Origin of the sequence: Pseudoalteromonas sp. 2CM32C (genome assembly GCF_023161925.1) — a bacterium.
GTDB classification, from domain to species: domain Bacteria; phylum Pseudomonadota; class Gammaproteobacteria; order Enterobacterales; family Alteromonadaceae; genus Pseudoalteromonas; species Pseudoalteromonas marina.
In genome coordinates this window covers 59,362-117,032 of sequence record NZ_JALNTI010000009.1, presented here as the reverse complement: position 1 = coordinate 117,032, position 57,671 = coordinate 59,362, and the positions used below count along the sequence as shown (strand labels likewise).

Here is a 57,671-nt window from a genome sequence, read left to right as displayed (position 1 = left end):
TTAAAACTAGATAAAAATAACCAGCAAGGCATTATGTACTTTAAAGATGGGCAATTTGAAGAAGCCTTAGAGAGCTTTAAACTTGCTGCAGAGTCAGGCTCTGAATGGGGTCAGCTTAACCTTGCGCAAATGTACCGAGACGGGCAAGGTGCAGGCAAAAACACACAACAAGCTATTTACTGGTATAAAAAAGCAATTGCTCAAGGTAATAGTAAAGCAGCTTACGAGCTTGAGCAGTTGTGTAAATTTATAACGTGCGAATAAGTTATGTAGGGCAGAAAACACTGCTCTACTTGTTTGTCTTAAATAACCTTGTATAAGCTACATGAAAAAGCACAATAACCAGCCCGGCAACAACACCTAACAACCCATCAAAAATAAGCGGAGCTAATACCTCACCTATATTGCCTAGTATTGATTGCGCATAGCCAATCATATTAAGTTGTGTGTGGTGCAGTAACTCAATACCATGAGATAAAATACCCCCACCCACCAAAAACATAGCAACAGTACCTGCAAACGCTAAAAATTGCATAAGTCGCGGTGCTGCTGCAAGTAAGCCTTTACCTATAAACTCTTTAACCGTACTGCCAGAGACTTTAGATTGATTCACCAAATACAAGCCTGCATCATCAAGTTTTACAATGGCAGCCACAAGTCCGTAAACACCAATAGTCATAACAATGGCTATTACACAAAGCACTAAAGATTGATTAAGCAATGTTTGGCCTGCAACAGTGCCGAGCGTAATAACAATAATTTCAGCCGATAGAATAAAGTCCGTTCGTATCGCGCCTTTTATTTTTTGCTTTTCATATTCAACTAAATCAGGCGTTTCGTCGCCATCGGCAATATCATCGTGATGAGGTAAAAATCGCGAAAATACTTTTTCAGCCCCTTCAAAACATAAAAACAAACCACCTAAAATTAAAAGTGGTGTAATTAGCCATGGCAGCCAAACGCTGATCATTAAAGCTGCTGGGACAAGTATGGCTTTATTTAAAAATGACCCTTTTGCTACCGCCCATACAACAGGTAGCTCTCTGTCGGCTGACACACCCGTTACTTGCTGTGCATTGAGTGCTAAGTCGTCACCTAAAACACCCGCCGTTTTTTTTGTCGCAATTTTACTCATAGTTGCAATGTCATCGAGTAAAGCCGTTATATCATCTAATAATGTTAAAAGATTAGTGCCTGCCATTGTACTTCCTGAGGTCTGTTGTTCTTTAAAGGTTAATTTGCAGTAGCCTGTTTGGTTCTTCCTAGGGGCTACTTACTCTTTGTTGCTCGGCTTTTACTTAGTCCACTAGGTTACAAACCTCGCGCTGCGATTAAATAGCCCCTAGTGTGAACAAATTTCAAGCCGAAAAGATCAACAGACCCTATCTTATAAATAATTTAATCAACATAACGTAAAGCACGTCTTTCACCAACGGTTAATTTTGCTCTGTTATTCTGAAATAGAATAGCCGGTGAAAAATAAAGGAAGGGGAAATGAAAGCAACAATCGTTTTAGTAGTTTATTTACTGTGTTTAATAGGGTGCAATGACAAAACAAAAACCACACACTATGTATGCAATGATAATAAAGCCGTGCTTAATGTCTTAGCAAACGAAAAAGCAGCACTCACTTTTAAAAATAAAATCTATCATCTTACGCATGAAAAAAGCGCCTCTGGTAATAAATACATTAGTAACAAAGTCCTTTTTTGGGGGAAAGGCACTAAAGCTATGCTTATAATTTCAGGGAATAAACACCTTTGCAGCACAAGATAACAACCCACTAACAACATATTAAAAAACTTGCTACACTAACAAAAGTCTTAATTTTGTTGATGAAGTTATGCGTTCTATTGCCATTAAACATAAAATAATTTTAGCCTTTTCTGCCATTGGTTTACTAATGCTTATTAGTAGCTTATTTTTTTACTGGTCCTTAAATAAAATAAGCACCACAACTTCACGTATAGAAAACCTTGCCGTACCAGCCCAACAAGTAAGTAAAGACTTAAGGCTATCGCTTCTTTCTATTACCAAATTCAATGCTCTAGCTTATAGTCAAACAAAACCTGATTTATTACTGACCAATAAAAAAGAAGCACTTAGCGAGCAACAAGAATTCAGTAAGATGCTCAATGCACTTAAGCCGCAATTAACGGGTCAGCAAAACATGCAAACTTTGCTAGTTGGCGCTTCAAAAAACTTTGAGCAACTAAGCAAAACAAGCGCAAACATGTTTAATGCCAAAGAACAGCGTTTTAGTGCGCAGTCGGCTGCCGCTATATTAATTACAGAGTTTGGTGTTGAGCTCAGCAATCTCAGTAATGGCTTACTCGATATAGAACTCATAGAGGTCAGTGCAAAGCAGCAATCTTTACTCAGCTCTGTATTTGGTACTGCAACACGCATAGACGACTTACTATTTAATTTAAGCAACAATATTAAAAGTATTACGCAAACTACCAGTGTTAGCGACTTAAATGATCATCAACAAGATACCCAATTTTTACTTGATAACATCCAGCCAAACTTTGTGTATTTAGAACAGCAAGCCACTCCCTTTGGTGACAGTTTAAACGCGGCTCAATTCACCGAGCAATTTAATAACTTAAGATCACGATTGAATGGACCCGACGGTATTTACGCTCAGCAAAATAAAGCGCTTAAAAACACCCAAATGGCACAGCAAAGTTTTGAGCGCTTTCAACAAGAATTTATAGACACAGAAAGCCAATTATTACAGCTTAACAAGCTAGCTGACGAGCGTTTTCAAACACTGCAAAACAGTGCCAAATCGGCCATTAATATGGGCTCTAGCTCTGTTGTTATAATTGCGATTGTACTTATTGGATTACTTATTGTTATTTCAATATTTACAACCAATGCTATGCTAAAACCGCTTAAAAAAGTAAATAGCGATTTAGCACGTATTGCCTCGGGTGATTTTTCCAAACGCAGCCAACCGCGTAGCAAAGATGAGTTTGGCACTTTACTTAACAACATTAATAAGCTTAGTGACGATTTATCACACCTTATAAAAGCAATTAGTAATGATGCCCACGAGCTTGATAAATCGGCCATTCAAACAAGTGAAAAAGGTCAACAAATGACCATTGTTGCTCAGCAACAATTAGAACGAAGCGCACAAGCCACAGACCTTGCACATAGCATGTTAAATAATTCGCAAGCGGTTTATGAGCAGGCCGATAATGCATCTAACGAGATCACCAACGCCTCTCAGTTTGCAAACGACGTCAACCAAATAGCTAACGACAACAGTTTAAGTATTGAAGCACTCTTAAATCGACTCGATAAAGCGGTAAGTAGCACAGAAGAGCTGGCTGAGTTTACAGATTTAATAGGCGCAATTGTAAACACTATTAGCAGCATTGCAGAGCAAACTAATCTACTTGCATTAAATGCAGCAATAGAAGCGGCAAGAGCCGGAGAAAATGGCCGAGGTTTCGCGGTGGTTGCTGACGAGGTCCGCTCATTAGCGGCACGCACACAAAGCTCCACAAGTGAAATTCACACTATGATTCAAACGCTGCAACAACACACAAAAACGACGCAAAAAGAAATTAACGATGGCCAACAACAAGCTAAACAGTGTGTTGAAAACAGTGCTGAACTAAATAAAGCGGTTGAGCGTATAAAAGGAACATTACTTTCAATTAACCACATGAGTGAGCAAATTGCTACGGCTTCTCATGAACAGTTAACAAACAGTGATGATATTCAAAAAATAATGGCTAAGGTGACCGAACAAGCCACTTTAAATGCCAATAACGCAACCACCCTAGCAAGCGAAAGTGAAGACGTAAATCAACTTGCACACTCTTTAACAAGTGCCGTAGAGCGCTTTAAGTTTTAAGTGCAGGTGTAATGACTTGCTTTGCATGAAATGGGTATAATAGTTCAACTCTTTTGCTTAATAGCGGCCCATAATGAAATATAAAGATCTGCGCGATTTTATCAATTTACTTGAAAAAAAAGGTGAGCTTAAACGCATCACCCAAGAAATTGACCCGTATCTTGAAATGACCGAAATTTCCGACCGCACACTGCGTGCAAAAGGTCCTGCCTTATTATTCGAAAACCCAAAAGGGCACAGCATGCCGGTGCTTACCAATTTATTTGGAACACCAAAGCGGGTTGCCATGGGGATGGGTCAAACAGACGTTAACGAACTGCGTGAAGTAGGTAAGTTACTCGCGTTTTTAAAAGAGCCTGAGCCTCCTAAAGGTATTAAAGAGGCACTTGGATCTATTCCTGTGTTTAAAAAAGTGCTGAATATGCCAGCTAAAGAAGTTAAAAAAGCACCTTGCCAGCAAGTAGTTTTAGAAGGCGATGACGTTGATTTAACAAAGCTACCTATTCAACACTGCTGGCCGGGCGATGCAGCCCCTTTAATTACGTGGGGTTTAACCGTAACAAAAGGGCCATACAAAAAACGTCAAAATCTGGGTATTTATCGCCAACAGTTATTAGGTAAAAATAAAATAATTATGCGCTGGTTGTCGCATCGTGGCGGCGCGCTCGACTTTCAAGAGTGGTGTAAAGAAAACCCTGGCCAGCCTTATCCTGTGTCGGTGGCGTTAGGAGCCGATCCAGCGACCATTTTAGGTGCGGTAACTCCTGTTCCAGATACGCTTAGCGAATATGCATTTGCTGGGTTATTACGAGGAAGCCGAACTGAAGTAGTAAAGTCGATTTCAAATGACTTGCAAGTACCTGCCAGTGCCGAAATAGTACTAGAAGGTCATATTATGCCAGGCGAAATGGCGCCTGAAGGCCCCTATGGCGACCACACTGGTTACTACAACGAAGTAGATGACTTCCCTGTTATGACCGTAACTCATATTACACACCGTAAAGATCCTATTTATCACAGCACATTTACTGGCCGTCCGCCTGATGAGCCGGCTATTCTAGGTGTTGCACTAAACGAAGTGTTTGTTCCGATATTACAAAAACAGTTTCCCGAAATTGTCGATTTTTATTTACCGCCTGAAGGGTGTTCGTACCGCATGGCAGTAGTCACAATGAAAAAACAATACCCTGGTCACGCCAAGCGCGTAATGATGGGAGTATGGTCTTTTTTACGCCAATTTATGTATACCAAGTTTGTAATTGTGTGCGACGACGACATAAATGCACGCGACTGGGAAGATGTTATTTGGGCCATAACAACTCGTATGGACCCAGCGCGTGATACTACGTTAATTGAAAACACCCCAATAGATTATCTAGATTTTGCCTCTCCGGTATCGGGACTTGGCTCTAAAATGGGGATGGACGCAACCAACAAATGGGCAGGCGAAACCGACCGCGAATGGGGTGAACCAATAGTGATGGACAAAGCCACCAAAGAACGTGTTGATGATATTTGGGATAGCCTTAAAATTCTCTAACAACTCAACAAACCAAGCGGTGGCCAATAATTTATTTGCCATCGTTCGGACAAGCTATAAACAGGCTATAAAATAACCCTGTAGATATGCTAGAATCGACTCATTCAATTGCGTATCTGCTGTCAAAAGCGCTGCTAAAAGGTAAAAAATGCAAACATTAAAAGCTGAAGTTGTAGCTATCAGCCCACTTACAGAATTTGTTAACAAAGTAATTTTAAAGCCACAACAACCTGTGACCTTTGAAGCGGGCCAATACATGCAACTGGTGTTAAGTGAAAAAGACAAACGCGCTTTTTCTATTGCTAGCCGCCCATCTCAATGTGACGAAATAGAACTACACATTGGTGCTTCGGGTGCAGACTCATACGCAATGCAATCGCTTGAACACTTACGCAATGCACATGCAAACAAGACAATGGTTGATATAGAAGCCGGGTTAGGTGTGTCTCAACTTCGATTACAATGTAATCGACCTATTATTTTACTTGCCGGTGGCACTGGTTTTTCGTATGTAAAATCAATGGCTGATCACTTGGCTGAAATAAACTGCGACCGCCCTGTATTATTTTATTGGGGTGTTAAAGAAGAGTCGGCATTGTACGCACATGAAGAAATGAAATTATGGGCAGAGAGCCATGAACATTTTGAATTTATTCCTGTTGTCGAAAACCCATCAGCTAATTGGCAAGGTCACACTGGTTTTGTGCACAAAGCAGTAATGCAAGATATTGTATCACTTGAACCTTACGACATTTACATGGCGGGTCGTTTTGACATGATAGGGATTGTACGTGACGACTTTATAGCTCATGGCGCTATTCGTGAAAACATGTACGCCGATGCATTTGCATTTATTAAGTAAACTCATCACATAGTTTAATAATAAGCACCTACGGGTGCTTTTTTTATGACTTTAAATTTTTAATAGTTTAAACCTATCATATTCATCAATATAAACAATTTCCTAAAATCCAATCTATAAACCATACTTTGTACAGAACATCAGCGGGAGAGACCCAAATGCTAAGTACAAAAGTAAAAGATTTTATGCAACGTAAGTTGCCAAACATAACACCAGACACCGAAATGACGACAGCCATAGCCGAGTTACAAAAATTTAAATTACTTGGTGCGCCTGTATTCGACAACGAAAAGTGCCTTGTCGGATTTATTTCAGAACAAGAGTTATTAAAGCCTTTAATGCAGAGCAGTTATTTTTGCGAAGGGGTTGTAAAAGTGTCGCAGCTTATGCAAACCAATGTAGTCACAGTAAGTAGCGATTTAAATATTATTGAACTAGCTGAACAAATGCAGCCAGGTAAGCCAAAAAACTACCCTGTGGTAGAAGGCGTAAAAGTGGTAGGAATGATAAATCGTGCCGATGTACTCAAAGCGCTCTACGATAACTACCTTAGCTGCCAAGAGCACTAATTTAAACCTGAGCGTTAGACAGTAAACCTCTTAACTAGCGCTCAAGTTGAGTCTACAAATATGCGGCTTTAAAGCGGCATATTTATTTGTATTGCTTAACGTGCACTCACTTGTGCTAATAGTGCTTTTTTATCGCCGTCGCTTAAAAATGCAATTTCCAACGCATTCGCTTGGGCTTTTTCTATATCAGCCTGAGATAAGCCAGCCTTTGGTGCTGCAATAATATATTCATGCTCTATTTCTATACCTTCAACAGCTGGATCATCTGTATTAAGGCAAGCAAGAATGCCATGATCTAAAAACTGTTTAAGCGGGTGCGTAGCTAGGTCGGTAACTGTACTGGTTTGAATATTACTGGTTAAACATGACTCAATACCAATACGGTTATCACGCAGGTAATCCATTAACGTTGGGTCTTCAATTGCTTTTACACCATGGCCAATTCTACTTGCACCTAGCTCGTTAATCGCTTGCCAAATACTGGGCGCACCAAGTGCTTCACCGGCATGAATGGTTGACGCTAAATACGCATCACGCACTTGCTTAAAGTGCTCGATAAATAACTCTCCCGGAAAGCCAATTTCATCGCCCGCTAAATCAACAGCCACTAAGTCATTTTTAAACGCAAGTAATGCATCAAGCTCATGTTGGCAGGTTTTAACACCATAAGTACGCGACAAAATACCAATTAAATTAGCTTTAATATTGGCATTCTTTGTTGCTGATTTAATACCATCAACCACAGCTTCGACAACACCTTGTGGATGTAAGCCTTGGCTTTGAGCCATGTAGTAAGGGCTGAAACGAAGCTCAACGTAATCAAGACCTTGTGCTTGTGCATCTTCAATATTTTCAATAGCTATACGGCGGCATGCATCGTAATCGCCAAGTACCGTAACACCCCAGTCTAGCTTTTGTAAGAAAGCGACAAGGTTTGGCTCTGGATCTATCACTTGAACATGAGGAATTAATTGTTCAACGTTATCTGCGGGTAAATCAATATTAAACTGACGACCAAGTTCTAGTATGGTTTGCGCGCGAACATTACCATCTAAATGACGGTGAATATCTAGCAAAGGTAGTTTTCTATTGATCATAGTAGCACCCAGTTTAATTAAATTTTTGCGCATAATACGCAGATAGAGTTATTTTTCAAGTGTATACGCTTTGTAATATTATTAAGCGGTCATATGTCTGCTTTTTGTGCATATATTCACGCACTTAACAATAATATGTATAAAATAGTCTCGCCTTACTTTTTATTATTTCGCTAAATTTAAAAAATACCTATAAAAAAGCACAGGTAAAGCATTTATACAACGCCTATAACCTGTGCCTAAAATTTATAACTAATCAGCTAGTAAACTTATTTGTTATATAAAACGAGCGCCTTTTCAGCCTGTGCCGTGTTTTTGTAACTCAAAGCTGCCTGGTCTGCAAATTGGTGTTTATTATCACCATTGAGTGCTTTGTCAAACACACGTGCCGCTAAGTCATAGTCACTTTGTGCATTAGCAAGGCATGCAAGCGACAAGAGCAGTGCTGTATTAGTGTCGTCTTTTTTAAGGCGATCTTGAATACTGGCTTGTAATTTGTGCGCTTCGCCATGGTTTGCATTATTTAAGATAGTAGCAAGCTCATCATGTTGGCTGGCGTGCTTAACCATTTTAGTTAAATCGCCCTCAATAACAGCAAGCTGACCTGTTGCAGCCATTTGAGTTAAATACGCAGTATGCGCATAAGTTTGAAGTTTTCGTGGTAATTGTTTGTATTTATTTGTTAGTTCATCAGCTGATTGAGCCGAAAAATAGGCAGTAAATACACGCGTCCACTGATCACTAGAAAACACTTTTTTACGCAGTAGCTTGGGTAAAAACTCTTCTAGCACGCTAAAGTGCTGCTGTTGTACCAATACCTCAGTGTACAGTTTAAGCTCAAGTGCAGTGGCTTTTTTAGCTTCTGCATTAACGCGCAACTGCGATTCAATTGCACTGCTATCGCCACTTGCCAACCATAGTTTTGCTACCTTCAATTGCTGCTCAGGGCTTATTTCAAATAATCGTTCTAGTGCTTTATCTACCTCGTTATTAGCAAGTGCCGCTTTAGCCAATAGTGCTAAACGAATATCATCAAATTTATCTGGCACACTGTTGCCAGAAAGTGCGCGCTCTACTTGTTCGTAATCGTCGTTTATAGCACTGAAAAGGGCTTGTTCAATTGCGGCGAATTTACGCTCTTCACTGCGGGCAAAAAAACCATGTTTGGTATTTCTATAAATTGATAATAAATAGCGTATTAGTTTATACGTAAAGTATAAAGTTGCTGCAGTCATTGCAGCCATAATACAAAACGAAACAATGGTGCCTTCTATTGTTGTGTTATTAAACGAGATAAGCACGTAGCCTTTTTCGTCCAGTACAAAGGGGGTAACCGCAAGTACAACAACAATAGCTACAATTAAGATTATTAGGCCTATCATTGCACCCACTCCTTAACCGTTTGTGTACTTTGCAAAGTGACCTCTTGGCTAAAGTTGAGCTGCTCTTTTTCTAATTTAGATAGCGTATTGAGTACTGATTTTGTGGCGTCATCATCTTGCTTAAAGTACTCGCCAGTTAAGCGCTTAGCTTCGCTTAACGCACTAAAATATATACTCGCTTGCTTACTTAATAATGCGTCCTGCGCCTGTGCTATATTTAATTTAATTCGTTGATTAATTAAATTACGCTCTTGATCGGTTAGTAAAGGTTCAATAGCAATCCCTTCATGGCGCCTAATAGTAATAAAACTATCAACAATTTTATTCCAACTATTACTGATATTTTGCTGCCAGTCGTTAATATCTTCGCTGAGTGCATGTTCATCAATTACCAATGTTTCCTCTGGTAAATTGACCGCATTAAACACCAATTCGTCAATTCGGTTAATAACACTATTTAGCTGTAAATAAATGGCCTCGGTAGCAACCGGTTTTAAACTATCAAGCGTTTGTATGTCTTGCATAATGGCTTGGCGAACTTCAATTGTGCCAGGGTACTCACTTAACAGTCCGTCTAAACGCTTTAGTACAGCGCTTGCGCCTTGGTAATCTTTTTCGGCCCACAGTTTAAACTCAGCCATTCGTTGTAAGCTGGTGACCTCTTGTGGGTTTAAAGATGAACCTTGCTGCTGCGCTTTTTGCAGCGCAGCTTTTAATGCTTGCTGATTTTCAAGAGTGCTTTGCGTTAATGCCTCAGATACTTTTTCTTCGCTATTAAATAACGCTTGTTGTAAGCTCATTTGAGAAGATTTAAGTGCGGCAAGCTCTTGCTGGAGCAGCTTGTTTTGCTCGCTAAGTTCATTAACAATTGTGTTTTGCGCTTTACCTGCATTTAGCTTTTGATAAAACTCGTAGCCAACTCCAGAGGCCACAACCAACGATATTAACAATGCAAGTGAAGCCACTTTACTTACTTTTTGTTTGTCATTTGCGGGGTTGTTTTTTACGCTTGCTGGCTCATTTTTAACTGATGTTGAACTCGAAGCTGTTGATGTTGTGTTTTCTGTTGTTATTGACTTAGGTTGTTCACTCATGCTGCTACCTTGCTGATTAATACAGGTAAACATAGCGTTATCGCTAGCCCCTGCTGCAATATGGATATTTGCCAAACTAACATGTTGTTGCTGTAAATATGCGGCTATGCGCTCGCTGGCAACATAAAAGTGGCACTGTTGTAACCATTGTAATTGTTGTGCAGCAAGGGGGGTAAACATGGCATCAACTGCTGCATTACTTGTTATGACTATACCGTGTACATTGCTGCTTTTCCAGTGGTCAGTCCAGTTACTGGTTAAATCGGGCACAGGCTCACGTTCATAAACAACACAATTATTTAAAAACGCGCCACGCTCTTTAAGTACCTTGGCGATGTCTGGGCGACCACCGTGCCCTTTAACCAATACAATATTGCTACCATCAACCTGAGCCAACGACTTAAGAGCCAATACCCCTTCTGAATCGAACTGCTTAGGCGTGGCTGCACGCACACCAAATAATTCATATATTGTATCGGCAGTTTGCTGCCCTACAGCATAAAACTGCGCTTTAATGTTTATATCGGGCTTTAATTGTGCCAGTGCTTTAACAGCGTCCTGAGAGATAAAAATAATTTTATCTGCATTAATAAGTGGGCTTAGTTGAGTACTAGAGGGCGTTAAATAGTTAATATTTAAAACAGGAAACAATGAAGCCTGATAACCCGCTTGCTCAAGTTGCTCTGCAAGGGCTGCGCCTTTTCCTTCGGGCCGAGTTATCAGAATATGTGTCATTTATGCGTCTCTGTATACGTCAGCTAAAATTTTATCTGCGCCTTGAGCAAGTAATTTTTCAGCCAGCTCTATTCCGAGTTTTTCGGCATCGTTAATATGACCCGCAACTTCGTCACGTAAAATTTCGCTGCCATCGACTGCGCCTACAAGCCCTCGTAAATGGACCTGTTCGCCATCAACTAACGCATAGGCACCTATTGGCACCTGACAACCACCTTCTAAACGGCGGTTCATTGCACGCTCTGCATTAACACGAATACGTGTATGTGTGTGCTCAAGCGGTGCTAATAACGCTTTAGTCACTTCATCTTCAATCCGACACTCAATACCTACAGCACCTTGCCCATTTGCAGGCAACGATATTTCTGGTTCAATGTAGTCAGCAATACGCTCGCCCATTTCTAAACGAATTAGCCCTGCCGCGGCTAAAATAATCGCATCGTATTGCCCAGCATCTAACTTAGCCAAACGCGTATTTACGTTTCCGCGTAGATCACGGATTTCTAAGTCAGGTCTCAGTGCTCTAATTTGGCATTGGCGGCGCAAGCTTGATGTACCTACTACCGCTCCTTCTGGTAACTCATTTAAGTTAGCAAAGTGATTTGATACAAACGCATCGCGCGGATCTTCACGCTCACAAATGGTATGAAGGGCTAATCCTTCTGGAAACTCCACCGGCACATCTTTCATTGAGTGTACGGCAATATCAGCTCGACCATCTAGCATAGCTTGCTCAAGCTCTTTAACAAATAAGCCTTTACCGCCAATTTTAGCAAGTGGTGTATCTAAAATAATATCCCCTTGTGTCGACATAGGGACTAACTCAACACGCACGTCATCATGAAAATGCTCTAGCTGCGCTTTTACAAATTCGGCTTGCCATAGCGCCAAAGCGCTTTTACGGGTTGCTATACGTACTAATTTTGTTTTTTCTGTCATAGGGGTATCCAATTAATTACTGCGGTTAGCATTATTTAGTTAGCTAACACTCTAAATTCTTTTTGAGCTATTAAATTACCTTGCTCATCAACAACAGCTACACGCCAATAGCCTGTTTGCGTGTTCATAATATTTTTTGTTGAATAAGTTCTGTAGCGTGGCGAAGTAACATTAAGTGAAATTTCGGCCATTGTTTCACTTTCAAAAGACCAAACATGTTTTACGCGCTGGCCTTGCAGCCCTTTAAGCTCACTAAAAAATGATAACGAACCTTCAAACTGACTTAAACGCACGTCGGCTGCAAACACATTAGTAGGTTCGCGTTTTACTACGCTGCGTGTAAGCACTGCGCGACTTATTTTACTGGTATCAATCTGAGCACCGAGTGCCACGCTAGCAATATGGGCATCTTCAGCAAATTGCTCTGTAACAGGTTGTGCATCAATATTACTCTCTGGCTCTAATGCGATTGTGCCAAGCTCAGAAATTTGCTCTGACGCAGGTACAGATACTGATTCACTTGTTGTATCAGCGCTTATTGCATTAGTGATCAACGCATCGTTTTTACTGTTATCAACTGTATTCGTTTTTTCAGTTATTGAGTCAACTGTTGATTGGGTTACTGTCGGCTCATCTGAGATTGGCGCAACGGTTACTGACTCAGCGTTTTCAAGTAAGGCATTGGTAATGTCCGCCTCTTGAGTTGTTGGTAGTTGCTCAGCAGGCAGTGTTTCAGCATGCTCAGTCTCTATATGCAATTGGTTGCTGGGTGCATTATGTGTTTCGCTTTCAGTTACTTCATCACCTTGTGTGCTATCAGTAATTAAAAGCTCTGTTTGTTCATTGGGATGTGCGCCCTGATCTGCATTTACTGAGCTGGTTAAACCATATATCACAGCCGCAGACGTCATTACTATCAACATAGCCAAACTCACAATTCGACGCCAATGCCATTCATAGCTTACCGTAGGTAGGCTGTTTTGTGGTTCGCGTTTTACATTTGCTTTAATAACTATTTTTTGACTCATATTGACCTCAGCGGCTCCAAAATTAGCTTAAACGGGCAATTAACCATTGGCGAATAGCGTGTAACTCTTCTGCACACACTTGGTGTGCCATTGGGTATTCTTGCCAGCTTACATCCATGTTATGTGCTGTTAATACATCAAATGCACTTTTACCTGCACTCATTGGTACCACGTTATCGTGACTACCATGTGCCATAAATACATTTAAATCGGTATGCTTTGCTTCATCTGTAAATTTATGCGGCGCGCACATATACGTAGACAGTGCCATAACACCCGCCAACTTTTGTTCAAAGCGCGGAGCTAAGTGAAGCGACACAACACCACCTTGTGAAAAACCAGCCAAAATAATTTTGTTAGCAGGTATTCCGTTGGCTATTTCTGTATTTATTAACGCCTCTACTTTTTCGGCAGACTCCCTCACCCCTTCTTCATCGGCACGTTTATCAAGCTCTATTGACTTAATGTCGTACCAAGAACGCATTTCCATACCACCATTTATGGTGACCGGTTGCACAGGCGCATGTGGGAAAACAAAACGCACGCCCAGCTCGGCTGGTAAATTTAATTGCGGCGCTACAGGGGCAAACCCATCACCCGAATCACCTAAGCCATGTAACCAAATAACTGTCGCTTTATGCGCGCTCTGCGCGGGGTATTGAACAAACTCTAAACTCATAATGATGATTGCCACTTAATTTCTTGGCCAGCTTGGCGAGTTGACGCTTCGTTAATGAATTCCCAAAACTCTGCACCAGAGCGGTTATCAATCCATTGACCGTCACGCATTTCAAAATGGTGACCATTGAATTTAGTTGCTACCCACACTTGATGAAGAGGCGCTTGCTTATTGATGACAATTTTACTCTTATCAGGAAAAATAATTTCTAAAATACCTTGCGCTGATTCGTAATCTAAATCGGCTTCACAATCATCAATTTGCTCTTCAATTGTGAACATAAGAGCTTCGGCTAATTGGTGATATTCGTGTTCAGTCATTGTTGATTCCTTTGCAGGCGGGCCGCCTAATATTGGGTACGTAATTGCGTTAAAAATATGCAGCTAGTGTAACAGGAATAAAATCATCCGCGAATAGCTGCATTTTTTAGATATTCTGTTACTCTGCGATTATAAAGCCAGCAACAATATTAATCTAATGAAAGCGACACATACCTTACAATTAAAAAAACTATTAATTTGCACGGCCCTATTTGGCGCATTAGCTGGCTGCGGACAAAGCGGCCCATTATATTTGCCTGAACAACAGGCCGAGCAAAACCAACCAGAAAACACTATGGCGCCTGCCGAAGAGGCCAAGCAACCTACAACACCAGTAAAACAGGAGCAATAAATGGATTTTTTTAACTATAAAAACAATCAATTGTTTGCTGAAGATGTGAGTATTGCCGCTATTGCTCAGCAATATGGCACGCCTTGCTATGTGTATTCTCGTGCAACGTTTGAGCGCCACTATCTTGCGTTTGCCAATGCGACTAAAAACCATAAAAGCTTGGTATGTTATGCCGTAAAAGCAAACTCTAATATTGCTGTATTAAATATTCTAGCCCGCCTTGGTTCGGGTTTTGACATTGTATCTAAAGGTGAGCTGGCGCGTGTAATTAAAGCAGGAGGAGACGCCGGTAAAGTAGTATTTTCAGGCGTTGCTAAAACCGCTGACGAAATAGCGTATGCATTAAAATTAGGGATTAAATGTTTTAACGTTGAGTCGGCCTCTGAATTAGAGCGTATTTCAGAGGTTGCGTGTGAGCTTAACTTAGTAGCACCAATTTCTATTCGCGTTAACCCCGATATAGATGCAAAAACGCACCCTTATATTTCTACTGGCCTTAAAGAAAACAAATTTGGCATTGATATTCAAACCGCTGTAAGTGTTTATCAACAAGCCGCTGCTTTACCTGGCTTAAACATAATAGGCGTAGATTGCCATATTGGTTCGCAGTTAACCGAAGTAAAGCCTTTTTTAGAAGCGCTCGACAAACTCCTTGCGCTAATAGATGAACTAAAAAGTGTCGGGATAGAATTAAGCCATTTAGACATAGGTGGCGGTTTAGGTGTTCCTTACGACAACGAACAACCACCTCATCCTAGTGAATACGCAGAGCAAGTAACGGCTCGCCTAGAAAACTACCGCCATTTAGAACTTATTTTTGAACCAGGTCGTGCCATTGCTGCAAACGCAGGGGTATTAATTACGCAAGTTGAATTTATTAAACAAAACCAAAGTAAATTTTTTGCTATTGTTGATGCTGGCATGAACGATATGCTTCGCCCTTCTCTTTATCAAGCGTGGCAAAAAATTATACCTGTGTCGGTTCGTGATGACGATACGCCAACTCACAACTTTGATATTGTTGGCCCCGTGTGCGAAACCGGTGACTTTTTAGGAAAAGACCGAGAACTGGCGCTGAAACAAGGCGATTTACTCGCCCAGCGAAGTGCTGGGGCATATGGCTTTACTATGAGTTCAAACTATAACTCTCGCCCACGCGTAGCTGAAATAATGGTAGACGGTGAACAGCACCATCTTATTCGCGAACGTGAAACCATTGAGAGTCTTTATCAAGGTGAGAAAATTTTACCATAAACGTTTTTGCCAACTAGCTGCTCTGTGGCATGATTACCACAGAGCAAACACGAATTAGAGCGCTATGTTAGTTAATTTTTCCAAAATGCACGGCTTAGGCAACGACTTTGTTGTTATTGATAACATTACACAAAATGTATTTTTATCACGAGATCAAATAAAAAAACTGGCTGATCGCCACTTTGGCATTGGCTTTGACCAATTACTCATGGTTGAAGCACCATACTCTCCCGATCTTGATTTTCATTATCGTATTTTTAATGCCGATGGTACCGAAGTAGAACAGTGCGGTAATGGTGCACGTTGCTTTGCACGTTTTGTGCGTATGAAAGGCCTGACTAACAAACATAAAATTAGTGTATCAACCAAATCGGGTAACTTAACGCTCTATATAGAAAAAGACGGCCAAGTTACGGTTAACATGGGGCACCCTAATTTCGAGCCAAGCAAAATACCGCTTAAAGCCAGCAAACGTGAACTCACCTACATTATAAGGGCTGAAGAACACACCGTATTTAGTGGCGCAGTATCTATGGGAAACCCACACTGTGTGCTTGAAGTTGACGATATTACGACAGCGCAGGTTGATGTATTGGGTCCACTGCTTGAAAACCACGAACGTTTTCCACAACGCGCTAACATTGGTTTTATGCAAGTTATATCGCAAGAGCATATAAAGCTAAGAGTATGGGAGCGCGGCGTAAACGAAACGCTCGCATGCGGCACTGGCGCGTGTGCAGCGATGGTCATTGGCCATATGCAAAGCAAGCTTTCAAGCGCGGTACAAGTCGACCTACCTGGTGGAACACTTCAAATACGTTGGAGTGGAGAAGGTCACCCTGTACGAATGACAGGCCCTGCTGAACACGTATTCGATGGACAAGTAGCGTTATGAGCGAGCTAAATGAAGAGCAAATTACTAGCTACTTACTCGCAAATCCTGACTTTTTAGTTAAACACCCAAACGTGCTTGCTCAGCTAGACCTTCAGCAGCAAGCGCAAGGGGCAACGTCTTTAGTACATATTCAACAGCGCCAATTGCGTGAACACAATACGCGTTTAAAAAATCAAATCGATACAATGAGTCAGCACGCAGTGCAAAATGAGCTCGTATACCGTCTCCTTAGCCAATGCCATCACCAGCTTTGGAGCCATGACGACTTTGATACCATCGCTAAAAATTTACACACTATTATCTGTTCAAATAACGACATAAATGACTTCAAATTAATAAAATACACCCCTGACTACGACGAGCTTATTGAACACCGCCTCACAAACTCTGGACATTACTTAGGGCGTATTACAGCACAAGAACGGGCTCTATTATTTAGTGATGACACGCAATCTGCAGCTATTTATTTAATTGGTGATGAAAAGCAACCTATTGCCATACTCGCGTTTGGCAGCAACAACGTGAACCATTTTGAACCCGCACAAGACAACCTGTTCGTTCTGGATTTTATTAGTGCCCTGCAGTTAAGGTTACAAAAACTCGCATGAGTGATGATGCGCCTAATATAAGCGAATTAAGTGACAACTGGCGAACACCCATTACGCTATTTAGCGACTACCTAAAATTTGAAAAACAATATTCAGCGCACACTGTAAATCAGTATGTTAGCCAACTTGGTTTTGCAGCCCTTTATTTTAATAAATTATGCGATGACTGGTTTGGCGTACAGGCAGAGCATATTCGCCGTTACAGTATGGCTTTACGCGCCAAACAATTAAGTGGCCGAACCATTAGCTTAAAATTGAGCTGTATCAGAAGTTTATATAAGTTTTTAAAAGCTAAAAATATTGCACAGCAATCGCATTATCACAATCCAGCTACCGGCATTAAAGGCCCCAAATTTGCCAAGCCTTTACCTAAAAACCTCGACGTTGATCAAATGGCTCGCTTGCTCGAAATTCCTGACGACGACCCTTTGGCAATAAGAGACAAAGCTATGATGGAACTTATGTATTCATCAGGTTTACGTATTAGCGAGTTAGTTGGCGCTAACATGCAAGATATTAATGCCAAAAGTGGCGAAATATTAGTTCGCGGTAAAGGTAACAAAGAACGCCTTATTCCCGTGGGAACAAAGGCATTAGACGCATTAAAAAAATGGTTAACCGTGCGCCCTCAGTTTGCAAAGCCAGACGAGCCAGGTGTATTTTTAAGTAGCCAAAAAAATCGTATTTCAATTCGCCAAGTGCGTTTGCGTATGCAAGAGTGGGGAATAAAGCAAGGTATTAGCTCACAGGTGCATCCGCATAAATTACGCCATTCATTTGCATCACATATTTTAGAATCGTCGGGTGATTTACGTGCTGTACAAGAATTGCTTGGCCACAGTAGCTTGTCGGCCACACAAGTGTATACCCATTTAGATTTTCAGCATTTAGCCAAAGTGTACGACAACACCCACCCGCGCGCTAAAAAACAAACTGATTAGGAAATTATAATGATCCGATTTAATCGTGCAATACGCCCTTTTTCTGTCATGAGCTTTGATTTAGACGACACGCTATACAACAACCACCCAATTATAAAAGCAGCCGTTAGCGCCCAACAAAATTACTTAAATGCATTACCACGCTACCAAGAACAAGGCCCTCAATACTGGCAACAATGCCGGCAACTTGCCGCTCTGCAACAGCCCGAGCTAAAAGACAATGTAACGCAGTGGCGCAAGCACACATTGCGTTTAGCACTATCAAAGTTAGGATTTACTGAACAAGAAGTCGCACTGCACGCTAGTAACGCCTATAACGCATTTGCCGATGCACGCAGTAACATTGTAGTCAGCGACGACGTATTAGTGCTACTTGATAACTTAGCGCAACATTTTACCTTAATCGCCATAACCAATGGCAATGTTGAAATAGAACGCTTTAATTTACACAATAAGTTTGAGCTAGTGCTACAAGCAGGCATGCACGGTAAAGCTAAACCTCATAGCACCTTATTTGACAAAGCAGCTGCGCACTTAAAAGTCACCAAAAGCGACATACTTCATATTGGTGATAGCCTAGATACCGACGTACAAGGCGCCAATAACACAGGTTGCCAATCAGTGTGGTTAAACGATCAAAACGCTAAGTATAACTACAAAGGCCTAGCTGACGTAGAAATCACCAATATTCACGCATTAACGCATTTTATTCATTCATAAGCTGCTTCGAGTAAATTAGCCTTATAAATTAAATTTAGGGAACAATTATGACTTTAAACGAATACCTTAAATCACATGCTGAGAACCCAAAAAACATTCAATTTACCGATACAATGGCGGTGATTGAAGCCAATTACGATTTTACTGCTTGTGCCTTTAATAACCACGGGTTGCTGAGCTCAGCGAGTGAAAATAACGGTTCATGTAAAATTTTTGCGTTTGCAAAACTCAATGGGCTTAGCAAGCAAAACACTCTTGATTGCTTTGGTAAGTTTTACCGCGATGAGGTGCTTAAAAACCCTAACGGCGACGACCACATGAACATTCGCACGTTTATGTTAGCGCCAGAGACGACACCATTTTTAGGCGTTACGTTTGAAGGCGAGCCTTTAACAGCTAAGTAACTGGGCTCCGATTAAAAAATTGAGTTATGTTATAAATTAAAGTGGTTTTTCCATAAAATAGCGGGTGCCGCAAAGTGGGTAGTTATCAAGTTGATACTTTACGCTGTATCCGCGTTTTTCATAAAAAGGTTTTGCTTGAAAGTCGAGAGTGTCTAGCTGGGCTTTTTTAGCGCCAAGCAATATTGCAGCTTGCTCTAACTCTGTGAGCAACTGCCCGGCAAGGCCTTCATTACGGGCGATTTCACTGCACCAAAGCCAATTTATAATTAGCCAATTGCCAAATATGCAACCACTAATACCAGCCATTAGTTCGTTATTATTATCAACAAATTTATAGCCGAGTGGCACTCTTTGCGCATCAAAATACTTGGCATTAAAATCAACTATTTTATTACGTAAAGTTGAGTTTAACGCATCACTGTTATCTGATTTTAATTGATACATATACCGCTCCTAAAAAAGCGATATTAGCAAACACACTTAATTAAAAAAGATTATTTTTACCGAAAGGCACTTCAAGTAAGTTGCTAGAAGTTTTTTCGGGCTGCCCGCACATTTCGTCGTAAGCACTTGTGTGGCGAAGCATCATTTGTGCGTACGCTATTTTTTCAAACCGCTTTTGTACATGCAGCGGGCTTACTGCTCTTACAAATTCGCCATCTTCCTCTGTTACATAATATTCAACGTTATTAATGATCACAGAAACCTGATAAAGCGCCATTTCAAGTGAGTGAACAACTACTTTTTGTAGCGGCTCATGATTTTTTAGTTCAGAAAATTTCATACCCATTTTTGTTCACCTTAATTAAATATCGCTCTATCGATACGCAGCTTTGCTATAATCGCGATCAGTTTTTTATTGCCAACTAACGAGAACACTTTATGAGCACCAAAATCCGCCTTGCTAAATACATTGCTCATGCAGGCGTGTGCTCGCGTAAACAGGCATCGCGTTTAATAGATGAAGGGGTAGTAACGGTAAATAATCGCCCAGCCAATCATATTGATCACGTTGATGAGCAAGACGACATAATAGTTAATGGTCAAGTAGTTAAAGGGGCAGCCGATTTAGTTTATTTTGCGTACCACAAGCCTGTAGGTATTGACTGCAAATTAAATGAAAATGATCACGCCAGCCTTATTCACCATTTACCTACCCTCACCCGGGTTTACCCTATTGGCCGATTAGATAAAGACTCTCGCGGCTTGCTTATTTTGACCAACGACGGTGACTTTTGTAATCAACTTATTCACCCTGACTTCCACCAGCCTAAACGTTATTTAGTCACGGTAGATAAACCGATTAATAACGCGTTTTGTGAAAAAATGGCTGCAGGTATCCCCGTTGATAAACAAATAACCTTACCGTGTGAAGTAACTAAAATAGCTGACAATCAATTTAGTATTATTTTAAAACAAGGACTGAATAGGCAAATACGTAAAATGGCGCATTACTGCGGCTTTAAAGTAATTGATTTATTTAGAGTGCAATTTAGCGAACTCGCCCTCTCAAACTTAAACCTACCTGAAAACCACTCTATACAAATTAATAAAACTGATATTTCAAAAATCTAACCTTCGTTTAAATAGCTCACAAAAAAGTTAAAAAATAACCTTGCAAAAATAGATTACAGGTGTAGTCTTGAGTTAAGGATTACATTTGTAGGCAATAAAATGATTGAGTTATCAAAAGCAGAGTTCGACGTGCTTGATGCGCTTTGGATTAATTACCCTGCCACCGCGAGCCAAATTATTGAGCGCTTAAGCGATGATAAGCAATGGCACGAAAAAACCATTAAAACCCTACTGGGTCGATTAGTTAAAAAAGGCGCACTGACCTTTGAAAAAGACGGCCGCCAATATATTTATACTCCCTGTATGGAGCGCGCCGACTACACATTAAAAGAAAGCAAAAATTTTATTGAGCGCTTTTTTAGTGGCCGTATAGCGCCGCTGGTAAGCGGGTTTGCTAAATCAGAGCAGCTTTCGCAGCAAGATATAAATGAGCTTAAAAGAGTCATTGATGACTGGGAAAAAAACCAAAAGTAAGGGATTAACATGGTTATTCAAACTGGGTTTAATTGGTTAATTGAGCAACAACTACTATTGAGTATTTTGTTTTGTGGATTTATTTTACTCGAGCGATTTGGTTTAAAAACCCTTGGCTCACGCTTTGTATACAAGTTAGCGTGGTTAATGCCTGCGGCATTAGTTATCGCTAATTTACCCAATGCGATTAAACCACTGCAAAATAGCAATATTAGCCATTACTTAATTACCCCTAATCAGCCTTTTACACATGAAATGGGTATTAGCTGGGCACTTATGTATGTACTTATTACTGCGGGGTTATTAATAGCTAGTTTTATTACACATACTCGTTTTGTTAAAAGCCTGCAGTTAACTGAGCTAACACACTTTAACCATACACTTACCACAAGTGCTAAAACTTATATCAGCCAACATGTAGCCACACCAATGGTGGTGGGTATTTTTCAAAGCAAGCTAGTACTGCCCAGTGATTATAATACCCATTTTGATAAAGCCACATTGGCGCTTATTTTAGAGCACGAAAACGTACACATTAAACGCAAAGACAACCTAACAAACGCATTCATGCTGCTACCCACTATTTTACTTTGGTTTAACCCACTCGCTTGGTTTTGTTACGCAAGCATGCGCCGTCTACAAGAGCTGACTTGTGATGAACGGGTACTTGCCAATAAAACCACACACCAACACATTTTATACAGCAAAGCCTTAGTGAACTGCGCGGCAGCAACGCCCGCAGGCCTAATGGCTTATTCACACTACGGAGATAAAAAAACCATGTTACAACGACTTACCAATATAAAGCACAGTGGCAGCAGCTCTCGCTTTGCCAAAGGTGGCTTACTGCTAGTTGCAGCAAGTATGTTAAGCACGCTCGCTATTGCAAAGCAACCACAAACAGAGGGCGCTAAACACGATCATATTTCACCAATAATTCGCATTGAGCCTCACTACCCAGCCCAAGCAGCTAAGCAAGGCATTAGCGGATCTGTGGTGTTAAAATACGATATTGCCGCTAATGGCAGAACAAAAAACATTAGTGTCATTCAATCTAAGCCGTCAGACGTTTTTGATAAATCAGCTAAAGAAGCGCTGGCAAAGTGGGAGTATAAAACCTCTAAGGCCGGCTTTAATGACGTACTTGTACAGCTCGATTTTGCCATAAACAGCGAGGTTGCACATACCGATTTGATAGAGCGAATTAAAGTATCGCATTAGTGCTGTTGGGTAATACAAGAACATAAAGCAAGCGCCCTTTTAGGCCGCTTGCTTTGTGGTTTTAACAATAAAGTTAAATACTCACTACAATCATGGCAATGGCAGTACCTAAGCCAATAAACCATACAAGCGAACGTATAATATCTAAGTTCAACCAATAAAAAATACAATACAAAATGCGTGAGACTATATGAGTAACCGCCAAGGTTTCGGTTATTGCGTTTACCGAGTTAGTACCAAATACCACTGCAATAGCAACAGCAAAAACAGCGAGTGATTCAAAACAATTTTGATGAGCAGCGAGCGTCCGAGCACCAAAGCCAGTTAGTTTTGCTTGTTGCGCCCTAGGATGTTTATTATCGTATCGACCTAATTTTGCCATTGCCATCGCAACCGGCACTTTTGCAAAGTAAGGCATTAATACAGCTAATAATGAGCATACTACTAATGTCGTCATAGTTTATTCTCTTATTATAAAATCTGATAATTTGAGCAATACATATACCATACACGCACAAAAAAAGCCGCCAATACGTTTTATGACAAACGCTGGCGGCTAAACAATAACATCACACTTACTATAGCTAAGTTTACTCATAAAGCAGTGCGGCATAATGTCGCAGGTGATGAATATTCACTATCACCTTTAATGCGTCGCTTTAATAATCAAAGATTGCTAACGTAAAGACCTTATTTTTTATCGACGAATACCATGACCTGGATCTTTTTCACTTTTTTAGCCGCTTTTATGCAAGCATGGCGAAATGCCCTGCAAAGTAATTTAAGCTCACATGCAAGTGTGGCTGGCGTAACGCTTTCGCGCTTTATTTTAGCCGGCCCCATTGCTGCCGTGTATTTGTACGGCTTGTATCAATATCAAGATACCGCCATGCCTACCTTTAATAATGCCTTTTGGGGATTTATTATTGGCGCAAGTATTATGCAAATACTCGCCACCGGCTTAATGGTAAAACTGTTTAAAATGAATAATTACGCCATAGGTGCAGGCCTTGCCAAGAGTGAAGCCTTAGTAGCGGCTATTTTAGGGGTATTGTTTTTTGGCTCTGCGCTTAGCCTACTTGGTTGGCTGGGTGTATTTTTAGGCGCTATTGCGGTGCTTTTACTTAGCGGTATAACTAGCGTAAAACACTTTGATGCCAAAACAGCGTTACTTGGCCTTGCCTGTGGTACCAGCTTTGCCCTTACATCGCTGTGGGTACGTGAAGCGAGCTTAAACTCAGGGTTATTATTTCCCCACTCAGCGGCATGGGTTTTACTGTTTGTAATAAGCCTACAAACGCTTATATTACTTGGCTATTTATTACTAAAAGAGCCACACACTCTTGGTAAACTTTGGCAATATAAAGGCACCACTGCCGCAATTAGTATTTTTAGCTGTGTAGGCTCTATTGGCTGGTTTAGCGCAATGAGTTTACAACATGTGGCGTATGTTAAAACGCTCGGGCAGATAGAAGTATTTTTTACTATGCTAATTGCTGTACTTTGGTTAAAACAACCGCTTAAAAAGCAAGATACCGCGGGCTTAATACTTATAGCCATTGCCGCTATTTTGGTGATGTTACCACTATAAATAAAAAAGGGTTTTAATTGAAAATAATACTACTACCGGGGCTTGATGGAACAGGAATGCTTTTTAAAGGAATACTCGAAGTACTTCCTAAGGCTTTAAATATTCAAGTGTTTTGTTTAGATGAACTCGAAGGCGATAGCTATGCTAAAAAAGCACAATACCTAGCTGAACATTTGCAAAGTACTGAATTATTTATCGTAGCGGAGTCATACTCTGGGCCAATAGCATATGAGCTATGTAATATATTGGGTAGTAATGTAAAGCAGATTGTATTTCTGGCAAGCTTTATTTCGGCGCCTAGTTCATTATCTCGGTGTGCCCATCTAATCCCTACATTTGCTTTGCAGGCATCAGAATTAAATATGTGGTTATTAAATAAAATAGGATTTGCAGGTGCGGGAAGTGACAGTCAAATTCTAGATGTATTTAAATCAATTAGCTTCGCAAATAAAGCTAAACTAAAAAATAGATTACAGAACATATCTCGATTACGTAAACCTCAAAACCCACACGCTACACCTGTGGTGTATATTAAGCCTACAAACGACATATTAGTTAATAACCGTGCTGTTGATGAGGTTAAAAGCGTATTTAATAATACAAAGGTAATCACAATATCCGGTGGGCATTTTATTGCTCAGACAAACCCTATTAAATGTGCAGACATTATAAAAAAAGAGATATATGAGAATAAATCGACTCAATATTTTTAATTTAAATAAAACGGCGCTAGTGAAATCAGGCGCCGCCATAAAATATAAATTAAGAGCTGATTTTTAGCGTTATCACACCGCAAATGATCATAAGCACACCCGCAATACGCCCAAACGTGGCTGCATCACCGTAAAGTAATATACCCACTAAAAACGTACCCGCAGCACCTATACCTGTCCATACGGCATAGGAAGTCCCCATTGATATTTGTTTTTGTGCAAGCCACAACATAAAACCACTGGCTGTTAAAAATGCAATGGCCATTACTATACCCTGCCAGCGTGTGTCGGGATTTTGTGAAATTTTTAAACCAATTGGCCAGCCTATTTCAAGCAAGCCGGCAATGACTAAATAAACCCACGCCATTAAACATCTCTCTTTTTCAAAATTACGTCGTATAAATCTTCGCGGCGATCTTTTAAATTACGCACTGTCCCCTCGCTATGAAGAATTTTTAACTTATCCATATCAAGGTCGCTAAATAATAACATTTCGGTATTAGGTGTTGCTTCGTTAAGTGTTGCATCGTGCGGGAACGAAAAGTCAGATGGCGTCAGTACTGCCGATTGCGAGTACTGTACGTCTAGGCTTTCAACTTGTGGTAAGTTACCTACTGAACCTGCAATAACCACATAACATTCGTTTTCGATTGCCCGCGCTTGTGCACAATGGCGAACCCGTAAATAACTATTTTTAGTGTCGGTCCAAAACGGTACAAACAGTATATCAAGCCCTTGCTTAGCTAATATGCGTGAAAGCTCTGGGAACTCTACATCGTAACAAATTTGAATACCTACGCGCCCAGCATCAGTATCGAATACGGCAATTTTGTCGCCGCCTTGAATCACCCAATCGTTTTGCTCATGCGGGGTTATATGTATTTTGCGCTGCTCGTCTATTTTACCGCTACGGTGGCATAAATAACTTACGTTATAAATTTTGTCGTCTTCGGCAAGTGGCATAGAGCCAGTAATAATATTGGCGTTATATTCTATTGCCATACGCGACATGGCGTTTTTAAACGTTTCGGTGTATTCGGCTAAATAGCGGATTGCTTCAGTTTGATTGCTTTGCTCAGTTAATCCCATCAGCGGCGCGTTAAAAAATTCAGGGAATAAAATAAAGTCACTTTTGTAGTCAGATACCGTATCTACAAAATACTCTACCTGCTTGAGCATTTCTTCAACCGACTCAACACAACGCATTTGCCACTGCACTGCCCCAACTCGTACTATTGATTTAGTCGATTCGAGTACGGTGTCGGTTGGCTCGTACATTATGTTATTCCACTCAAGTAAGGTGGCGTAACCTACAGACTCTTGATCCTCTGGTAGGTACTTTTTTAGTAATCGCTTTACCTGAAAGTCGTTAGAAAGCTGAAAACTTAAAATTGGGTCATAAAGCTCTTTTTGGTCAACCTTTTCAATGTATTCCATTGGCGTCATTTCACTGCTGTGATTGTAATAACGCGGAATACGGCCACCCGCTAAAATAGCGCGTAAGTTATATTGGCGGCACAATTCTTTACGGGCATCATAAAGGCGACGCCCTAAACGCATACCTCGATGAGTTTCGCTAATAGCAACATCCAAACCGTATAGCGCATCGCCATCGGTATCGCTGAATACACGGTCATGGCCGTCGGCAATGTCTTCGTAGGTATGCGGATTTGAAAAGCGGGCGTAGTCTACTTGCACGCTGAGTGCTAAACCCACCAGCACGCCGTCATCTACTATGCCTATTTGCCCTTCTGGAAACTGATCGATTAATCTAAAAATGGTATGGCTTGGCCATGCACCACCTAAGTCTGGGTAGGCTTGATCCATTAGCGTTTTTATTTGTGGATACTGCTCTTTGGTCAAGTTACAAATTTCTAGGTGGGTTTTTTCTGCCGACATACACAACTCCTTGGGGCATGGGAACAAAAAAGCTGAACAAATGCTCAGCTTAATAAACTATCTTATGCGTGCTAACTCACTTTGCAAGTTACTTTAAGCTACGATAAAACAATGTGGTTACTCGCTCTTTTGGTAGCCATTTTGCATATTTGAGACCCAGCTCTGATAGTGGGTCGGCGTCAAGTACTTGCTGCAAACTTGCATCGTTTTGCATTGCCTTAAGCATAACATCTTTGGCTTTTTGCACCAGCTTACGATACGTTATCAGCCCTGAACGGTCACTTACTGGACCATGCCCCGGAATAACTTGAGTATTATCGTCGATTTGGTTAATAACATCGTCAACCGCAGCTAATACTCCATCAACACTGCCGCCACTATCTACATCAACAAACGGTAAGCTACCAAAATTAAAATAAATATCACCCATGTGAACTATGTTGTCGTTACTAAAAAAGATAACTGAGTCGCCGTCAGTATGGGCATGTTTGTAATGCACAACATGTGCGTGTTCGTTATTAAAATGAAGTTTTAAATCGTGACCAAAACTAATACGAGGTAAAAATTTAGAACCCTCACCATGCTTTTCTTTCAAACGCTTATGAACATTGTCGTGCGCAATGACATGTGCACCTGCTTTTGCAAAATTTTCATTGCCGCCGGTATGGTCGCCATGGTGATGGGTATTAATTACAAATTCGGCGCTACCAGGCTTTAAGTCGCTGATGGTTTTTTTTATATCGTCTGAGAGCTTAGCAAACTGATCGTCAATAATATAAATACCGTCATCACCCACACTTGCAGCAATGTTGCCACCTTGCCCAAATAGTACATAGACACTTTCACTTAATTTTTCTGCGGTAACGGGGTTATCGTCTGCATGAGCCGATGCGCTCAGTAGTAAACCTGTTATTAACGCGGGTAGTAATTTTTTCATTTTAGTTCTCCATTGTTAGAGTTATATAGAACGTGATTACTTACATTTTGGCTCACACTACTTTGGTGAGATAACGATTTGATGCATTAGCGTTTGTGGTAATAGCGCAGTTTGCTTCCCTTCAATATAGTCGCTAAAACCAGCTCTATAAAACTCTGATAGCGGGTGACCCGATTGGCCACCCGGCACGCTTAAAATAGCCTGTTCTAAATGCCCTGGTTGAGCAATAAAACGTTGTGATGCACCAAAACTCTGCCCCTGCACCGCAGGCATATAGGAGTCACCAAATCCTGCAGCGGTTGGCATATTAAGTAACTTTGCCAATAAAGGGATTTGTTTTGCAAAAGGATGCTCGATTACCAGCTCATTTACTTTACCCCACTGCCACTGTTTTATATTTGTGCCAAATTGCTCACTCAATTTATTTACAGTGTGATCAAAAGCACCCGCTAATTGTTCGTCCCAACTATTAAATTGAGGGTTAATCCAAGATGCAGGTTTATTATTAATAAGTTGCCACAGCGCCGGCTCCAACCCACGCTTGATAGGCTTAAGTGTGCCCTTATGCTCATTAAGAGTGACTTCAATATGGTTAAACACAAGGTTAATAACTTCGTCTCTATAGCGTTTAACCAGGGTATAGCCTACCGAAGAAGCACATGCGCATTGCTGCCAGTTTTCAAGCTCTGTGATGTACTTCGCATTTTTAACCTCATTGGTTTTTAACTGCTTGAGTAACAACTCATGCCATGGCATTAAAAAGCGGGCTTGGTTATCAAGCTGTAGTGCGTAAAAGTCGCTCTCGGCAAAGGTTTGTTTTTCAAATAAACGGTCACGAATTTGGCTTGAACGTGCACCTAATGCGTAGCCGCCATTACCAAAACGTGCGTTGTCGCTGGCAGATACAACCCGAGAGTTTCCTGTCCATAATCGCCCGCTGGGTGGGTTTTTAACAAATGGGCGATTAATTTCGTTTTGCTCAAAGAGTGCAGAGTACTGCTGTGCATTTACACTTAACTCACTGACATTTGTACGCGCCGGAATACCGCCTATATTTTTCCATGCCGCATTACCTAGGCTATCAACAACCATTAAATTCTGTACAGGTATACCCACATTACTTGCAAGGGCGAGCGCATCGTCCACAGTATCTGCTTGCTCAAGCTTTAATAGCTGCATGTTAACCGCATAAGGTTGATGCGCTGCCCAACTAAGTGCATAAGGCTTTTCGTTAATGTATTTTACTGGGCCGTATTCGCTCATTATTAGCGAGTAAGTTTCAACGCCTCCTTCAGGTAACAAAATAGGCTCATTAACAAGCCATGTTTTGCTATCGCTATTTAGCGCAATCCAATCGGCAGTATCTAAATAACCGTTAGTGAAACCCCATGCAATTTTATTGTTGGTTCCCACTACAATGGCAGGAGTGCCAGGAAGTGATACGCCTGTTATTTGAGATTGTTTACCATTTTGCGTGTAATTAAGCTGCGCTCTGTACCAAATAACCGGCACCGCTATTGATAAGTGCATATCGTCAGACACCATACCTGCACCTGTTTTTGTAAGCTCTCCGGTAACGGCCCAATTATTACTACCAAGCTCTTGAGGGGCTTCAATGTGGCTTGCAACATGAGTCGTTTGCGATGCAAAAATGGGTAATTCACCTGCAAATGGGGCTAATTTACTACCATCAAGCGCAGCTTGGTATCGGCTAGGTTGCGTTAAAAAATCAACCATATTTTTACTGTATATTTGCTCTACTTGAATCAAAGTTTGATCGCGATTAAATGTCATACTTTGTAAATCTAAGTACATACTAAAAATCACTAATAAGCTGTCTTCGCTTTGCCACGGTTTTTGAGTTGCGCCAGTAAGTATATATTCAAAGCTTGCATACCCTACTTGGGCTAAACCTTCGTTTACGCCTTGAGCATAACTTTTTAACAGCTGTTTATCGCGCTCTGGTAAGGTATTTAAAATAGCGTGGCTACGTTTTCGTAGTTGATGAAAACGCATTTTTTTATCAAGCTCAACAGCGGCTTTACCAAATAATTCACTTAGCTCTCCTGCAGCATTACGCCTAAGTAGATCCATTTGAAAAAATCGGTCCTGTCCGTGCGCATACCCCAAGCCATAAGCGGCATCGTTACGGCTTTTAGCGTTGATAACAGCTTGGCCCAATGTATCACGGGAAATTTTAACTGGGTTATCAACTGCCAAACTGCGCCCGTTGCCATCAAGTGCAGGTAAACTTAAGCTAAGTACCCCATACACAACAGCGGTGCCACTCAGCCCTAAAATTACAATTAATAACAACAAGCGTTTGATTAGTTTATACATTGAGTTGCCCTTCCACCCTTTGCGTTGCTTATATAATAACCACAGATTTATTAAATAATCATGATCTTGCTCGCAAAGGATGAAATAAACATCAAAATCCACGATAATGTCACTTCCACACATCGTGCAGAACTAGTTGAGATCAATATGACTGAAAAAACGTTTATCAAAGGTAAAGACCGCGATTTAGAATCGTCAATCTCTACCATGCAAAACAAGCTTAAAGCCTTAAACATTAATGTTGAAGAGGCGCTTTGGCTTAACCCTGTAGCTAACTGTTATTCGGTTCATATTAAAGACAGTGACTGCGGTGTTATGTTTACTAATGGTAAAGGTGCAACTGATAAAGCATCTATTGCTTCTGCACTTGGTGAATATTTTGAGCGTTTAAGCTGTAACTACTTTTTTGCTGACTTTTACTTAGGTGAAGAATTTGCCAACGGCGAGTTTACTCATTACCCAAACGAAAAATGGTTTAAAGTTGAAGGTGAAGAAGTACCTGAGGGCATAATGGACGAAAGCCTGTGGGATTACTTTGACCCAGAGCGCGAACTTAATGCATCACACCTTTTTGATTTTAACTCAGGTAATAACGAGCGCGGCATTTGTACATTGCCATACACGCGACAACGCGATAACCAAGACGTGTACATTCCAGTAAACGTGATTGGTAATATTTTTGTATCTAACGGTATGAGCGCAGGTAACACCAAGTTTGAAGCGCGAGTTCAGGGCTTGTCTGAAGTATTTGAACGCGCTATTAAAAACCGTATTATTGCTGAAGGCATTTGTTTACCAATCGTGCCTGAAGAGGTTGTTAAGCAGTACCCACAAATTCACGAAGCATGTGAAGAACTGCGTAGCCATGGTTTTCATTTACGTATTGCCGATGCATCACTAGGCGGTAAATACCCAGTAATGAGCGTAACGCTGATTAACCCAACAGATGGCTCTGTATTTGCCTCATTTGGTGCTCACCCTTCATTTGAAGTAGCCCTTGAGCGTACGGTTACCGAACTTTTACAAGGTCGCCGCCTTGATCAGCTTGATGTGTTCCAACCAGCCACGTTTGATAACGACGAAGTAGCAACGCCTGAAAACATTGAACTGCACTTCATTGATTCTAGCGGTTTGATTTCGCATGATTTCTTTCGTGCCGAAGCAGATTTTGACTTTGTACACTGGGACTTTAGCGGTACAACAGAGCAAGAATACAACTTCTGTACAGATTTAATTCATAGCATGAACCACGACATTTACATTATGGATTACACGCACTTAAACGTGTATGCATGTCGAATTTTAGTACCGGGCATGTCAGACATTTACCCAGTAGATGAGCTTATTTGGCGTAACAACAACGAAGGCGCTAAATTCCGTGAAGCATTCCTATCGCTTGATAAGTACGATGCTGAGCAATGGATGGACATTTACGATAGCTTAGAGGAAGCCGGCCACAGCGATATTATTCGCGCTGCAGAGTTTATTGGCCTTGCAACCGATGCTGATACACCTTGGCACACACTGCGTATTGGTGAGCTTAAAGCGCACTTATGTTTAGCCGCAGGCAGCGAAGAAGCAATCGATTGGGTTGACTGGATACTGCATACAGGCCAAGTAAACGAAGAAGCAATGCGCCACTTCCGCTGCTTAAAAGCCATTCTTGAAATTAAATACGATGACGAGCGTGAATACGCCGACTACCAAGACGCACTGGGTTTAATGTTTGGTAGCGACAACGTAACGCTTGCAATTGAAATTGCTGAAGGCCGTACATTATTTAACGGTTTAACCTTCCCAGGTTTATCGCTAGAAGGCTTTAACAAACACGCAGCACTACTTGATGGCTACCGTAAGTTACATGTAGCTAAGCAAAATCATTGGGCACGTGAAGTAAGCGACTCATAGTTTTAAAATGCTATCTATAAAAATAAAATGGCGCTTATGCATAAGCGCCATTTTAATTTGTACAATAAATAGCTATAGTGGAATTGCCTAAATTCAAGCCAATAGTAGCTAATGCCACCAACTAACAATAAAAAAGCAAGTGCGCACAACTATAACCGAACTTTTTGGTTATCGATGACACTACTACTGCTTATTAGTGTTGTACTAGAGCGCATTAATTACACTCGCGTGAAAGACGCTCATCGCCTTCAAATCCTCTCCGATGTAAGCACCTATAGAGCACAACTAGAAGCCATTTTAATTTCTAACATTCAGTTAGTACGCGGCTTAGGCGTGGCTGTTTCTGCAGAGCCTAACTTAAATCAAGAACGCTTTGCACAAATTGCAGCCCCCCTTTTTAATACATCAAAAGAGCTTAGAAATATTGGCGGTGCACCCAATATGATTATTAAAATGACTTACCCGCTTGAAGGAAATGAAGCAGCTCTGGGCCTCAACTTGCTGGCGAATAAAAATCAACGCGCTGACGCTATTAAAGCGCGAGACACCAACACAATTATAATGGCTGGCCCGTTAACGCTAGTGCAAGGAGGTGAGGCACTCATAGCGCGTGTGCCAGTCTATACCCCGCCTGATAAAAGTTTTTGGGGATTACTTTCTGTTGTTCTAGATATTAATAAAATTTATAAAAACGCCGGAATTTTAGATCTTAAAGAAAAATATAACGTTGCACTCCAAGGCAGAAATGGGCTGGGCGATAAAGGCGAGTTTTTTTTTGGTGACGCCGCAATATTAAATCAAGATCCCCTCGCATTTTCGTTAAACTTTCAAGGCGGAAGCTGGCAGTTATACGTTGCACCCAAGCAGGGCTGGAGCCCACCCAACTCAGCAGTTTGGCCATTACGTTTAGCAATAATTATTATTTGTGCGTTACTTACATGGGCATTTTTGTTCTTTTTAAAAATGCTTGACCGTCAGCAAAAAAACGAAAGAATGCTAGAAACCATGAGCGATTTGGCGCAAATAGGTGCGTGGTCGTTTAATTTAGAAACGAAACAAGTTTATTGGTCAGATATGACTAAAAAACTGTTTAAATACCCACTCAATACCCAGCCACAATGGCCTGAAGATTTAAGCTATTTTAAAGAGGGCGAAAGCAGAGAAACGATCAAACCTCTACTCGAACGTGCTATTAAATATGGCCATAGTTATGAAGTTGAACTAGAGGTAATAAACGGTGAAGGGGAAGCGGTATGGGTACTTGTTAACGCAGAAGCTGAACATAAAAATGGTCGATGTGTGCGTATTTTTGGTTCGCTACAAAATATTGATACCCGTAAAAAAATTGAATTAGAAAACAGCTTTACAGCGCTGCACAATGAAACGTTAGCCTCATTAACAGTTAATAAGCTCATTTTAAACGGCAAACTTAGCCAATCAAAAGACATACTCACTGAGGCTATTTGCCATGCTTTAAAAATTGAGCGTGCCAGCATTCGTTTTTATAACGAAGACCAAACACAGTTAATACCGTTTGCACTTCATAGCGAATTAACACAGGCCGAGAGCGTTGAACTAACCTGGCTTAGAAAACACCTTCCTGACTTTTTTAATATGCTTGATCACCAAGCTGTTTTTAATATTCCCGACGTTATTCATAATTCAGCGCTATCTCCTTTGTCGCCATATTACTTATTGCCATTGGGAATAAAATCGATGCTGTGCGTAACAATCCCTGCCGGCAACGGAGTATTAGGAATAATATGTGCTGAGCAATGCAAAACCACACGCTTGTGGACAAAAAACGAAGAAAGTTTTTTAATCACAGTGGCTACGCTTATAGGCAGTTTACATTCAAGCCAGCAACGCATAGAAGCAGAGCAAGAATTAGTAGAAGCTAAGGAATTAGCCGAACAAGCGGTGGCAGCAAAAAGTGAATTTTTAGCAACTATGAGCCACGAAATTCGCACTCCTATGAATGGGGTGCTAGGCATGCTAAATATAATTAAGCAAACAAAGTTAGATCAACAACAAGCACATCATATAGAGCTTGCGCAATCATCGGCAGAGTCTTTGCTAAATATTATTAATGACATATTAGACTTCTCTAAAATGGAAGCGGGTAAACTTAATATTGATAGTATTCAGTTTAATCTCCCAAAATTATTAGGTGAAGTGGTTGAATCGTTTGCACTAAAAGTAGAGCAAAACAATACAAAACTAATTTTAGACGCAACCCAAATTACAGTAAGTGAAATAATTAGTGATCCGAATAGGCTTAGGCAAATTCTTAATAACCTGATTGGCAATGCTGTTAAATTTACTAAAAACGGTGACGTTATTATTATAGCCAGAGTGGACGACTCTACTGATGGCTCCTTTTTAGAGTGCTCAGTAATTGATACTGGTATTGGTATTAATAAAAACCAGCAAACATCATTATTTAATTCATTTACACAGGCCGACACTTCAACTACGCGCCAATTTGGCGGTACAGGCCTTGGGCTAACGATAGTAAAACAACTATGTGAATTAATGGGCGGAAGCGTCAGTGTCAACAGTGTTGAAGGCGAAGGCAGTACGTTTTCATTTAGTGTAAAAATACAGCCTAGATTAAGTAAAGAGCAAGATTTACCAAGCCATCTAATAAACAACAAACGTATTTTATTTATTGATGAGTGCCACTTAAATACCAGTATAGCCACTAAACAGCTGACAATTTGGGGGGCCCATGTGGAGTTTATTAATGACTATAATGAGGTGCTGATACATTTAGAAGAGACGACTCATTCATACGATGCAATTTTAGTTGATTATCACTTTTTTTCTGTTGCTGCAAAAACGCAAACAACCGCCTTACAAAACTTTATTAAAAAGTTTAAATGTAAATCAGTAATTATGGCGCCGATGAGTTATTCACAAAAAGAATCAACGCTTAAAATGAATGTCGACTGCATGATTTTTAAACCTCTTACGCCATCAGATCTGTTTGATTCACTCACTAATGAAAAATTTTTAGAGCAGCAATTAAATCAGGCGCAACTCACTAATACACTTACAAAAGCACCTATTAAAGATTCATCAGAGCCCGTTTTATTGTTAGTAGAAGACAATAAGATAAATCAAGTTGTGGCCTCTGCATTGTTAAAAGAGGCCGGGGTGATCTTTGATATTGCTGAAAATGGTGAGCAAGCAATTAGCAAACTAAACGCCAAACAAAATAACCCGTATAAACTTATTTTAATGGATTGCCAAATGCCAATAATGGATGGTTATCAAGCCACGCAGGCAATCAGACAAGGCGGAGCAGGTGAAAAATATAATGCTGTATCAATTATTGCTTTAACGGCTAATGCCATGCAAGGCGATAGAGAAAAATGTATTGCTGCGGGCATGGACGATTACTTAACTAAGCCGCTTGATATGGCCGCCTTAAAGCCCAAGTTGCAGCACTGGCTTGGCAGTTAAATAAGGCTTACCACTAATTAGCATTAACAATTAATATTTTTAAGGGTACTTATGCAGTTATCACCACACCAACAACGTGTTATTGGTTGTCTCCTAGAAAAACAAAGCACTACACCAGAGCATTATCCTTTGTCACTGAATGGGTTAACCAATGCATGTAATCAAAAATCGAATCGCGATCCTGTTCTTAATTTAACCGAAAGTGATGTGCAAGTTGCGCTAGATGAACTTAGTGACATGCGCCTAGTTACTGTTGATGAAGCACTTTCGGGGCGAGTAAATAAATACGACCATCGTTTTTGTAATACCGAATTTAGTAGCTTACAGTTTTCAGCACAACAACGTGCCATTATTTGCCTATTGCTGTTACGCGGCGCCCAAACACCCGGTGAATTAAGAACACGCAGCGCCCGTCTCGCTGATTTTAATAATGTAGATGAAGTTGAAAATGCGCTAAATAAATTAATTGAAAATGAGCAAGTTGCCAAGTTACCGCGCGAAGCAGGTAAACGTGAAAGCCGATATATTCATTTATTTGGTGAGCAACCAATTACGCCTGATAGCGATACCATTAATTTACCCAGCGAAGCCATTAAAGATAAAGAGCTAAACGATTTATTACGCGAAGTAGAAGAGTTAAAAGCAGAACTTAACCAGATAAAAGCACATTTAGGGCTTTAAATAAGTAAAACTAAATCACATAATAAGTTTATTGCGTATCACATTTAAAATCTTACAAGGAGCCGGCAATGCGCGCCGAAATAATGGCTGAAATGAAAGTTCAGCCAACCATTGATGTAAACGCTGAGATCTCTCGTCGAGTTAACTTTATAAAAGCACGTTTAGTTGCGGCCCACTCACGCTCGCTTGTGCTTGGTATTAGTGGCGGGGTTGATTCTTCAACTTGCGGCCGTTTATGCCAATTAGCTGTTAACGAATTAAATAAAGAACACAGCACCAACAAATATCAATTTATTGCTGTGCGCCTACCTTACGGCGTGCAAGCTGATGAAGACGAAGCACAAATGGCGGTAGATTTTATTCAGCCAAGTAAGCGTATGACCGTTAATATTCAGCCTGCTGCTGATGCGTTACATGAGCAAGTGTTAATCGCAATGACTAGCAGCGGTGACGCATTACCAGAGCAAGCTCAAATAGATTTTATTAAAGGTAACGTTAAAGCACGCCAACGTATGGTTTCTCAATACGAAATTGCTGGTTTTAGCCAAGGCTTGGTTGTAGGTACCGATCATAGCGCAGAAAACATTACAGGCTTTTACACTAAATTTGGCGATGGTGCTTGTGATTTAGCGCCTCTTTTTGGTTTATCTAAGCGCCAAGTTCGCGCACTAGCGACTGCCCTAGGTGCGCCAGCAGTGCTTGTTGAAAAAGCCCCTACAGCCGATTTAGAAAGCGACCGACCGGGCCTCACCGACGAAGAAGCGCTCGGTTTAAGTTACAATCAAATTGATGATTTTTTAGAGGGCAAACCTGTCTCTGAAGAGGTGGAGCAAAAGTTAATCGGTATATATCTGCGCACGCAACATAAACGCCAGCCAATACCAACAATTTACGATTGATATAAGTGATATAAAAAGCAATTAACAGCATCTAGTTTAATTGCTTTTTTGATCGCCCTATTCAAATATTACGTACACATTGTACTTAACGTACTAATATTTATTAAAAACTTGCCAAAGAGAACACTGCATTATATGACATCGCCTATTTTAATTACTGGCGCAGGCCAACGAATCGGCCTAGCCCTTGCTCAGCATTACTTAACCCAAGGGCAAAAAGTGATTATTACTTATCGTACTCGCCATGATGCCGTAGAAAAACTAGCGCAGCAGGGAGTGACTTGTATCCATGCCGATTTCAGTACTGATGCGGGAATTAATGAGTTTATTAATACATTGAAAGCCCATACCCAATCCTTAAAGGCTGTTATACACAATGCATCTAGCTGGGACTGTGAAGCAAATAATCCAGACCACGCTAAGCTTTTTGATAACATGATGCGCATTCATGCCAAAACACCCTACTTAATTAATATGCAGTGCGCTGACTTACTTTTAGCGTACCAGCAAGCTAGCGGTGCAGCGGCTGATATTGTACACCTTACTGACTATGTGGTTGAAACAGGAAGCCCTAAGCATTTGGCGTATGCGGCAAGCAAGGGCGCACTTGATAATCTAACAAAATCGTTTAGTGCTAAATACGCACCCAATATAAAAGTAAATGCGGTTGCGCCTTCGCTTATTATTTTTAATGAGCACGACGACGAACAATACCGCGCTAAAACACTTAAAAAATCATTGATGGGCATCGAACCTGGGTGCCAAGAAATTATAAACAGCATTGATTTACTATTACAAAGTCAGTACATAACAGGGCGCTCTATCCCTGTTGATGGCGGACGTCATTTAAAGTAAAAAACACTGAGACACCTATGCATAACGAATTAAAAGACAGCTACCAAAAAATTATAACCGCCGTAGGCGAAGACGCTGAACGCGAAGGTTTATTAGACACACCAAAACGTGCTGCAAAAGCAATGGAATACCTGACACAAGGGTATCGCCAAACGCTTGATGAAATTACTAATAATGCCGTATTTACCTCTGATGCAGATGACATGGTACTTGTGCAAAATATAGAACTTTACTCTATGTGTGAGCACCACTTGCTACCGTTTATTGGCCGCTGCCATATTGCTTATATTCCAAACGGCAAGGTGCTGGGGTTATCTAAATTTGCGCGTATTGTTGATATGTTTTCGCGTCGTTTTCAAATACAAGAACAGTTAACGCATCAAATTGCCAAAGCCGTTGAAGAAGTGACTGGCGCAAAAGGTGTAGGCGTTATTGTTGAAGCTAAGCACATGTGCATGATGATGCGCGGTGTAGAAAAGCAAAACTCAAGCATGCGTACATCGGTAATGCTGGGTAACTTTAGAAGCGACCCTAAAACACGCAACGAATTTTTGCAGCTTATTAAAGGGTAATCTATGGCCAACGCAATTATTAATGTTACTAACTTACGCTTACGTACATTTATTGGTTTTAATCCTGAAGAGCGTGAAAAAAAGCAAGACGTAGTGATCAACCTTGAGATTCACTACCCTGCCGACAACGCATGTAAAACCGATGAAGTAGACCAAGCACTTAACTATAAAGTGATCACCAAAGAGGTGATTAGTTTAGTTGAGCAAGGACACTTTTTATTACTAGAAAAGCTAGTCGCTGAAATTCTTGCTGTTTGTCATTCACACCCGAGTGTAAATTATACCAAAGCCCGTGTAGATAAACCGCATGCGCTTCGCTTTGCTGACTCTGTATCGTTAACACTTGATTGGACAAAGTAGTGTGCGTATAGCTTAAATAAGAGCTTCGACTCCCACGGCAAGGGCAATAACCGCTAAATAGCGTGCGCCTTTGCCAAGTGTTACTAAAAGTAAAAACACGCTAAACCTCACTTTAAAAATACCGCCAATAACTGTTAATGGGTCGCCAACAACAGGCAACCATGCAAACAATAGGCTATATACGCCATATTTATTAAACTGATTTTGTGCCTTTTCAAGCCCTTGTTCTGATACCGGAAACCACTTTTTATGTTTAAAACGTAAAACTTGCGTGCCTAACCAATAGTTAACACAGCTTCCCAATACATTACCTAGTGTTGCAACCAACCATAAAAGCCAAAGGTTAACCTGGCTTTGTGTGATCATTCCCACCATGATCACCTCTGAAGAACTAGGCAATAGCGTAGCTGAAATAAATGCGCTTAAAAACAGCGTTAGATAAAGCATAATAACCTTGCGGGGAAAGGAAAAACCCCAGCCTTAGGCTAGGGTCTGTTTATATAAATAATTGAGCGCTTATTTTATCAAATTTAAACTCAGTGGATAATTAAACTCTTTACCTTCATTGGCTTTAATACTCGCTAAAACCACCATAATAAAAGAAAAGATAGCCACAATAGGTAATAAAATTACACCGATCACAACAAACATCAATACAAAACAAATTATATAGGCGATTGCCATGGTTATCTGAAAATTAAGCGCTTTTTTACCGTGCTCATTGACCATTTGCATTTCATCTTTTTTAATTAACCAAATAATTAATGGTCCTATTATTGAACCAAACGGCACAATAAATCCAGCAAACGCGCTTAAATGGCACAACATTGCCCATGTGCGCTCATCTTTATTTACTACTTTAACCTGTTGATTTTCTTCCATAACACAATCCTTTAATTTTTATAATGCGGTTTAATTATACACAGGTCTATAAATTTTCTGGCGTATTTATTTACAAAAATCACAGCCTACATTCCTGTGATAAAAAAGTGATAAGTTTGTGAGAGTTTCTGGAGACGATTGTTCAATACTTATCTCGAATCATCACTTACAGGAAATAAAAAATGAAAGCTTCAACTTTTACACTTGCAACTCTTTTAGCGGTAGCTAGCCAGTCAACCATGGCTGCAGAGTTAGACTTAACAATAACCAACCTTACCCAAGGCATTCACTTCACTCCGCTACTCGTTACAGCACATAACAGTGAAGATAAGCTTTTTGAAGTTGCAACTGAAGCTTCTACCGCATTACAAACAATGGCTGAAGGTGGCAACATTGCTGAGCTAATGGCACAAGCCACTGCAGCAGGAAGCGATATGGCTGCAAACCCAGCAGAAGGTCTATTAGCACCATCGTCATCAACCATGACAACACTAATGACGACAGACGGTAACGATTACTTATCAGTGACCGCTATGTTACTACCTACAAACGATGGCTTTGTTGGCCTTGATAGCTGGAAAATACCAACCGAAGCAGGTACTTACACAGTTTATTTAAATGCATACGATGCGGGCACTGAGCAAAATAATGAGCTAGTGGTTGAAGGTTCTGGAGCACCTGGTACGCCAGGTATTCCTGCAGCACCAGGTGGTGATGCGGGTACAGGTGGCGCAGGCTTAACAAGCACCGATAGCAACATTAATGTGCATATTCACCCTGGTACACTAGGTGACGACGACTTAACCGCTGGTAATAGTGATTTAAGCAACACGGTTCACAGATGGTTAAACCCTGTAGCTAAACTAACCGTTACGGTTAAGTAGGAGCGTAATCATGGCATCTTTAAATAACTTTAAAAAAAGCATCGTGGTTGTTGCACTTGCAGCTTCACTTGCAGCCTGTGGCGACAACGACAGTAACGATCCTGTTCAAGTTGTCATACCGCCGACTCCTGAGCCTGTAAGCTATACATTTGATGTAACCGTCAGTAATTTAACCGCAGGGCAGCCACTATCGCCTATTGCCATTATTGCACATACAGAAGGCACACTTTGGCAAATAGGTAGTCCTGCATCGGTTGCATTAGAAACAATGGCTGAAGGAGGCGACAACAGCCAACTACTTGCATTAGAAAACGCCATTGCAAATGCATCAAGCGAAGGCCCTGTTGGACCTGGCGTAAATACCACGATTACACTAACGACAGACTCACTTGAAGCACTCAAGCTTTCACTTGCCACTATGATGGTGAACACAAATGATGGATTTACCGGTCTTAGTGCTTTAGACGTATCTACATTAGCCGTGGGAGACTCTTTAATTCGCACCACTGTTGCTTATGATGCAGGTACTGAAGCAAATACAGAAGCAGCTGGTACGATACCCGGTCCTGCTGATGGCGGAGAAGGTTTTAATGAAGCCCGTGATGATGTTAATTTTGTAGCAAGGCACCCAGGTGTAGTTACAAATGAAGATGGCTTATCTAGTTCAGTACTTAGCCCTGAACATAAGTTTGATAACCCATTAGCAAAAGTGGTTATTACCCGCACTCAGTAATTCGTTTATCAGTATTGACCTTGATATACCAGCTTGTAATGGGGAAGTAGGGGCGCATGGAAGCCCCCTTTTTTTTACGAGGATAAACAATGCGTCATGAAAAATTACTCATAGTTGAAGACGACAGAGAAATTGGTAAATTAATTACCACACAGCTTACATCGCTAAATTTACATGTGGATCATGTTATAAGTGCTGAACTGGCTCTAAAAAAAATTGCCAAGCATCCGTACGGGCTTATTTTACTGGATATAAACCTGCCGCAAATGGATGGATTAAGTTTATGTCGTAAAATAAAAGAGCACTATCCAACGACCTCCGTTATTTTACTCACCGCACTAAGTAGCGACATGGATAGGGTTATTGGCCTAGAAATGGGCGCAGACGACTATATTTGTAAACCCTTTTTTGCACGTGAACTACAGGCCAGAGTAAAAACCCAACTTCGACACAGAGCACAGTTACTCGCCAGCCAAAATACCGATGAACCCTCTGTTGCAAGTGAACAAACCCTTAAAGTTGGCTCATTAAACATTGAGTTTGACTCTCATCAAGTGTATTTAGCCGAACAGGCAATTAACCTAACTGCCACCGAGTTTGATTTGCTGGTGTATTTTGCACGCCACCCTAACCATGTATTTAGTCGCCAGCAACTACTTGATAAAGTCTGGGGCTACCAACATAGCGGTTACGAACATACTGTTAATTCACATATTAATCGGTTACGCGCAAAGCTTGAATTGCACCAATCGACACCTATTATAGAAACCGTTTGGGGTGTGGGATACAAACTCAATCCAAGCCAACTTAATTAAGATTTTTATTATGAGACTTTCTTTGTACCAAAAATTAGCAGTGTCGTTAGCCGTCATTTTTTGTTTTATTTGCGCGCTGGTTTATAGCTGGAGTAAACAGCTAGAACTCAACTCTAAACATCATGGAGAACAAAATTTACATTTAGCGCTAGCTGAGCATTTAGTACAAGATAACCCATTGATAAAAGAAGGCGTATACGATTACGAAGCCCTTGAAAACCTATTTCATACCTTAATGTTACTCGGCCCCGCCTTTGAATTTTACTTTGTAGACGAAAACGGAAAAATATTAACTTACTCCGCAGAGCCCGGAAAAGTGAAGCGTACACATATTAATTTAACGCCATTAAAGCACCTTATAGCTAACCCAAGTGCTACACCGGTTTATGGCGACAACCCAAGAAACCCTGATCAACAAAAAATATTTTCTGTGGCGCCTGTTTTTAATAACAACACATTGCAAGGGTATTTATATGTGATTATTGGTGGTGAGGCATACGACACCTCTCTTAATCATATAAAAAGTAACGACTCGTTATTATTGGCTGCCATATGGCTAGGCTCAGCACTCGTTTTTTTATTTATTGCGATGCTTATTTTATTGCGATTTTTTACAAACCCTATTCAACGCCTTGCAAAAGATGTAAGCAATATTGAGGCTGCAAACTACAGCCTAAACGACACAAAACTGAGTATATATTCAACTCAAAAAAGTAATGAAGTCCACAGCTTAAGCCGAACTATTCAAGCAATGCTCACACGTATAAACGAGCAATTTAAAGCACTAGAGCAAGGCGATAAACAACGCAAAGAGCTACTTACTCACTTATCTCATGACTTACGTACACCACTTGCTTCGTTACAAGGTTTTTTAGAGGTGTTAAATCAGTCAGGTGACAAACTAAGTGCGCAAGAGCAGCAAGAGTACTTGCAAGTATCACTGAATAACTGTGGCCAACTTAAGCAACTAATAGAGCAAATTTTTGAACTCGCACACCTCGAAAATGGCGAAATAAGCATTAACAAAGAAACATTTAACCTAGGTGAACTTATTTACGATTGTATTGCTAAGTTTAGTTTGGCCGTAGAGAAAAAAGGCATTAATTTATCGGTTGAACCAGAAATTTGTGACTTTCCTGTCATTGCCGACATAGCCAAACTTGAGCGTGTTTTAAGTAACTTAATCGATAACGCCATTAGGCATACCCCGCGTGACGGCAGTATTGCTGTACGTGTAAAACGCGGTAATGACAATCAATTATTTGTGCAGGTTTCTGATACCGGCGTGGGTATTAAACACGAAGAGTTAAATGCCATTTTTGATCCTCATTACCAAGCTAGTAATTCTAACAAAGCCGGCCGACAACAAGGGGGGTTGGGCCTTGCTATTTGCCGCGGGCTATTAAAACTCATGGACAGTGAAATAAATGTACAAAGTGAACTAGGCAAAGGCACTATGTTTAGCTTTAATTTGCCACAAAAAAAGGCGTAACTTAACGTTACGCCTTAGCTCATTACTTAGTTGAATTGTGGGACCGCTGACCTTTGCAAATAAAATCAACAGCCCCTAGGGTTTGTTATTTTTTTATACCCGCTAAATCAAGCATAAATGCATAATTTAACGCGGCATCTTCTAGGCGCTTAAATCGCCCAGATGCCCCGCCATGTCCGGCTTCCATATCTATTTTAAATAATAGTTTATTATCATCTGTTTTGTAGTCACGCAGCTTAGCAACCCATTTTGCTGGCTCAAAATATTGAACCTGTGAATCGTGTAAGCCTGTAGTAACTAACATATTAGGGTAGTCTTGCTTACTGACTTGATCGTACGGTGAATACGACAACATATAATCGTAATATTCTTTCTCGTTAGGGTTACCCCACTCGCCATACTCGTTAGTTGTAAGCGGAATCGTTTCATCCAGCATAGTGGTAACCACATCAACAAACGCAACACGTGCAACCATGCCTTTATAAAGCTCAGGGGCTTGGTTTGCCACTGCACCCATTAATAGTCCACCCGCACTGCCGCCTTGTGCAAATATGCTGTCTTTTGCACCATACTTTTGCTCAACCAATGACTTAGTTACATCTACAAAGTCGTTAAACGTGTTCTTTTTGGTAAGTAGCTTACCCGCTTCGTACCACGGGCGACCTAACATTTGCGAACCACGTACGTGGGCAATTGCAAATACAAAACCGCGGTCAAGCAACGTTAATCGTGCAGAAGAAAAGCTCGGATCCATTGTTGCGCCATACGAACCATAACCGTATTGCAATAATGGGTTAGTGCCATCTTTTTTAAATAACTCTTTTCGATACACCAAACTCACCGGTACTTCTACGCCATCGCGTGCTGTTACAAAAATACGCTCTGAGGCATAGTTGTCTGCGTTAAAGTCACCTAATACTGTTTGTTGTTTTAATAATGTTTTTTCGCCAGTGGCCAAATTAACATCATAAGATGAACCCGGCGTCGTCATACTGGTGTAGTAAACACGCAGCGTATTGCTGTCTAATTCGTTATTACCGTACGCATTAATTGTATATGCACTATCGTTAAAGCTTAGTGGTAACTCTTTGCCCGATGTTAAATTACGCGCAATCAGTGTTGATTGACCCATTTCGCGTTGTTGGTATACTAAGTAGTCATCAAACAACTCAATATCTTCGAGTTTAATACCCTCGCGCGCAGGGATTACTCTTTGCCAATTTGCTTTATCACCGGCTTTATCAATATCTACTTTCATAAGCTGAAAGTTAACGGCATTTAAATTAGTGACAATGTAATAAGTATTGCCTAATTTGGAAATGCTGTATTCAAGGTTAGCTTCACGTTCAATTAAGCGCTTAGGCTTAGCGTTTACATCATTTGCACTAAGTACTGACAAACCCGATGCATCAGTACTGCTATGCCAAATATAAATTTCTGAGCCGTCTTTGCTCTTGCTCATACCTGTGTAATAGCTTGTGTCTGTTTCTTCGTAAACAAGCTCGTCATCGCTTTGTGGTGTACCAAGCGTATGACGATAAACCTGATACCCGAGTAAGGTTTGCGCGTCTTTTTTGATGTAATAGACTGTTTTATTGTCGTTTGCCCACACAACATAACCACTGGTGCCTTCAAGCGTGTCTTCTAATAATTTACCCGTGCTTAAATCCTTAATTTTTATGTTGTAAACACGGCGACTCACCGTATCTTCACCATACGCCATTAAGTTGTCATTTGGGCTGACATTTAGGCCACTCACCGCAAAATAGTCATGACCTTTAGCCAATTCATTTACGTCTAAAATAACTTCCTGATCGGTGCCTGCAAAATCACTACTGCGTAAGTAAGTAGCGTACTCATTATCGCCGCGAGTTTGCGACGAGTAATAGTACTGGCCGTCTTTTACCGGAACAGAGTCATCATCTTTTTGAATTCGCCCTTTAAGCTCTTCAAATAAACTACTTTGTAATTTTTTAGTATGCGCAAGCATAGCGTCAGAATACGCATTTTCGGCTTCTAAGTAGTTAATGATCTCAGGTGCTTTTCGCTCGTCATCTCTGAGCCAGTAGTAATTATCGATACGTGTATCGCCATGAATGGTCATTTCATGGGGTACTTTTTTAGCAATTGGTGCAACCGCTGTTACAGCTTGAGCTGACTCAACTTGAACCGTATTTTTTTGAGTTTCTTCGGGGGCTTTATTACACCCGCTTAAAATAGCAAGCGAGAGTGCAGCAAGTGCAAAGGGAGTACGTGTCATGAGGCAAAGTCCTTATTATTTTTGTTACCTAAATATACCTAAAATTAATACCTTTTGTGATTTAGTTTGTGAAGCTATGTAAAAAGGGAGCCGAAGCTCCCTTTATTTAGTACTCAAATGGTTTTAAGCTTACTTTTGCTTACGACGACGCATGAATGCGAACGGTGCAACTAAAAGTGTTAACCAAGCTAGTGAGCCTGAGCTTTTCTTAACTGTTTCAGGTGTCACGGTTGTAACAGGCGCTACAAACTCATCAACTGTAACAGAAATCATTGCAGGCTCTGATACATTACCGCGGATATCAATCGCAACAACTTCCATCTCAACAACTGTATTACCTGCTAACATAGCAGTATCAACAACAACAATTTGACCTTGCTCATCAACACCTAATCCAATATTTGTGTTTGATTGAACGTAGTACTCAGAAACCGCTAAATCAAACTCGGCTTCTTCAATTGTAAGCGCACCAACTACTGTACCATCAGCCGCATCTTCAGAAACTGAGAATTCACCACCCACTAAGATAGGCGCCTCAATAGCTGGTAATGCAAGCTCTTCACTTGTCATTGCTTTAATGATGTTAGTGCCAGCACCTTGAGATAAAACAAATGGACCACTTGCAGATACCATTGCTTTTTCGCCAGGTAGAAGTGAAACAACGGCTTCGCCAGTTTCAAGCGAAGTCATTTGAACTTCTGGCTGAACACCAAATACCACTGAGCCAGTTACACTGTCTGTCTCAGAGAAAACACCTGACTGGTAGCTTGGGTAACCAACAGATACTCTAAAGTTCATTGGCTGACCAAGTAACGACCCATCAATGTTCATGAGCTCAGAACAACCAGTAAATGTGATTGTATCCTCACCTGCTGAATGAAGAAGTGGTGTACCCCATGCCCAACCATCATTACCAGCACCGTCAGTAGTACCAATTAATGTACGGCTACGGCCTGGTGAAGCCGTTGTACGGCCACGGTCATTTAAGTTTTGTAAGAACTGATCAGCAACACCATCATTATCTGTATCAATTTCAACTCTGTAACCAGCTTGGAAAGTGTGCGTTAGCGGGTCACGTAATTGAATTGATGAAGTGATGTAAATACCTGAATCACAGAAGTCTGCACCAAATGCAGAGAATGTGCTCGACAGAATATTATACTCAGCCTCTTCCATTGTTTTCTCTGTGCCTACTGCAATGATGCTTTCGGCTTGAGGAGTGATTTCAGTCTGACCCGTATTTTCAAGTACTAGTGCAACTTTATTGTCAATTAGCTCGGCAGTATAACTTAGCTCTGTCGCTGCTTTCGGCATTGCATGATACACGACGTGTAAATCGTGAGTTGTATCTGTTGACGCATCATCAAATACTAACGCACCATCAAACTCAATCGATGTTAGTGCAGCACTGCGAGCAGCAATGTCATCAGCACTAAATGGATTCTCTAATTCCCATGCAGGTAGTTTACTTGGGTCAACCATCATTGTGATATCAAAGTTTACTGCTTGCCCAGCTGGAATTGTGACTGATTCTGGGAAATCCCAGCTAACAGCTTCAGTTTTTTCGTCGCTTTCGTAACGTGCTTCAGTACGAAGGTTATATGTTTTCGCTTCAGCAGAGAAGTTTTTAACAGTGACCGTTTTAGTGATAGAACCGGCTTCTGCAAGGCTCACTAAACCATAAGAAAGGGCAGCTTGTTTTGTATCAAACTCAGCATTATGTACCCATGCTGCAACAGGTAAGTTCACAGCTTTAGTCACATCAACTAAACCAGCACCAATCATACTAATAGGTGCCAGCTCTGAATCAGGATTGATAGCCAATGGCTCGTTAGTAACTTCAAGGTTTGCCGCGTTCATAATAGTGGCTTTAATTTCAAACGCATTACGGTTTGGGTGAGCCTCACGGATCATGGCAACCGCACCGGCTGTAATTGGACCTGAGAACGAGGTACCCGATACAGGGTTAGTACCTGTTTGAGTTCCTGTTGCTGCTACGACAATGCTCGTACCTGGCGCTGTAATTTCTGGTTTAAGTAAACCATCCATAGAAGGGCCACGTGAAGAGAATGTTGCCACAGCACCCGCAGTCGTTTTAATCTCAACACTAATATCAAATGTTGCAGGGCCGCCAGCTTCTAGCTGTGCTTTCAGTGCAGCACCCGCTGCAAAATTAATTCCGACGTTTTTAATAGTTACGTCAGCATCAAAACCACCCATTGGGGCTGGTGTGCCATCGTCAACGTTATTTGCAATAAATACAAACTCTGCACCTTTAGCTTGTGCGTTTAGTACTTTTTGTGTAAATGCACAGGCACCACGATCTATTAGTACCGCTTTACCTGTAAAGTCAACATCGTCTGCAAAAGCGTCACAGCCGTTTTGATTTGCTGTAGGGTATACTAAATCAATATCAGCACCTGATAGGGTAAAGCCATCTTGTGGGCCAAAACCTGACGCTTGAATATCGCCTTCAACGCCTGCAACTGTTCCACTTGCAATACCAACTTCTGTTGTTGGATGTGTCATTGCACCAACAGATAAGGCATTAGGAGTTGTACTTGGGCCACCAACACGGAATGGGTTATCACCATCGTTACCGGCAGAAATTACCATGTTAACACCTAATTCAACAGCACGTTGAACTAGGTATTGTGTACCACCACCAGTGTAAGTATCACCAAATTCACCACCAAGAGACATGTTCATCACGTCAACACGATCTGAAATATCGCCATCACCGTTAGGATCCATTGCAGCCTCTAATGCAGCTGCTTGTGCTGCACTTGGACAACCACCGCCACATACAGAATATGCGTATAGCTCAACCTCTGGTGCAATACCGTTTACAGAGTTTGCAGATGATGTACCATGATTTGTTGGATCACCTGTTGACGGTGAATTTGCAGCATCATTTTCAATTGGATCTGCATCATCACGAATAAAGTCATAGCCACCTTGTACAATGCCTTGCGGCCATGTAACTGTTGTAGGGTCTTCTTGTGCCGCTAGGTATGCTTCAACAGTACCCGCACCGCCAAATGCTACGTGAGTATAATCAATACCTGTATCTAGTACTGCAACGCGCTGACCTTTACCACTTACAATACCATCAGTAATTAATGGTTTAGCGTTAATATAATCAGAGCTTGCTGCAACGTGAAGTTCACGGTCAAACATTGGTAATACTTTTGCAACGCGATCATCTTTTGCAATCTGCTTTAAAGCTTCAGGTGTTGCTTGAACGATTAACGTTGGAGCAAGAATCTTTGTTTTGCCAATTACTTTTGCATCAAAATCTAAGTTACTCAACTCTGCAGTCATTATGTCTTGAAGCTGCTCAACCTGAGCTGTTATTTCACGGCTACTTGAAGCCTGATAAGTTCCAGCTGATACTGCATCCACAGATGTTGTTGCTTTAAGAACGATCATATGAGCTGAAGGCTCTTTTTTGTCTGCTGCAACTTCAACTACTTGTTCTACTTGTTTGTAGTTAATATTTGCTTTTGGTAATTCAGCGGCACTTGCAAGTGTTGCCACAAATGCGCTAGAAACAGCCGTCGCTATCGCTGTCTTTTTTATTATGTTGTTACTCATGAGTTCCCCTAGGATATTTTATGTATTATTGTAGTCACATTAATAAAGCAAATTACAATGTATGGACGAATATAAAACGTTCATCCCCCACCAAGCAACACTTTGGTTACAAATAAGCATTAAGCACATAAAAAAAACAATCAAACAAGCACCAAGCAACTGATATAAATAAATAAAACCACATTTCACTTTTGTGAATATTTGTAAACAAAAACTGCATAATAACTAGGTACTTTATGAATAATGATGTGATCAACATTTTAACTATGGCTAAAGTAATACAAACAGCTGTTGCACCAGTGTTTTTAATAACCGGTATTGCAGCTACACTTGGCGTTTTATCAAACCGCTTGGCTCGTATTACAGACCGTGCGAGGCAATTGGAGCGCAAACTAAAAGTAAGCACCGATGAAGATTTTAATAAATCACTCGCAACAGAACTTCGCGCTCTATTGAAACGCTCCCGTTGTATACACATAGCCTTTAGTTTAAGTGTTTTGAGCGCTTTGCTTGTATGCGCAGTGGTTATGCTATTATTTTTATCTCACATTCAATCAATAAACTTAGGCGTTACTATCGCCAGCTGTTTTGTGGCCGCTATGGCGTTGTTAATATGTGCGTTTATGTCGTTATTAGGTGAAGTTTTCTTAGCAACTCGCAGTATGCGACGAGGGATGATATTTGCTGATATTGATATGAACGATTAACTTTTAGTTAATTTTTCTGTATTAGCTTGAATAAAACCAATAGCTAAGATACAAAGCAATAGTCAAAAAATAGTTAACAGGGGCAATAATATGAAATTTAAAAAGATTCTAGCGGGTGCATTACTAACAACATGCGCGCTGAGTGTATCTGCAAACTCTGCGTTTAAAGAGCCAAGCGACGCGATTAAATACCGTCAAAGTGCTTTTTCTATGCTATCAGTTCAAATTGGCGATATGGGCGCAATGCTTAAGGGCAAGGTTCCATTTGATGCAGAACAATTCAAAATGCGTGCAAATAACGCAGCAGCGCTTTCAAAAATGCCTTGGGAAGCTTTCTACGCAGGAACAGACAAAGGCGATACATCGGCACTAGCTGCTGTTTGGTCTGAAAATACGGTATTTGTTGAAAAAGCCAATGCGTTTGCCGCAAACGCAGACAAACTTGCTCTAGCTGTCCAATCTGGCGACAAAGCGGTTATTGGTAAAGCCTTTGGTGCTTGGGCGAAAGGTTGTAAAGATTGCCACAAGCAATTTAAAGACTAATTAAAAACATAATAAAAATAAAAAAAGGACTGAGTGTTAACACTCAGTCCTTTTTTATTGTTTAGCAAAAATTAGCTATCAACAGACACTTCTACACTTCTTCGTTTAAAAATACGTCGGTAAGTGTTTTTAAATAATGCCCCAATATCACCTAATATAATGTACAAACAAGGTACAAGAATAAGCGTAATTAAGGTTGCAAACATAACTGCAAATCCCAGCGCAACTGCCATAGGAATTACAAACTTAGCCTGTAGGCTAGTTTCAAACATAATAGGCAACACACCAGCAAACGTAGTGATTGAGGTGAGTAATATTGCTCTGAAACGCGCACAGCCGGCTTCAATTACGGCATTTTTAACGCTAACGCCTTGCTTACGTACCTGGTTTACATAGTCGGTCATAACCAAGGAGTCATTAATTACAACGCCCGCTGCAGCAATAAGACCAAAGCCAGACATTAAGCTCATATCCAAACCAAACCAGTAGTGCCCCCAAATAGCCCCCGTTAAGCTAAACGGAATAACCGACATTACAATAAGCGGTTGTGAATAGCTTTTTAGTGGTACAGCAAGCAGTATGTAAACTAGTATCATGCCTCCAATAAAAAACAACTTTTGCTCATTGGCTTGCGCCTGTTGCTCCTCAATAGCACCACCAAGTTCTGATTTTACGCTTGGGTATTCTTCTTTAAGCTGTGGTAATAGGTTTTCTTTTACCTGTTTAACCACTTCGCCCGGCTCAATTTGCTCTTCATCAATACTGCCGTACACATAAACAGTTCGATAGCCACCTTCACGGCGAATGTAGCTAATACCGGGAGTTTCGGTTAGCTCAACCACATCACCCAATAACACTTCGCGCCCTGTTGGTGTAGTCACCACTGTATGTTTAAGTGATGAAAATGCTTCGCGTGTAAGTTTAGGGTAACGAACCATTACACGGACTTCTTCACCATTTCTAATTACGCGTTGTGCTTCGCCACCATAAAAACTGGCACCTACTTGATTAGCAATACTGGCTAAGTCTAACCCCAAATCAAAGGCAACGGGTTTTAAACTCATTTGCACTTCTTTACTTGCTGGATCTATGGTTGAACTTATATCAAACAAGCCTTCTTGCTGCTGAAGTAATTGAATAAAACGACGCCCAGCTTCGTTTAATGTATCGATATCAGACCCAAATAGAAGGTAACCAAACTCGCCACCACCGTTGCCGCCACCGCCGCCTACGTCGTCTTGAATAGTTAACGATTTAACACCTGCAATATTAGGCATGGCTTCACGCCAACGGCGCGATAATTCAAACGCATCGTAAGGACGTAAGTCTTCATCAACTAATGGGGCTAATAATTGCGCCTCTGTGCGGCCTTGGTTAAACACGAGTAAATCGCGGATAATTTTTTGACCTGTTTGACGCTCTGTTTCTTTATCTACCTCAAGCACCATAGCTTCTATTTCACGAATAGCATTAATAGTTTGAATGTCGGATACGTTGTCATTCATTTCAATATTAATTTGTGGGAAATCATGCGGTACTTTAGGTGAAGGAATAGTGCGCACCTGATTTGAAGCAATTAATGCAAAAGTCACGACTAATAAAGCAATAAAACTAAATAAAACAGTCCAACGCCATTCAACACACTTGGAAACAAAACGTTTATATGGGCCGTTTACAAAACCAAAAAAGCGGGTATTAAATCTATCTCGCCAGCCACCTTTTTTAATAGGAGTAAAATGTGTATGTGCAATATGCGCAGGTAATATGAGTTTCGATTCAATTAAGCTAAATACCAAACACAGCATTACAACAACAGCAATACCGTAAAAAAAGGCACTTTCAGGGCCGCTCGAAAGCGTAAACGGCGCAAATACAGCAATGGTAGTAAGTACACCAAATGTCGCTGGGGTCGCTACACGCTTTGCACCTCGTACAACGTTATCGACACCGCCGCCACTTTTTTCAACCTCACTGTATGCGGCTTCGCCTATAACTATGGCGTCATCCACCACAATCCCTAGCACCATGATAAACGCAAATAACGAAACGATATTTATGCTAATACCAAATAGTGGCATCACCATCATCGCGCCTAAAAAGCACACTGGTAAACCTATCATTACCCACAATGCCAACTTAAAGCGTAAGAATAACGACAACATAATTGCGACTAAAATCGCACCTTGAAGAAGGTTTAATTTCATCATATCTAAGCGAGCATTTAGGTAGTACGTCATATCCATTAAAGGCTCTATACGCACACCCGTTGGGAGCTCTTTATTCTTTTTATCAATATACGCTTTAACCGATTCAGCTACCGGAATAATATTTTGTGATTGCGTTGCTTTTACTGATAAATAAACGGCATTTTCACCATTAAACTTAAAATAACGTTCACCTTCAGTAAATTGATCTTTAATTGTGGCAATATCTTGCAGTAAAACTTTGGCACCATACTCGCCAATTTTTACCGGAATTTGTCTAAATTCTTCGCCTGAATAAAATTGGTTTTCAACACGAACTGATATAACGCCCGCATCAGTTTTTAACTGACCTGCCGAAAAGTTAGCTGAGTAACGACGCACGGCATTCATAACATCTGAAATTGTTAAGTTGTACTGGCGTAATGTATCTGGGTCGATTTCAATCGCTATTTCATCAAGCGGTACATCATTGACCACAAGCGATACATTAGATAATTGCAGCAATTCATCTTCAATATTATTTGCTATCGGCTTAAGCTCAAATAAAGGCAAGTCTGCAACCAGTGTCATGCCTATTACATCTTGTCTAAATTCAATCTGACTTATGGTGACCGGTTCCATGCCGGCTGGAAAAGTAGCAATACCGTCAACACGCAATTTTACTTTATCAAGCACATCGGTGAGTTCTGCGTCTGTATGAATTTCAAGCCTTGCAGAGCCGCCGTTTCTAAATGCGCGATACACGCCTTTTTTTATTTCGGTAATATCTTTAAGTGATTCTTCAATTTTTATAAGAATACTTTCTTCAATTTCCTGAGGAGAGGCGCCTGGGTAATTAGCGTTTACGTTAATATAGTTAATTTCTATATTAGGAAACATTTGTCGCTGAATCGTGTTGTAGCTTAAAAAACCCATTACGATAATAAACAACATCATTAAGTTTGCAGCAACCGAGTTATTGGCAAAATAAGCTATTAACCCTGTTTGTTTTGTTTGTGTTGATTCACTCATTGTTATTACACCTTAAAGCTGTTGCGTATTTGAGGTGCTCACATCAGAGCTTTCAGGTGCCGGTTGGGCACCTGCTATTTTAACTTCCATTCCCTTTTGAGGGTATTCTGGTAACGTAACCACCAGCTTATCATCAGCTTTTAGGCCACTACTAATATAGAAGTACTCGCCTTCTTCTCGTATTACCGTTACCTTTCTTGGTTCAAGGGTTTGGTTTTCACCAACCACCCAAACGGTTTGGTTGTTAACAAGCGCTTGAGGTAAACGGTAGATATTATTTAATGTTGTACCAGCAAAATTAACCTGTACGTAACTGCCAAATTTAATTGCTGGTTGTTTATTTTTAAGGCCATACGGGTCTTCAATTCGCACCACTAAACTACTCATACGTGTTGCGTTATCTACAATACCTAAATCGCGGTCAATAACGCCTTCACGAGTAAAGCTATTAAGGCCTTTTTGAATAACTGTTGCGGTAATCCCTTTAATACGCTCAGGCAAAAACACACTATCAAAGCCTGCAATAGGAATAATTACTTCAGCAGTTTCTATATTGTTTAGCTCAGCGACTTGCGAGCCCATTGTCACGTATTGGCCCACACCTACATTACGGCTCACAATAAGTGCATCGTAAGGTGCTTTAACATCACAGTTTTCTAAATCTCGCTGCGCACGTTTTAATGCTGCTTGCGCTGATTTAACATTTGCTTGCGCACTAAGTACTTGAGGCTTGCGTAAAAATAAATCAGTACGCGCTTTACTTGGAAAGCGTTTTGCTTCGTCTTCAGCTACTTTTGCTTGCGCTTGTTCTTCAATTAAACCCGCTTGGGCACGAGCAAGTTCAGCTTCAGCCACGAGCACTGCAGCTTCGTAGTTATCTTTTTCAATCGAAAATAAGGTTTCACCACGTGCTACAACCCCACCGGCAACAAAGCTCGGATGCCAACTCAGTACCTCTCCCGATACCTGTGCAGACAGTTGTGTATTTTCCAGCGGCTTTACTTCGCCATAGCTGTTAATTACAACCTGATGGTCGTTAGCCGAAACCGGCTCAACTTGAACAGTAGGTCGCGTATCAACTAACGCTTTTTTTTCTTGTTCATTTGCAAGAGCGTTTATTGCTTTAAAACCAACAACTCCTATAGCAAGCGCAACAAATGGAAAAACCCATCTAAGTGAATTTGTTTGCATATCCTAATTACCCCAAATTTCTATTAACGCCATAATAACAGAGCTTAATTAAACAATTACGTGACATTTGTAAGCAACTGTTACAAATGTGCATTAATTATACTTCTCGTAATTAATTACTTAATTATAAATTAGATTATATAGCCATAAAATTATATTTTGTTACAAACTTTTACTATTTAAAATCAATACATTAAATAAAAAAGGTATTATTTCATCGATTTGTTGTACGAAACAAATTGAAATTACGTACAGTAAAAATAAATTAACAAACGAAAAGATGACATTATGAAACTAACCACCCTAACTCTTGCGCTCAGTATTGCTCTAAGCGGCCATGCTTTTGCCAATGACAAAAAAGACGAAAAAAAACCAAAAACATTAAGTGAAATGATCAAAGGTCAAACCGAATTTGCCGGTATATTTAACCTTTATCAGGACGAAAAAACGGGTAAGCACTTAATGGTCATTAACGAATCGCAGCTTGATACTCCTTTCGTTTATTTTGCTCATACAGTTGATGGGGTGACTGATGCGGGACACTTTCGTGGATCTTACCGTGAAACCAAACTCATTGAGTTTAGAAAGTACTTCGACCGTATCGACATTATAAGTAAAACACCTCGTTATAAATTTGACGAAAACAGTGCCATTTCAAAAGCCAGCAATGCAAACATTAGTGAAGCAGTACTCGCGAGTATTAAAATAGAAAAAGAAGAAGACGGTAAAATTGCATTTAACGTCAATAAATTATTTTTAAGTGAAGCACTTCATAAAGTATCTCCTACTATAAATCCCGCAGATAAAAATGCGAAAAAACGTTTTAAAGTAGGCAAGCTAGACAGCAAAAAATCGCGCATTATTAAACAGCGTCCTTACCCTAATAACTTAGACGTTGTCGTAGATTACGTATTTACCAATGCAAGTCCAACCGTTCGTGGCTCTGGCGCAGTAAGTGATCCGCGTAGTGTTTCTGTGAAGGTTCAGCATTCATTTGTAGCACTCCCACAAAACAACTACCAGCCTCGTTTAGACGATGCGCGCATTGGTTATTTCACAAACCAGTTTGATCAAATGACGTCAACTGATTGGACGCCTTACGAAGATGTAATTAAGCGCTGGGATTTACAAAAGAAAAACCCAAGTGCTGCACTTTCAGAGCCTGTAAAACCAATTACATGGTGGATAGAAAACACCACACCAATAGAGTGGCGCGACACAATTAAAGACGCTGTACTTGCATGGAACAGCTCTTTTGAAAAAGCAGGCTTTAAAAATGCCTTAGAAGTAAAAATACAACCTGATGATGCCGACTGGGATGCTGGCGACATTAATTACAACGTACTGCGTTGGACCTCATCGCCTAAACCACCATTTGGTGGCTACGGGCCTGCACTTGCCAACCCGCTAACAGGCGAAATACTGGGCTCAGACATTATGCTTGAGTTTGTATTTATGAAAAATCGCTGGATTTACGACACCCTTTATACACAAGGCGCGATGAGCCACAGCAATAGTACACATACTGGTGAATTAAACTGCTCATTAGGTCATGAAATTCAACAAAACCTTATGCTTGCAAAAGGCTTAGCTGCTGGCGATAGCATTGAAGAAAACGAAATGATACGCCAAGGGTTAACACAGCTTATTCTGCATGAAGTAGGTCATACACTGGGCCTTAACCACAACATGAAATCATCTATTTTGTGGAATGAGAAAGAAGTGCACGACAAGAGTAAAACCCAAGGTATCGTAACAGGCTCAGTAATGGACTATGCACCGGCCAATATTGCACCAATTGGCATGCAGCAAGGGGATATTTTTCAAACTAAACCAGGCCCATACGACGACTGGGCTATTAACTACGGATACAGTGTAGCGCTGGCTGACGCATCTGCCGAGCAAGCTCGTCTTAGTAAAATTCTTGCGCGTTCTAGTGAGCATGCTTTAGCGTTTGGTAACGATGCAGACGATATGCGCGCGCCGGGCCGTCATATCGATCCCCGCGTAATGATTGGCGATTTGTCATCAAACCCAGCGGCGTATGGTGCAGACCGCATGGCACTTATTAATAAACTGTTTACTGAGCTTAAAGATAAAGCCACTGTTGAAGGCGACTCTTACCAGCAACTTGTTACCTCAGCTAATAGCTTATTTGGTCAGTACAGATCGCAGGCGGGTATTGTATCTCGCCAAATTGGTGGGGTTTATGTAGAGCGCGCCGTTGTAGGTGATACAAACGCCGACAAACCTTTCACCCCGGTGCCGCTTGAAAAACAAACTCAAGCCATGGAAATTCTAGCCGAGTACGTGTTTGCACCTGATGTGTTACAAAGCATGCAACCGCTTTATAACTTCATGCAGCAACAGCGCCGCGGGTTTAATCACTATGGTAAAAATGAAGACCCTAAACCTCACAAAATGATTTTGGGCATGCAAAAGTCTGTGCTTGCACAACTATTGCACCCAGCCGTTTTACTGCGTATTTCAGATACCGCTTTATACGGAAACGAATATAGCTTAAATGAATTTATGGGGGATTTAACGGCGAGTATTTTTGTAAAAG

General features: G+C 40.8%; 53 protein-coding genes (2 of these 53 only partly in view). 32 read left to right on the top strand and 21 right to left on the bottom strand.

Going from position 1 to position 57,671, the window contains the following annotated elements; genetic code table 11:
• Window positions 1–264 carry the end of a tetratricopeptide repeat protein gene (locus MTF67_RS15365; protein ID WP_248520024.1) on the top strand. It extends 678 nt beyond the left edge of the window, so 264 of the gene's 942 nt are visible here — the last part of the coding sequence; its start codon lies beyond the left edge, outside the window; it ends in the stop codon at window positions 262–264.
• A gap of 25 nt (window positions 265–289) precedes the next feature.
• On the opposite strand, the gene MTF67_RS15360 is transcribed toward MTF67_RS15365, so the two are convergent.
• Window positions 290–1,201 carry a DUF808 domain-containing protein gene (locus MTF67_RS15360; protein WP_248520023.1) on the bottom strand — a complete coding sequence of 304 codons (912 nt, stop codon included), beginning with the start codon at window positions 1,199–1,201 and terminating at the stop codon, window positions 290–292.
• Between the two features lie 293 nt (window positions 1,202–1,494).
• On the opposite strand from MTF67_RS15360, the gene MTF67_RS15355 reads away from it, so the two are divergent.
• The 5 genes from MTF67_RS15355 to MTF67_RS15335 all read left to right on the top strand — a co-directional run bounded on the left by MTF67_RS15355 (window position 1,495) and on the right by MTF67_RS15335 (window position 6,845).
• A complete protein-coding gene (locus tag MTF67_RS15355) occupies window positions 1,495–1,776 on the top strand; it encodes an MliC family protein (protein ID WP_248520022.1) in 282 nt (93 codons plus the stop codon).
• A gap of 67 nt (window positions 1,777–1,843) precedes the next feature.
• Entirely contained in the window at window positions 1,844–3,874 is a 2,031-nt protein-coding gene (locus MTF67_RS15350; protein ID WP_248520021.1) for a methyl-accepting chemotaxis protein, read from the top strand.
• A gap of 73 nt (window positions 3,875–3,947) precedes the next feature.
• Window positions 3,948–5,414, top strand: a complete 1,467-nt coding sequence (gene ubiD / locus MTF67_RS15345; RefSeq protein ID WP_006792455.1) for a 4-hydroxy-3-polyprenylbenzoate decarboxylase — start codon at window positions 3,948–3,950, stop codon at window positions 5,412–5,414.
• Window positions 5,415–5,562: 148 nt separating this feature from the next.
• Window positions 5,563–6,276: an NAD(P)H-flavin reductase gene (gene fre / locus MTF67_RS15340; RefSeq protein WP_006792456.1), complete on the top strand. Its 714-nt coding sequence runs from the start codon at window positions 5,563–5,565 to the stop codon at window positions 6,274–6,276.
• Window positions 6,277–6,434: 158 nt separating this feature from the next.
• Complete coding sequence (locus MTF67_RS15335) at window positions 6,435–6,845, top strand: CBS domain-containing protein (RefSeq protein WP_248520020.1); 411 nt, start codon at window positions 6,435–6,437, stop codon at window positions 6,843–6,845.
• A 95-nt stretch (window positions 6,846–6,940) separates the two neighbouring features.
• On the opposite strand, the gene add is transcribed toward MTF67_RS15335, so the two are convergent.
• The 7 genes from add to cyaY form a co-directional block, all read right to left on the bottom strand.
• Window positions 6,941–7,942: an adenosine deaminase gene (gene add / locus MTF67_RS15330; RefSeq protein WP_248520019.1), complete on the bottom strand. Its 1,002-nt coding sequence runs from the start codon at window positions 7,940–7,942 to the stop codon at window positions 6,941–6,943.
• A 269-nt stretch (window positions 7,943–8,211) separates the two neighbouring features.
• A complete protein-coding gene (locus tag MTF67_RS15325) occupies window positions 8,212–9,324 on the bottom strand; it encodes a heme biosynthesis HemY N-terminal domain-containing protein (protein ID WP_248520018.1) in 1,113 nt (370 codons plus the stop codon).
• Complete coding sequence (locus MTF67_RS15320; protein ID WP_248520017.1) at window positions 9,321–11,153, bottom strand: uroporphyrinogen-III synthase; 1,833 nt, start codon at window positions 11,151–11,153, stop codon at window positions 9,321–9,323. The genes MTF67_RS15325 and MTF67_RS15320 overlap by 4 nt, the downstream gene beginning before the upstream one ends.
• Window positions 11,154–12,092: a hydroxymethylbilane synthase gene (gene hemC / locus MTF67_RS15315; protein WP_248520016.1), complete on the bottom strand. Its 939-nt coding sequence runs from the start codon at window positions 12,090–12,092 to the stop codon at window positions 11,154–11,156.
• 35 nt (window positions 12,093–12,127) lie between these two features.
• A complete protein-coding gene (locus tag MTF67_RS15310; RefSeq protein ID WP_248520015.1) occupies window positions 12,128–13,120 on the bottom strand; it encodes a DUF2914 domain-containing protein in 993 nt (330 codons plus the stop codon).
• 22 nt (window positions 13,121–13,142) lie between these two features.
• Window positions 13,143–13,799 carry a dienelactone hydrolase family protein gene (locus MTF67_RS15305; protein ID WP_006792463.1) on the bottom strand — a complete coding sequence of 219 codons (657 nt, stop codon included), beginning with the start codon at window positions 13,797–13,799 and terminating at the stop codon, window positions 13,143–13,145.
• Window positions 13,796–14,119 carry an iron donor protein CyaY gene (gene cyaY / locus MTF67_RS15300; RefSeq protein WP_006792464.1) on the bottom strand — a complete coding sequence of 108 codons (324 nt, stop codon included), beginning with the start codon at window positions 14,117–14,119 and terminating at the stop codon, window positions 13,796–13,798. Before cyaY ends, MTF67_RS15305 begins: the two co-directional genes overlap by 4 nt.
• Before the next feature lie 157 nt (window positions 14,120–14,276).
• Here cyaY and MTF67_RS15295 point away from each other — a divergent pair, with 157 nt between their 5' ends.
• The 7 genes from MTF67_RS15295 (at window position 14,277) to MTF67_RS15265 (ending at window position 19,293) form a co-directional block, all read left to right on the top strand.
• On the top strand, window positions 14,277–14,471 hold the full coding sequence (locus MTF67_RS15295; protein WP_248520014.1) for a lipoprotein: 195 nt from the start codon (window positions 14,277–14,279) through the stop codon (window positions 14,469–14,471).
• Window positions 14,472–15,725, top strand: a complete 1,254-nt coding sequence (gene lysA / locus MTF67_RS15290; protein WP_248520013.1) for a diaminopimelate decarboxylase — start codon at window positions 14,472–14,474, stop codon at window positions 15,723–15,725. It begins immediately after the preceding gene.
• Window positions 15,726–15,789: 64 nt separating this feature from the next.
• Window positions 15,790–16,620, top strand: coding sequence for a diaminopimelate epimerase (gene dapF / locus MTF67_RS15285; protein WP_010557932.1), 831 nt, complete (start codon window positions 15,790–15,792; stop codon window positions 16,618–16,620).
• Window positions 16,617–17,228: a DUF484 family protein gene (locus MTF67_RS15280; RefSeq protein WP_248520012.1), complete on the top strand. Its 612-nt coding sequence runs from the start codon at window positions 16,617–16,619 to the stop codon at window positions 17,226–17,228. Before dapF ends, MTF67_RS15280 begins: the two co-directional genes overlap by 4 nt.
• Entirely contained in the window at window positions 17,225–18,169 is a 945-nt protein-coding gene (locus tag MTF67_RS15275) for a tyrosine recombinase XerC (RefSeq protein WP_008129459.1), read from the top strand. Before MTF67_RS15280 ends, MTF67_RS15275 begins: the two co-directional genes overlap by 4 nt.
• A gap of 9 nt (window positions 18,170–18,178) precedes the next feature.
• Entirely contained in the window at window positions 18,179–18,889 is a 711-nt protein-coding gene (locus MTF67_RS15270) for an HAD-IA family hydrolase (RefSeq protein ID WP_248520011.1), read from the top strand.
• Window positions 18,890–18,936: 47 nt separating this feature from the next.
• A complete protein-coding gene (locus MTF67_RS15265; RefSeq protein ID WP_248520010.1) occupies window positions 18,937–19,293 on the top strand; it encodes a HopJ type III effector protein in 357 nt (118 codons plus the stop codon).
• 36 nt (window positions 19,294–19,329) lie between these two features.
• On the opposite strand, the gene MTF67_RS15260 is transcribed toward MTF67_RS15265, so the two are convergent.
• Window positions 19,330–19,737, bottom strand: a complete 408-nt coding sequence (locus MTF67_RS15260) for a GNAT family N-acetyltransferase (RefSeq protein WP_248520009.1) — start codon at window positions 19,735–19,737, stop codon at window positions 19,330–19,332.
• 40 nt (window positions 19,738–19,777) lie between these two features.
• Window positions 19,778–20,083 (bottom strand): DUF6482 family protein, encoded by a 306-nt coding sequence (locus MTF67_RS15255; protein ID WP_006792473.1) that lies wholly within the window; start codon window positions 20,081–20,083, stop codon window positions 19,778–19,780.
• Window positions 20,084–20,175: 92 nt separating this feature from the next.
• Here MTF67_RS15255 and MTF67_RS15250 point away from each other — a divergent pair, with 92 nt between their 5' ends.
• The 3 genes from MTF67_RS15250 to MTF67_RS15240 all read left to right on the top strand — a co-directional run bounded on the left by MTF67_RS15250 (window position 20,176) and on the right by MTF67_RS15240 (window position 22,563).
• The gene (locus tag MTF67_RS15250) at window positions 20,176–20,868 is read left to right on the top strand and encodes a pseudouridine synthase (protein WP_248520008.1); all 693 of its coding nucleotides are present in this window, start codon (window positions 20,176–20,178) and stop codon (window positions 20,866–20,868) included.
• A 99-nt stretch (window positions 20,869–20,967) separates the two neighbouring features.
• The gene (locus tag MTF67_RS15245) at window positions 20,968–21,342 is read left to right on the top strand and encodes a BlaI/MecI/CopY family transcriptional regulator (RefSeq protein WP_248520007.1); all 375 of its coding nucleotides are present in this window, start codon (window positions 20,968–20,970) and stop codon (window positions 21,340–21,342) included.
• 9 nt (window positions 21,343–21,351) lie between these two features.
• Window positions 21,352–22,563, top strand: coding sequence for a M56 family metallopeptidase (locus MTF67_RS15240; RefSeq protein WP_248520006.1), 1,212 nt, complete (start codon window positions 21,352–21,354; stop codon window positions 22,561–22,563).
• Between the two features lie 73 nt (window positions 22,564–22,636).
• Here the strand turns inward: MTF67_RS15240 and MTF67_RS15235 are convergent, their stop codons facing one another.
• Window positions 22,637–23,020, bottom strand: coding sequence for an MAPEG family protein (locus tag MTF67_RS15235; protein ID WP_248520005.1), 384 nt, complete (start codon window positions 23,018–23,020; stop codon window positions 22,637–22,639).
• A 255-nt stretch (window positions 23,021–23,275) separates the two neighbouring features.
• On the opposite strand from MTF67_RS15235, the gene MTF67_RS15230 reads away from it, so the two are divergent.
• Window positions 23,276–24,154, top strand: a complete 879-nt coding sequence (locus tag MTF67_RS15230) for a DMT family transporter (protein WP_248520004.1) — start codon at window positions 23,276–23,278, stop codon at window positions 24,152–24,154.
• Between the two features lie 17 nt (window positions 24,155–24,171).
• Window positions 24,172–24,867: a hypothetical protein gene (locus MTF67_RS15225; protein WP_006792479.1), complete on the top strand. Its 696-nt coding sequence runs from the start codon at window positions 24,172–24,174 to the stop codon at window positions 24,865–24,867.
• A gap of 49 nt (window positions 24,868–24,916) precedes the next feature.
• Here MTF67_RS15225 and MTF67_RS15220 read toward each other — a convergent pair whose 3' ends face one another.
• From MTF67_RS15220 to MTF67_RS15205, 4 genes are all read right to left on the bottom strand, one after another.
• Window positions 24,917–25,234, bottom strand: coding sequence for a multidrug efflux SMR transporter (locus MTF67_RS15220; protein ID WP_004588993.1), 318 nt, complete (start codon window positions 25,232–25,234; stop codon window positions 24,917–24,919).
• Entirely contained in the window at window positions 25,234–26,766 is a 1,533-nt protein-coding gene (locus tag MTF67_RS15215) for a bifunctional GNAT family N-acetyltransferase/carbon-nitrogen hydrolase family protein (protein ID WP_008129436.1), read from the bottom strand. Before MTF67_RS15215 ends, MTF67_RS15220 begins: the two co-directional genes overlap by 1 nt.
• 88 nt (window positions 26,767–26,854) lie before the next feature.
• Window positions 26,855–27,703, bottom strand: coding sequence for an MBL fold metallo-hydrolase (locus MTF67_RS15210; protein ID WP_006792482.1), 849 nt, complete (start codon window positions 27,701–27,703; stop codon window positions 26,855–26,857).
• Window positions 27,704–27,760: 57 nt separating this feature from the next.
• On the bottom strand, window positions 27,761–30,043 hold the full coding sequence (locus MTF67_RS15205) for a penicillin acylase family protein (protein ID WP_248520003.1): 2,283 nt from the start codon (window positions 30,041–30,043) through the stop codon (window positions 27,761–27,763).
• A 147-nt stretch (window positions 30,044–30,190) separates the two neighbouring features.
• Here MTF67_RS15205 and ycaO point away from each other — a divergent pair, with 147 nt between their 5' ends.
• The 7 genes from ycaO (at window position 30,191) to folX (ending at window position 38,786) form a co-directional block, all read left to right on the top strand.
• Window positions 30,191–31,951, top strand: coding sequence for a 30S ribosomal protein S12 methylthiotransferase accessory factor YcaO (gene ycaO / locus MTF67_RS15200; protein WP_248520002.1), 1,761 nt, complete (start codon window positions 30,191–30,193; stop codon window positions 31,949–31,951).
• A 111-nt stretch (window positions 31,952–32,062) separates the two neighbouring features.
• Window positions 32,063–35,419: an ATP-binding protein gene (locus MTF67_RS15195; RefSeq protein WP_248520001.1), complete on the top strand. Its 3,357-nt coding sequence runs from the start codon at window positions 32,063–32,065 to the stop codon at window positions 35,417–35,419.
• Window positions 35,420–35,470: 51 nt separating this feature from the next.
• The gene (locus tag MTF67_RS15190) at window positions 35,471–36,100 is read left to right on the top strand and encodes a YceH family protein (protein WP_203985432.1); all 630 of its coding nucleotides are present in this window, start codon (window positions 35,471–35,473) and stop codon (window positions 36,098–36,100) included.
• Between the two features lie 68 nt (window positions 36,101–36,168).
• Window positions 36,169–36,999 (top strand): ammonia-dependent NAD(+) synthetase, encoded by an 831-nt coding sequence (gene nadE / locus MTF67_RS15185; protein ID WP_248520000.1) that lies wholly within the window; start codon window positions 36,169–36,171, stop codon window positions 36,997–36,999.
• Window positions 37,000–37,134: 135 nt separating this feature from the next.
• Window positions 37,135–37,854, top strand: coding sequence for a dihydromonapterin reductase (gene folM, locus MTF67_RS15180; protein ID WP_058430067.1), 720 nt, complete (start codon window positions 37,135–37,137; stop codon window positions 37,852–37,854).
• A gap of 17 nt (window positions 37,855–37,871) precedes the next feature.
• On the top strand, window positions 37,872–38,426 hold the full coding sequence (gene folE, locus MTF67_RS15175) for a GTP cyclohydrolase I FolE (protein ID WP_006792489.1): 555 nt from the start codon (window positions 37,872–37,874) through the stop codon (window positions 38,424–38,426).
• A gap of 3 nt (window positions 38,427–38,429) precedes the next feature.
• The gene (folX, locus tag MTF67_RS15170) at window positions 38,430–38,786 is read left to right on the top strand and encodes a dihydroneopterin triphosphate 2'-epimerase (RefSeq protein ID WP_248519999.1); all 357 of its coding nucleotides are present in this window, start codon (window positions 38,430–38,432) and stop codon (window positions 38,784–38,786) included.
• 12 nt (window positions 38,787–38,798) lie between these two features.
• Here the strand turns inward: folX and MTF67_RS15165 are convergent, their stop codons facing one another.
• Together MTF67_RS15165 and MTF67_RS15160 are read right to left on the bottom strand one after the other, a co-directional pair.
• The gene (locus MTF67_RS15165; protein ID WP_006792491.1) at window positions 38,799–39,233 is read right to left on the bottom strand and encodes a YqaA family protein; all 435 of its coding nucleotides are present in this window, start codon (window positions 39,231–39,233) and stop codon (window positions 38,799–38,801) included.
• Between the two features lie 69 nt (window positions 39,234–39,302).
• Window positions 39,303–39,668: a DUF4870 domain-containing protein gene (locus tag MTF67_RS15160; RefSeq protein WP_006792492.1), complete on the bottom strand. Its 366-nt coding sequence runs from the start codon at window positions 39,666–39,668 to the stop codon at window positions 39,303–39,305.
• 182 nt (window positions 39,669–39,850) lie between these two features.
• Between MTF67_RS15160 and MTF67_RS15155 the strand changes: the two genes are divergently transcribed.
• The 4 genes from MTF67_RS15155 to MTF67_RS15140 all read left to right on the top strand — a co-directional run bounded on the left by MTF67_RS15155 (window position 39,851) and on the right by MTF67_RS15140 (window position 43,592).
• Window positions 39,851–40,552 (top strand): spondin domain-containing protein, encoded by a 702-nt coding sequence (locus MTF67_RS15155; RefSeq protein ID WP_006792493.1) that lies wholly within the window; start codon window positions 39,851–39,853, stop codon window positions 40,550–40,552.
• 10 nt (window positions 40,553–40,562) lie between these two features.
• Window positions 40,563–41,285 (top strand): spondin domain-containing protein, encoded by a 723-nt coding sequence (locus MTF67_RS15150; protein ID WP_248519998.1) that lies wholly within the window; start codon window positions 40,563–40,565, stop codon window positions 41,283–41,285.
• Window positions 41,286–41,374: 89 nt separating this feature from the next.
• Complete coding sequence (locus MTF67_RS15145) at window positions 41,375–42,100, top strand: response regulator transcription factor (RefSeq protein WP_006792495.1); 726 nt, start codon at window positions 41,375–41,377, stop codon at window positions 42,098–42,100.
• A gap of 10 nt (window positions 42,101–42,110) precedes the next feature.
• A complete protein-coding gene (locus MTF67_RS15140; protein ID WP_248519997.1) occupies window positions 42,111–43,592 on the top strand; it encodes a HAMP domain-containing sensor histidine kinase in 1,482 nt (493 codons plus the stop codon).
• Between the two features lie 85 nt (window positions 43,593–43,677).
• Here the strand turns inward: MTF67_RS15140 and MTF67_RS15135 are convergent, their stop codons facing one another.
• Entirely contained in the window at window positions 43,678–45,852 is a 2,175-nt protein-coding gene (locus MTF67_RS15135; protein WP_248519996.1) for a S9 family peptidase, read from the bottom strand.
• A gap of 129 nt (window positions 45,853–45,981) precedes the next feature.
• On the bottom strand, window positions 45,982–49,449 hold the full coding sequence (locus tag MTF67_RS15130; protein WP_248519995.1) for a S8 family serine peptidase: 3,468 nt from the start codon (window positions 49,447–49,449) through the stop codon (window positions 45,982–45,984).
• 236 nt (window positions 49,450–49,685) lie between these two features.
• On the opposite strand from MTF67_RS15130, the gene MTF67_RS15125 reads away from it, so the two are divergent.
• Window positions 49,686–50,156: a DUF2721 domain-containing protein gene (locus MTF67_RS15125; RefSeq protein ID WP_006792500.1), complete on the top strand. Its 471-nt coding sequence runs from the start codon at window positions 49,686–49,688 to the stop codon at window positions 50,154–50,156.
• 90 nt (window positions 50,157–50,246) lie between these two features.
• On the top strand, window positions 50,247–50,699 hold the full coding sequence (locus MTF67_RS15120) for a cytochrome c (RefSeq protein WP_248519994.1): 453 nt from the start codon (window positions 50,247–50,249) through the stop codon (window positions 50,697–50,699).
• A gap of 71 nt (window positions 50,700–50,770) precedes the next feature.
• Here MTF67_RS15120 and MTF67_RS15115 read toward each other — a convergent pair whose 3' ends face one another.
• Window positions 50,771–53,914 carry an efflux RND transporter permease subunit gene (locus MTF67_RS15115; RefSeq protein WP_248519993.1) on the bottom strand — a complete coding sequence of 1,048 codons (3,144 nt, stop codon included), beginning with the start codon at window positions 53,912–53,914 and terminating at the stop codon, window positions 50,771–50,773.
• Between the two features lie 12 nt (window positions 53,915–53,926).
• Window positions 53,927–55,105: an efflux RND transporter periplasmic adaptor subunit gene (locus tag MTF67_RS15110; protein WP_006792503.1), complete on the bottom strand. Its 1,179-nt coding sequence runs from the start codon at window positions 55,103–55,105 to the stop codon at window positions 53,927–53,929.
• A gap of 288 nt (window positions 55,106–55,393) precedes the next feature.
• Here MTF67_RS15110 and MTF67_RS15105 point away from each other — a divergent pair, with 288 nt between their 5' ends.
• Window positions 55,394–57,671 carry the 5' portion of a zinc-dependent metalloprotease gene (locus MTF67_RS15105; RefSeq protein ID WP_248519992.1) on the top strand. It continues 230 nt past the right edge of the window, so the window shows 2,278 of its 2,508 coding nt (coding positions 1–2,278); it begins with the start codon at window positions 55,394–55,396; its stop codon lies beyond the right edge, outside the window.

Excerpts from the sequence above, each read along its gene's own strand:
- MTF67_RS15235 (WP_248520005.1), bottom strand. The coding sequence starts at position 23,020 with ATGACGACATTAGTAGTATGCTCATTATTAGCTGTATTAATGCCTTAC.
- MTF67_RS15135 (WP_248519996.1), bottom strand. The coding sequence starts at position 45,852 with ATGACACGTACTCCCTTTGCACTTGCTGCACTCTCGCTTGCTATTTTA.
- folE (WP_006792489.1), top strand. The coding sequence starts at position 37,872 with ATGCATAACGAATTAAAAGACAGCTACCAAAAAATTATAACCGCCGTA.
- MTF67_RS15210 (WP_006792482.1), bottom strand. The coding sequence starts at position 27,703 with ATGAAAAAATTACTACCCGCGTTAATAACAGGTTTACTACTGAGCGCA.
- MTF67_RS15325 (WP_248520018.1), bottom strand. The coding sequence starts at position 9,324 with ATGATAGGCCTAATAATCTTAATTGTAGCTATTGTTGTTGTACTTGCG.
- MTF67_RS15280 (WP_248520012.1), top strand. The coding sequence starts at position 16,617 with ATGAGCGAGCTAAATGAAGAGCAAATTACTAGCTACTTACTCGCAAAT.
- MTF67_RS15265 (WP_248520010.1), top strand. The coding sequence starts at position 18,937 with ATGACTTTAAACGAATACCTTAAATCACATGCTGAGAACCCAAAAAAC.
- hemC (WP_248520016.1), bottom strand. The coding sequence starts at position 12,092 with ATGACAGAAAAAACAAAATTAGTACGTATAGCAACCCGTAAAAGCGCT.
- MTF67_RS15230 (WP_248520004.1), top strand. The coding sequence starts at position 23,276 with ATGACCTGGATCTTTTTCACTTTTTTAGCCGCTTTTATGCAAGCATGG.
- MTF67_RS15255 (WP_006792473.1), bottom strand. The coding sequence starts at position 20,083 with ATGGGTATGAAATTTTCTGAACTAAAAAATCATGAGCCGCTACAAAAA.
- MTF67_RS15205 (WP_248520003.1), bottom strand. The coding sequence starts at position 30,043 with ATGTATAAACTAATCAAACGCTTGTTGTTATTAATTGTAATTTTAGGG.
- nadE (WP_248520000.1), top strand. The coding sequence starts at position 36,169 with ATGCGCGCCGAAATAATGGCTGAAATGAAAGTTCAGCCAACCATTGAT.
- folX (WP_248519999.1), top strand. The coding sequence starts at position 38,430 with ATGGCCAACGCAATTATTAATGTTACTAACTTACGCTTACGTACATTT.
- MTF67_RS15125 (WP_006792500.1), top strand. The coding sequence starts at position 49,686 with ATGAATAATGATGTGATCAACATTTTAACTATGGCTAAAGTAATACAA.
- MTF67_RS15155 (WP_006792493.1), top strand. The coding sequence starts at position 39,851 with ATGAAAGCTTCAACTTTTACACTTGCAACTCTTTTAGCGGTAGCTAGC.
- MTF67_RS15160 (WP_006792492.1), bottom strand. The coding sequence starts at position 39,668 with ATGGAAGAAAATCAACAGGTTAAAGTAGTAAATAAAGATGAGCGCACA.
- MTF67_RS15220 (WP_004588993.1), bottom strand. The coding sequence starts at position 25,234 with ATGGCGTGGGTTTATTTAGTCATTGCCGGCTTGCTTGAAATAGGCTGG.
- MTF67_RS15350 (WP_248520021.1), top strand. The coding sequence starts at position 1,844 with ATGCGTTCTATTGCCATTAAACATAAAATAATTTTAGCCTTTTCTGCC.
- cyaY (WP_006792464.1), bottom strand. The coding sequence starts at position 14,119 with ATGACTGAACACGAATATCACCAATTAGCCGAAGCTCTTATGTTCACA.
- MTF67_RS15115 (WP_248519993.1), bottom strand. The coding sequence starts at position 53,914 with ATGAGTGAATCAACACAAACAAAACAAACAGGGTTAATAGCTTATTTT.
- MTF67_RS15275 (WP_008129459.1), top strand. The coding sequence starts at position 17,225 with ATGAGTGATGATGCGCCTAATATAAGCGAATTAAGTGACAACTGGCGA.
- MTF67_RS15120 (WP_248519994.1), top strand. The coding sequence starts at position 50,247 with ATGAAATTTAAAAAGATTCTAGCGGGTGCATTACTAACAACATGCGCG.
- MTF67_RS15295 (WP_248520014.1), top strand. The coding sequence starts at position 14,277 with ATGAAAGCGACACATACCTTACAATTAAAAAAACTATTAATTTGCACG.
- MTF67_RS15310 (WP_248520015.1), bottom strand. The coding sequence starts at position 13,120 with ATGAGTCAAAAAATAGTTATTAAAGCAAATGTAAAACGCGAACCACAA.
- MTF67_RS15305 (WP_006792463.1), bottom strand. The coding sequence starts at position 13,799 with ATGAGTTTAGAGTTTGTTCAATACCCCGCGCAGAGCGCGCATAAAGCG.
- MTF67_RS15245 (WP_248520007.1), top strand. The coding sequence starts at position 20,968 with ATGATTGAGTTATCAAAAGCAGAGTTCGACGTGCTTGATGCGCTTTGG.
- MTF67_RS15165 (WP_006792491.1), bottom strand. The coding sequence starts at position 39,233 with ATGCTTTATCTAACGCTGTTTTTAAGCGCATTTATTTCAGCTACGCTA.
- dapF (WP_010557932.1), top strand. The coding sequence starts at position 15,790 with ATGTTAGTTAATTTTTCCAAAATGCACGGCTTAGGCAACGACTTTGTT.
- ubiD (WP_006792455.1), top strand. The coding sequence starts at position 3,948 with ATGAAATATAAAGATCTGCGCGATTTTATCAATTTACTTGAAAAAAAA.
- fre (WP_006792456.1), top strand. The coding sequence starts at position 5,563 with ATGCAAACATTAAAAGCTGAAGTTGTAGCTATCAGCCCACTTACAGAA.
- MTF67_RS15355 (WP_248520022.1), top strand. The coding sequence starts at position 1,495 with ATGAAAGCAACAATCGTTTTAGTAGTTTATTTACTGTGTTTAATAGGG.
- MTF67_RS15335 (WP_248520020.1), top strand. The coding sequence starts at position 6,435 with ATGCTAAGTACAAAAGTAAAAGATTTTATGCAACGTAAGTTGCCAAAC.
- MTF67_RS15240 (WP_248520006.1), top strand. The coding sequence starts at position 21,352 with ATGGTTATTCAAACTGGGTTTAATTGGTTAATTGAGCAACAACTACTA.
- MTF67_RS15215 (WP_008129436.1), bottom strand. The coding sequence starts at position 26,766 with ATGTCGGCAGAAAAAACCCACCTAGAAATTTGTAACTTGACCAAAGAG.
- folM (WP_058430067.1), top strand. The coding sequence starts at position 37,135 with ATGACATCGCCTATTTTAATTACTGGCGCAGGCCAACGAATCGGCCTA.
- ycaO (WP_248520002.1), top strand. The coding sequence starts at position 30,191 with ATGACTGAAAAAACGTTTATCAAAGGTAAAGACCGCGATTTAGAATCG.
- MTF67_RS15110 (WP_006792503.1), bottom strand. The coding sequence starts at position 55,105 with ATGCAAACAAATTCACTTAGATGGGTTTTTCCATTTGTTGCGCTTGCT.
- MTF67_RS15360 (WP_248520023.1), bottom strand. The coding sequence starts at position 1,201 with ATGGCAGGCACTAATCTTTTAACATTATTAGATGATATAACGGCTTTA.
- MTF67_RS15190 (WP_203985432.1), top strand. The coding sequence starts at position 35,471 with ATGCAGTTATCACCACACCAACAACGTGTTATTGGTTGTCTCCTAGAA.
- MTF67_RS15260 (WP_248520009.1), bottom strand. The coding sequence starts at position 19,737 with ATGTATCAATTAAAATCAGATAACAGTGATGCGTTAAACTCAACTTTA.
- MTF67_RS15150 (WP_248519998.1), top strand. The coding sequence starts at position 40,563 with ATGGCATCTTTAAATAACTTTAAAAAAAGCATCGTGGTTGTTGCACTT.
- MTF67_RS15145 (WP_006792495.1), top strand. The coding sequence starts at position 41,375 with ATGCGTCATGAAAAATTACTCATAGTTGAAGACGACAGAGAAATTGGT.
- MTF67_RS15320 (WP_248520017.1), bottom strand. The coding sequence starts at position 11,153 with ATGACACATATTCTGATAACTCGGCCCGAAGGAAAAGGCGCAGCCCTT.
- lysA (WP_248520013.1), top strand. The coding sequence starts at position 14,472 with ATGGATTTTTTTAACTATAAAAACAATCAATTGTTTGCTGAAGATGTG.
- MTF67_RS15195 (WP_248520001.1), top strand. The coding sequence starts at position 32,063 with ATGCCACCAACTAACAATAAAAAAGCAAGTGCGCACAACTATAACCGA.
- MTF67_RS15140 (WP_248519997.1), top strand. The coding sequence starts at position 42,111 with ATGAGACTTTCTTTGTACCAAAAATTAGCAGTGTCGTTAGCCGTCATT.
- add (WP_248520019.1), bottom strand. The coding sequence starts at position 7,942 with ATGATCAATAGAAAACTACCTTTGCTAGATATTCACCGTCATTTAGAT.
- MTF67_RS15250 (WP_248520008.1), top strand. The coding sequence starts at position 20,176 with ATGAGCACCAAAATCCGCCTTGCTAAATACATTGCTCATGCAGGCGTG.
- MTF67_RS15130 (WP_248519995.1), bottom strand. The coding sequence starts at position 49,449 with ATGAGTAACAACATAATAAAAAAGACAGCGATAGCGACGGCTGTTTCT.
- MTF67_RS15270 (WP_248520011.1), top strand. The coding sequence starts at position 18,179 with ATGATCCGATTTAATCGTGCAATACGCCCTTTTTCTGTCATGAGCTTT.